The sequence below is a fragment of the Sphingobium xenophagum genome (assembly GCF_031457465.1).
Taxonomy (GTDB): domain Bacteria; phylum Pseudomonadota; class Alphaproteobacteria; order Sphingomonadales; family Sphingomonadaceae; genus Sphingobium; species Sphingobium xenophagum_A.
In genome coordinates this window covers 1-52199 of the sequence record NZ_JAVDWV010000023.1, presented here as the reverse complement: position 1 = coordinate 52199, position 52199 = coordinate 1, and the positions used below count along the sequence as shown (strand labels likewise).

34 protein-coding genes and 1 pseudogene are annotated in these 52199 nt (G+C 60.3%); 22 read left to right on the top strand and 13 right to left on the bottom strand.

Going from position 1 to position 52199, the window contains the following annotated elements; genetic code table 11:
- The first annotated feature begins 173 nt into the window (after positions 1 to 173).
- The 3 genes from J2W40_RS18665 (at position 174) to J2W40_RS18655 (ending at position 5340) form a co-directional block, all read left to right on the top strand.
- Positions 174 to 386: a hypothetical protein gene (locus J2W40_RS18665; RefSeq protein ID WP_310227473.1), complete on the top strand. Its 213-nt coding sequence runs from the start codon at positions 174 to 176 to the stop codon at positions 384 to 386.
- Between the two features lie 573 nt (positions 387 to 959).
- Positions 960 to 3812, top strand: a complete 2853-nt coding sequence (locus tag J2W40_RS18660) for a TonB-dependent receptor (RefSeq protein WP_310227472.1) — start codon at positions 960 to 962, stop codon at positions 3810 to 3812.
- Positions 3813 to 3945: 133 nt separating this feature from the next.
- Positions 3946 to 5340, top strand: coding sequence for an alpha-L-fucosidase (locus J2W40_RS18655; RefSeq protein WP_310227471.1), 1395 nt, complete (start codon positions 3946 to 3948; stop codon positions 5338 to 5340).
- A 106-nt stretch (positions 5341 to 5446) separates the two neighbouring features.
- On the opposite strand, the gene J2W40_RS18650 is transcribed toward J2W40_RS18655, so the two are convergent.
- Both J2W40_RS18650 and J2W40_RS18645 read right to left on the bottom strand, forming a co-directional pair.
- Positions 5447 to 6259 carry an IclR family transcriptional regulator gene (locus J2W40_RS18650; RefSeq protein ID WP_310227470.1) on the bottom strand — a complete coding sequence of 271 codons (813 nt, stop codon included), beginning with the start codon at positions 6257 to 6259 and terminating at the stop codon, positions 5447 to 5449.
- Positions 6260 to 6367: 108 nt separating this feature from the next.
- Positions 6368 to 7381, bottom strand: coding sequence for a zinc-binding alcohol dehydrogenase family protein (locus J2W40_RS18645; protein WP_310227469.1), 1014 nt, complete (start codon positions 7379 to 7381; stop codon positions 6368 to 6370).
- Positions 7382 to 8077: 696 nt separating this feature from the next.
- Here J2W40_RS18645 and J2W40_RS18640 point away from each other — a divergent pair.
- From J2W40_RS18640 to pyc, 3 genes are all read left to right on the top strand, one after another.
- The gene (locus J2W40_RS18640; protein ID WP_310227468.1) at positions 8078 to 10318 is read left to right on the top strand and encodes a PDZ domain-containing protein; all 2241 of its coding nucleotides are present in this window, start codon (positions 8078 to 8080) and stop codon (positions 10316 to 10318) included.
- A 92-nt stretch (positions 10319 to 10410) separates the two neighbouring features.
- The gene (locus tag J2W40_RS18635) at positions 10411 to 11556 is read left to right on the top strand and encodes a mannitol dehydrogenase family protein (RefSeq protein WP_310227467.1); all 1146 of its coding nucleotides are present in this window, start codon (positions 10411 to 10413) and stop codon (positions 11554 to 11556) included.
- A gap of 73 nt (positions 11557 to 11629) precedes the next feature.
- Complete coding sequence (gene pyc, locus J2W40_RS18630) at positions 11630 to 15097, top strand: pyruvate carboxylase (protein WP_310227466.1); 3468 nt, start codon at positions 11630 to 11632, stop codon at positions 15095 to 15097.
- Between the two features lie 57 nt (positions 15098 to 15154).
- On the opposite strand, the gene J2W40_RS18625 is transcribed toward pyc, so the two are convergent.
- A complete protein-coding gene (locus J2W40_RS18625) occupies positions 15155 to 16420 on the bottom strand; it encodes an MFS transporter (protein WP_310227464.1) in 1266 nt (421 codons plus the stop codon).
- Positions 16421 to 16533: 113 nt separating this feature from the next.
- Positions 16534 to 17589 (bottom strand): helix-turn-helix transcriptional regulator, encoded by a 1056-nt coding sequence (locus J2W40_RS18620; protein WP_310227462.1) that lies wholly within the window; start codon positions 17587 to 17589, stop codon positions 16534 to 16536.
- Positions 17590 to 17739: 150 nt separating this feature from the next.
- On the opposite strand from J2W40_RS18620, the gene J2W40_RS18615 reads away from it, so the two are divergent.
- The 5 genes from J2W40_RS18615 to J2W40_RS18595 are packed head-to-tail and all read left to right on the top strand — an operon-like array spanning position 17740 to position 23945.
- A complete protein-coding gene (locus J2W40_RS18615) occupies positions 17740 to 18717 on the top strand; it encodes an enoyl-CoA hydratase/isomerase family protein (RefSeq protein ID WP_310227461.1) in 978 nt (325 codons plus the stop codon).
- Positions 18718 to 18736: 19 nt separating this feature from the next.
- Positions 18737 to 19753, top strand: coding sequence for an AraC family transcriptional regulator (locus J2W40_RS18610; RefSeq protein WP_310227460.1), 1017 nt, complete (start codon positions 18737 to 18739; stop codon positions 19751 to 19753).
- Positions 19754 to 19772: 19 nt separating this feature from the next.
- Positions 19773 to 21098, top strand: a complete 1326-nt coding sequence (locus tag J2W40_RS18605; RefSeq protein ID WP_310227459.1) for an aromatic ring-hydroxylating oxygenase subunit alpha — start codon at positions 19773 to 19775, stop codon at positions 21096 to 21098.
- Between the two features lie 10 nt (positions 21099 to 21108).
- Positions 21109 to 22302, top strand: coding sequence for an FAS1-like dehydratase domain-containing protein (locus J2W40_RS18600; RefSeq protein ID WP_310227458.1), 1194 nt, complete (start codon positions 21109 to 21111; stop codon positions 22300 to 22302).
- Positions 22299 to 23945: a class I adenylate-forming enzyme family protein gene (locus J2W40_RS18595; RefSeq protein WP_310227457.1), complete on the top strand. Its 1647-nt coding sequence runs from the start codon at positions 22299 to 22301 to the stop codon at positions 23943 to 23945. Before J2W40_RS18600 ends, J2W40_RS18595 begins: the two co-directional genes overlap by 4 nt.
- Here the strand turns inward: J2W40_RS18595 and J2W40_RS18590 are convergent.
- Positions 23942 to 24256, bottom strand: a complete 315-nt coding sequence (locus J2W40_RS18590; RefSeq protein ID WP_310227455.1) for a Rieske (2Fe-2S) protein — start codon at positions 24254 to 24256, stop codon at positions 23942 to 23944. The genes J2W40_RS18595 and J2W40_RS18590 overlap by 4 nt on opposite strands.
- A gap of 152 nt (positions 24257 to 24408) precedes the next feature.
- Here J2W40_RS18590 and J2W40_RS18585 point away from each other — a divergent pair, with 152 nt between their 5' ends.
- Genes J2W40_RS18585 through J2W40_RS18575 form a run of 3 tightly spaced genes read left to right on the top strand, consistent with a single transcriptional unit; the run spans position 24409 to position 27349 of the window.
- Positions 24409 to 24873 carry a VOC family protein gene (locus tag J2W40_RS18585; protein ID WP_310227454.1) on the top strand — a complete coding sequence of 155 codons (465 nt, stop codon included), beginning with the start codon at positions 24409 to 24411 and terminating at the stop codon, positions 24871 to 24873.
- The gene (locus J2W40_RS18580; protein WP_310227453.1) at positions 24873 to 26585 is read left to right on the top strand and encodes an FAD-dependent oxidoreductase; all 1713 of its coding nucleotides are present in this window, start codon (positions 24873 to 24875) and stop codon (positions 26583 to 26585) included. The genes J2W40_RS18585 and J2W40_RS18580 overlap by 1 nt, the downstream gene beginning before the upstream one ends.
- Entirely contained in the window at positions 26582 to 27349 is a 768-nt protein-coding gene (locus J2W40_RS18575; protein ID WP_310227452.1) for an SDR family NAD(P)-dependent oxidoreductase, read from the top strand. The genes J2W40_RS18580 and J2W40_RS18575 overlap by 4 nt, the downstream gene beginning before the upstream one ends.
- Here the strand turns inward: J2W40_RS18575 and J2W40_RS18570 are convergent.
- The 6 genes from J2W40_RS18570 to J2W40_RS18545 are packed head-to-tail and all read right to left on the bottom strand — an operon-like array spanning position 27343 to position 36223.
- Positions 27343 to 28542 (bottom strand): CaiB/BaiF CoA transferase family protein, encoded by a 1200-nt coding sequence (locus J2W40_RS18570; protein ID WP_310227450.1) that lies wholly within the window; start codon positions 28540 to 28542, stop codon positions 27343 to 27345. The two genes, J2W40_RS18575 and J2W40_RS18570, sit on opposite strands and share 7 nt — an antisense overlap.
- On the bottom strand, positions 28539 to 29633 hold the full coding sequence (locus tag J2W40_RS18565) for a CaiB/BaiF CoA transferase family protein (RefSeq protein ID WP_310227449.1): 1095 nt from the start codon (positions 29631 to 29633) through the stop codon (positions 28539 to 28541). Before J2W40_RS18565 ends, J2W40_RS18570 begins: the two co-directional genes overlap by 4 nt.
- Positions 29634 to 29647: 14 nt before the next feature.
- Complete coding sequence (locus tag J2W40_RS18560) at positions 29648 to 31723, bottom strand: hydantoinase/oxoprolinase family protein (protein WP_310227448.1); 2076 nt, start codon at positions 31721 to 31723, stop codon at positions 29648 to 29650.
- Positions 31720 to 33525 carry a hydantoinase B/oxoprolinase family protein gene (locus J2W40_RS18555; RefSeq protein WP_310227447.1) on the bottom strand — a complete coding sequence of 602 codons (1806 nt, stop codon included), beginning with the start codon at positions 33523 to 33525 and terminating at the stop codon, positions 31720 to 31722. The genes J2W40_RS18560 and J2W40_RS18555 overlap by 4 nt, the downstream gene beginning before the upstream one ends.
- Before the next feature lie 8 nt (positions 33526 to 33533).
- Positions 33534 to 34943: an aromatic ring-hydroxylating oxygenase subunit alpha gene (locus J2W40_RS18550; protein ID WP_310227446.1), complete on the bottom strand. Its 1410-nt coding sequence runs from the start codon at positions 34941 to 34943 to the stop codon at positions 33534 to 33536.
- Entirely contained in the window at positions 34940 to 36223 is a 1284-nt protein-coding gene (locus J2W40_RS18545; protein WP_310227445.1) for a metal-dependent hydrolase family protein, read from the bottom strand. The genes J2W40_RS18550 and J2W40_RS18545 overlap by 4 nt, the downstream gene beginning before the upstream one ends.
- 186 nt (positions 36224 to 36409) lie before the next feature.
- On the opposite strand from J2W40_RS18545, the gene J2W40_RS18540 reads away from it, so the two are divergent.
- The 4 genes from J2W40_RS18540 to J2W40_RS18525 all read left to right on the top strand — a co-directional run bounded on the left by J2W40_RS18540 (position 36410) and on the right by J2W40_RS18525 (position 41349).
- Positions 36410 to 36730: a 2Fe-2S iron-sulfur cluster-binding protein gene (locus J2W40_RS18540; RefSeq protein WP_310227444.1), complete on the top strand. Its 321-nt coding sequence runs from the start codon at positions 36410 to 36412 to the stop codon at positions 36728 to 36730.
- A gap of 14 nt (positions 36731 to 36744) precedes the next feature.
- Positions 36745 to 38013, top strand: a complete 1269-nt coding sequence (locus tag J2W40_RS18535) for a cytochrome P450 (protein WP_310227443.1) — start codon at positions 36745 to 36747, stop codon at positions 38011 to 38013.
- Positions 38014 to 38018: 5 nt separating this feature from the next.
- Positions 38019 to 38858, top strand: a complete 840-nt coding sequence (locus J2W40_RS18530; RefSeq protein WP_310227442.1) for an SDR family NAD(P)-dependent oxidoreductase — start codon at positions 38019 to 38021, stop codon at positions 38856 to 38858.
- Between the two features lie 244 nt (positions 38859 to 39102).
- A complete protein-coding gene (locus J2W40_RS18525; RefSeq protein ID WP_310227441.1) occupies positions 39103 to 41349 on the top strand; it encodes a TonB-dependent receptor in 2247 nt (748 codons plus the stop codon).
- 611 nt (positions 41350 to 41960) lie between these two features.
- Here J2W40_RS18525 and J2W40_RS18520 read toward each other — a convergent pair.
- Both J2W40_RS18520 and J2W40_RS18515 read right to left on the bottom strand, forming a co-directional pair.
- The gene (locus J2W40_RS18520; protein ID WP_310227439.1) at positions 41961 to 48953 is read right to left on the bottom strand and encodes an autotransporter outer membrane beta-barrel domain-containing protein; all 6993 of its coding nucleotides are present in this window, start codon (positions 48951 to 48953) and stop codon (positions 41961 to 41963) included.
- Between the two features lie 402 nt (positions 48954 to 49355).
- Positions 49356 to 50135 (bottom strand): class I SAM-dependent methyltransferase, encoded by a 780-nt coding sequence (locus J2W40_RS18515; protein ID WP_310227438.1) that lies wholly within the window; start codon positions 50133 to 50135, stop codon positions 49356 to 49358.
- An 87-nt stretch (positions 50136 to 50222) separates the two neighbouring features.
- Here J2W40_RS18515 and J2W40_RS18510 point away from each other — a divergent pair, with 87 nt between their 5' ends.
- The 4 genes and pseudogenes from J2W40_RS18510 (at position 50223) to J2W40_RS18500 (ending at position 52107) form a co-directional block, all read left to right on the top strand.
- Positions 50223 to 50672: an Rrf2 family transcriptional regulator gene (locus J2W40_RS18510; protein WP_310227474.1), complete on the top strand. Its 450-nt coding sequence runs from the start codon at positions 50223 to 50225 to the stop codon at positions 50670 to 50672.
- 141 nt (positions 50673 to 50813) lie between these two features.
- Complete coding sequence (locus J2W40_RS18505) at positions 50814 to 51296, top strand: hypothetical protein (protein ID WP_310227437.1); 483 nt, start codon at positions 50814 to 50816, stop codon at positions 51294 to 51296.
- A pseudogene (locus J2W40_RS20660) lies at positions 51190 to 51574 on the top strand (IS30 family transposase); the annotation flags it as partial. The gene J2W40_RS18505 and the pseudogene J2W40_RS20660, both read left to right, overlap by 107 nt.
- A 185-nt stretch (positions 51575 to 51759) precedes the next feature.
- Entirely contained in the window at positions 51760 to 52107 is a 348-nt protein-coding gene (locus J2W40_RS18500; RefSeq protein ID WP_310227436.1) for a hypothetical protein, read from the top strand.
- The last annotated feature ends 92 nt before the right edge of the window (positions 52108 to 52199 follow it).

The window sequence follows — 52199 nt, the reverse complement described above, 5'->3', positions numbered from 1 at the left end:
CACGCGGAACCCCATGCGACAGAGGAAAATACGGCTCGATCCGGCGCATTTGCGCCTCTGATAGCCAGATCAGATCACTCATGGCAGCGCCTCCTCACGCCGCCACTGAATCAAATGGTAACCCCCAATGCAAGTAATTTAATAGGTCCTGATCCTATACAGGTGAGCGCGAAATGCAGGGGCGTACCGACCGCCGTCAATTCTGGGGTGCGCTCGACCCGCGCTATCGCCGACAGGACATTGGGGCGATCAACCTCGGCGGCGGTGCGCAGACGATCACTATCCGGCCTTTGACCGCCGAAGGCACTCCTGCCAGCGTCAAGATCACCACGTTGCAGCTTGAGCCAATGCCGCTGGCCAATCTCGAAATTCGGGCCAGACCGTGAGTTTGAACCCGCTTTGAGCGCAAGAGACATTCGCACGTGAGGCGACGCCAGGTGCAGCAGGGGCTATGCGTGGCGACGAGATCAATACGCTTTTTACCGTCGATCGACATACATACGTGAAAGTTCAGGCCCCCCAACATCTCGAACTACCCCGGTTCCGACCGACGAGTCGCCCGATATTCTCCAAGCATCACCAGCTACCTGCACCCGTAGCTAGTCTCATCGGTGTGTGCCTATTCCATCACTTTGCAGATAAAATTGGCGGGATAATCGGTCATTAGTCCGACATTTGGAATTGAAGTTTTATATGCGCTATTTTGGCCGGGACTCGGCAACCGTTTATTAATGCCGTGAAACTATTGTAGAATCTTCCGCATTGGCTGCCCGTCGCCCCTCACTAGAAGCGTTTTTGACGCGCGGATGGGTCATATTTTCGGCTTTTTATGGTTAGCCACTCCCCGCCCCTGGCGCCAAAATCATTATTGACAAAGCTATCACATGAGATATTTTACTATCACATGTAAGATAACGAAAAATGGAGGGGGTAAGTCAATGAAAGTGTCTACCAGAATTATGTCGACGGTCGCGCCTCTGGCGCTGTTGGGAGCTCCTGCTTTGGCGCAGGAGGCTACTCCAGTAGCAGCCAGTGCAACCGCCGATGGGGTGAACGGAAATGATAGGTCCGTTGAAGACAGCCTTAACGACGCCATCGTCGTAACCGGTGTGCGCCAGAGCCTTCGGGCCGCCATCGATATCAAGCGCAATTCGGATCTGATCCAAGATTCGATTTCCAACGAAGACGTGGGCAAGTTCCCGACCCGGAACATCGCTGATGCGCTTCAGCGCATCACGGGCGTGCAGGTGAACCGCAGTTATGGCGAAGGCAGCACCATCCTGTTGCGTGGCCTGCCTTCGACGATGGTCTCCAACATGTATAACGGTCGCCAACTACCGTCGCCGACCGGCGGTCGCAGCCTCGATTATTCGATCCTTCCGGTTGATTTCGTGCGTACATTGTCGATCTACAAAACCCCAACAGCAGACCTGCCGCAGTCAGGATTAGCGGGTACGGTCAATGTCGAGCCGATCCATCCTCTTGATTTTAAAAAGCGGACATTTGCGATTAATCTTGATGGCGTCCACGATGGCAATACCAAGAAAGCCAAGGGAGGTGGCTCCGCTTTCTATGCTGACCAGTTCTTCAATGATACATTGGGCATCGCGATTGGCGTCAGCAAAAACGTAAGGTCGATTTCGCGCACTGGCTGGAGCGATTTCTGGTTTGAACCACGCCGGGAAATTCCGCCGGGCGGCGCAAGTGTTCCAGGTGGTAATAATTTCTATCCCAACGGCCTCGATGCAAACGGCAACGGCTCTTTCGCCGACACCTACCGCCTGTGGCACTATGCCCAGGTCATGGAAAATGTTGGCACGCGCGATCGGACCAGCGCCGTCGCCACCGTCCAGTGGAAGCCCAGTGATCGTTTTGAAGTGACAGGTGACCTGATCCTGTCCCGGATGCGCACGCGTGCCCAGACAGTTGGAGCCAACGCGCGCTTCACCAATGCGCTCGGTGCGATGAGCAATGTCAAGACCGACGCCAATAACAACATCATCTCGGCCGACGTCGACAATACGTGGCTGCTCTACACAGCGCGAGACGACGACAATCGTCAGCGTCTCCTATCGGGCAGCCTGGGCTTCACCTGGAAGGCCACCGATCGGTTCGAGATCGAAGCCGGTGGTTCCAAGGGTTCTGCGCGGCAGAGGAGCAGCAACTTCTCTTTGGAAGGCACTGCCTACACCAAGATGCACTACGACTTCGTAAAGGATCCAGCCGTCGCCTCCTTTGGCTATGCCGATCCCTCATTCGAGCCGATGAATCCTAACAGTTGGTACTTCACCCATATCAACGGAAATTATAACCAGACGAATAATAATGATACCTATGCAACGCATCTCAATCTGAAATATGATGCGGACTGGGGACCGCTGAAAACGATTTATGTTGGCGGCAATATCTATTCCAACAAATTCTACGGCGACGGGCAAAATCTTTTCGCACGAGATCTCAACGCTCTGTCGAAGTTGACGGGGCAGCCGATCATTGCCAATGCCTATCCAGACGGCCGCAGCGCGTTGAGCGCAGCGCCATACATGTCGGTGTCACCTATCAAAGGCAATCCGATTTCAAGCTATGGCGGTGCAGCGACATTTCCACAAACATTCTTGTGGACGGATTCACGAAAGTTCTTCGCCAAACATTCTCTGGATGATCTCCTTGCTATTCCAGGGTCATTGACGCGCAATCCTGCAGTGGCATCGCGGGTAGGCGAACTTGTAAATGCCGCTTATATGCGCCTCGACTTCGCCAGCGATGATAATCGCTGGTCGGCCAATATTGGCCTTCGATATGAGCGTACAAAAGGCACCGCCACTTTCTACGGCGTTGATTTCAGCAAGATCCTCTACGATCCTCGTCCAACCTGCGATCAAATTTGTGCCCAGTCCAACCAGACGCTCAATGCCTCGCTCTTGAAAAGCCAGGTCAACACATATGACCAGTGGTTGCCGAGCGCCAACATCAAATATTCCGTTACCGATAACCTGATTGCACGCATCAGCGCGTCCAAACAAATGACACGTCCTGATCTGAACGTGCTGATCGGTGGCGAGTCGGTGCAGATGTTGCAGACTCCGGCAACAGGCGGCGATCCCATTACGACGATCAACTCCGGCAATCCGGATATTAAGCCCTATCTGGCTAATGCGCTGGATGCGTCGCTCGAATGGTATTTCAGCGCCGAAGGCCTTTTGTCGATCGCCGCCTTTTACAAGGACGTCTCGAACTGGGTATTCACGTCACAAACCAATGATGTGCGCACCATTGCGCTCACGCAAGGCGGTACCCAAGATTACACCTTCCTGCGCACCCTGCCGCAGAATGGTGGCGGTGTGAAAATCAAGGGTTTTGAACTGTCGTATCAGCAGCCGTTCACCTTCTTGCCAGGTGCCCTGTCCGGTTTTGGGTTCATCGGTAATTATACCTATGTCGATGCCAGCGACATCATCAACAAATCGACCAAAGAACGCGTTCCAGTTGTTGGCGTTTCGAAAAATTCTTTTAACGCCAGCTTTTACTACGAAAAATACGGCTTTAATGCGCGTCTTTCATATAATTACCGCCAGGGTCGCATCGAGCAGGTCCGTGATTATTGGAGCGTCACACCAACTTACTCCAAAAGCTATGGCCAGTTCGATCTGGCAACCGGGTATCAGTTAACAGAAAATGCCCAGGTTACATTTTCTGTTATCAATTTGCTAAACAAGCCGAATTATATTGGCTATGCTAAAGTCGGCGGCTATATAAATGATTATTATCAGGAAGGTCGCATTTCCCAATTGAGCCTTCATTTAAAATTCTGATCTTCTCCCCTGACCCCGGTAGCTCTTTGGAGTTGCCGGGGTTTATTGCGTCTTATCGTGCTGGGGGAAATTTATATTTATACTGAAATACCCACTTGCGGTACTGAACTTCTTGTTGATGGGATTACGGGCAATGAAACATCTCGCTATGATCTTCCGTCCTGCACTGCTAGCGATGGCCACAGCCCTTTGCGGCCCAGCTGCGCTTGCTGGTCAGACCGATGGACCCAATTCCGTTCCCAATAATGCGGCTGCGTCCGACCGCTCCTACCGCCCCGCCCCTGAAAATCTTGCCGCGCGCGAATGGTTTCAGGATGCCCGCTTTGGCATATTTCTGCACTGGGGATTATATAGCCAGTTGGGCGGGGCAGGAACTCCGGGCCTGGCCGAATGGATCATGGAGGACAAAAAGATCCCTGCGGCCAAATATGAGCGACTGGCCAAGTTCTTCAACCCCGTGAAGTTCGACGCAGATGAATGGGTTCGGTCCTTCAAGGATGCTGGTGCCCACTACATCGTGATAACCAGCAAGCATCATGACGGCTTCGCCATGTTCGACAGCAAGGTGTCGTCATACAACATCGTCAAAGCGACCCCTTTTGCGCGCGATCCCATGGCAGAACTCGCCGCCGCATGCCATCGACATGGCATCAAGCTATTCTTTTATTATTCGCAACTCGACTGGCATAATCAGGATTATTTCCCGCGCGGCCAGACCGGACAGTCGGCCGGCCGACCTGATTCTGGCGATTGGGAACGCTATCTCGATTATCAGGACGCGCATCTGCGCGAATTACTGACGCAATATGGCCCAATCGGCGGCATCTGGTTCGATGGCTGGTGGGACCAGGAAAAAACGCCGCTTCGTAACCGCTGGCGCCTTGAGCGGACCTACCGCCTCATCCACCAACTACAGCCCGCAGCGCTGATCGTGAATAACCATCACCAGGCACCATTTAACGGCGAGGATTATCAGACGTTCGAACGCGATCTGCCCGGCCATAATACGATGGGCTATAGCGGTTCTGCAACGATCGGATCACTGCCACTGGAAATGTCGGAAACGATGAATGGCAGTTGGGGCTTCAACCTGGTCGATGACAAGTTTAAGTCCCCGCAAACGCTGGTACGCACGCTTGTCAATGCGGCTGGCCGCGGCGCCAATCTGTTGCTCAACACCGGTCCGATGCCCAACGGCGAAATTCAGCCCGAAAATCTTGACACCTACCGGCAGATCGGCGCGTGGCTTAAGGACCATGGAAACAGCATCTACGGGACGCGGGGCGGGCCGATAGCGCCAGGCGATTGGGGTGTCACGACGCAGCGCGGTAAGACCGTCTATGTCCATCTCTTGCGTGAACATGATGGCCGGATCACGCTCCCATTGCGCGACGGCGTGACGTCGGCCAAGCTGCTGGACGGGGGACAGCCGGTCGCGATTATGGCACGATCCGGGCAGGTCACTCTGTCCGGCCTGCCGCCCCTGGGCCAACAATGGGATCAGGTGGTCGAACTACAACTGCGCTGACGACCTTGAACCGCCGCAGCTTTGGCTGTGTCGAGCCTTTCGGTTGCCTGCTTTTGCGGCAGCCGAAAGGCTCGACGCGATGGGAATGGTATCAGGACTTCCTGCTCTAATCCTCGCCATGCTCGAACGGTCGCCAGCCCAGTGCGATCGAAATATCCTCAGCCGCGCGCTTTAGCTCGGTCGTCGCCTCCTCGATCGATACCAGTTGCGATCCGTCTATCAGTTCCAGAAACGGCACCGTCAACGCAGCCAGCAATTCTCCGCCAAAGCCGAATATCGGGAAGCTGATGTCGGTAACCCCGCGGGTTACCGGGCTTTCACGCAGATAATAGCCGCGGGCGCGTATCTCCTTGAGGCGCCCTGCGAGTGACGCTTGCCCGACCGGCTCTTTGCGGAGCGCAGCGGCGCGGCTAATCATCTTTTCGCTGGCATCATCGGCCGCGAACGCCAGCAGGACATTGCCGGAGCAACTGCGGATCAGGTCGATCGATGCGCCCACCCGTAGCGAGAAACCGCGCGTGCCCGGATTTTCCTCCCGCGCAATCACCAAACCTTCAGCTGCTTGCGCGACGACCAAATGGCAGGATTGGCCGATCGCCGCTGCCAGGGCCTGCATTTCGGGCTGTGCCGTCACAACCAGTTTGCGCGCAGGGGTCGCCCGATACGCGACGTCCAGAAATTTGTAGGTCACCGTATACCGGTCGGTCACTCGCGATTTCTGAAGATAGCCCGCTTCTTCAAGCACGACGACGATACGGAACAATTCGCCTAATGACCGGCCAAGCGCCGCCGCCATCTCGCTCGCTAACAATCCCTGTGGATTGTTGGCGAGCAATTCGATGATAAGAAAGGCCTTGTCGAGTGCTGGAGCCTTATAGCTACCCTTTCGCTGCGCCGCGGCACCGTCTTGCTTTACCATATATTCCCACATCAATGTTGCCACCGATAGGTCTAGCCCCAATCAAGCGACAATGATAGATGCTTGGGGCAACTGTGTCGCACGATGTCAATCGTTGGATCGGGGGTGTCACACCGTGACGATGGCCTTTACGATCATTTCTTGCTGGCCAAGCAAAGAAGGCATATCTGTTGCCAAATCAGCAAGATCAATGCGATGAGTCAGCATTCGATCGGTCGGGATGGTACCGTTGCGGATAGAATCAATGACCAATTCGAAATCGGCATGAAGCGCGTTGCGGCTGGCCAAGAGCGTCGTTTCTCGCTTGTGAAACTCCGGGTCGGCAAAGACCAGATTATCGAGGCATAGCCCGACTAGAATATAGGTACCGGCATGGGCTACATTGGCCAGTCCAGCGTTCATAGCCGCAGCACTGCCGGTCGCATCGAACACATAGTCGAACATTTCACCGTCCGAAATCTCGGCCAGCTTCACCGTCGCATCCGGTCCAGCAGTGACGCAGCTGCCAAACCCGAAATCCTGAACAGCCTTTGCCAGCCGCGCGTCGCTGCGATCGAGCAGCGTGATCGAACCTGCACCTGCTATGCGGGCGAACATCGCGCACGCAATGCCGATCGGTCCGGCGCCGGTTACCAGAACGCGCGAACCAGCGGCGATCGCCGCGCGACGTACCGCATGTGCGCCAATCGCAAGGAACTCAACCATGGCCGCTTGATCGACGGTGAGCCCCGGCGTGGGGATGATCGCCGAACTCGGGACAGCCAGATATTCCGCCATGCCGCCATCGGCATGGACACCCAACACGCTGACCCTCGCGCAGCAGTTAGGCCGTTGCCGACGGCAGGCGACGCATGTCCCACATGGAATATAGGGATTGACAGTGACAACCTGTCCAATCGCCAGATCACTGCCTACCGATGCCTCGACGACTTCACCGGCCAACTCGTGGCCGATCAGGCGCGGATAAGTGAAGAAAGGCTGCTTGCCCGTGAAGATATGGAAATCCGTGCCGCACACGCCCACGCGGCGGATACGCAGCAGAACTTCACCCTGCCCAGCCACCGGGCGCGCACGCTCTTCAATGCGCGCCTCATTGGGTGCCACGCAAACCAGTGCCTTCATGCCATCCTCGCTATCAATGTTTGGCTACCGACGCGACGCGCCGATCTTCATCATCCATAGTTTTTGCAATCTTCTTATCATATATGCAATATAAATCCGTGTGAGTCTGGAAGAACTCATAGTTATATGTCCCAGTACATCCAATGCGATCAAATCGGGATGCTGAAGATGCCCTGTAACCCAGACGGCGCAGGCTTAGCATAAAGGCCCGGGAATCGCCTAAGATGAACAGATGCCTGTCGAATCCAATGCCGTTGCCGCTGTCACACGCCCGCCGCGGATTTCTTTTCAAACGACCGTCGGTGCGAAGCGGCACACCGACTGTATAGGTCACACGGGCGATCGCTGGTTGCAGCCTCCTTACCGGCCGAGCCGCCAAATTGAGCCCTATGATATGCGCCTATCGCATGCCCGACAGGTGCTTGATCGTTTGCTTTATGCAGGCATTTAGCCCGCCTAATCCCTGGTCCTCGCCGGGACAAATTTGCGCTTTCCTTGAGGTTCGCTTTTTGATATCGTCCGATCATATATGATATTAAGTCGATGAGTATGAGAGGAATTGAGATGATCTCCCGGCAAATCAGCCCCTTAACCCTTGGGGTTGTTCTCTTCGCTTGCGCGGGCACGTCTCCTGCATTGGCTCGCCAGTCCACATCCCCCGCGCAATCGACGCGCGTTGTATCATCGACTGCCGAATTGACCCGCGCGCTTGCTGATGCCCGTCAGGGCCGCGTCCGTACGATCCGCCTCTCCACGGGTCGCTACACGCTGGCCGCGCCACTCGTTATCGACGCTGCGCTTTCGGGCACGCCCGATGCGCCGTTCACGATCGAGGCTGCCGCCAGCGCGCGGGTCGAACTGAGCGGCGCACGCGCGCTGCCGAAACTGTCGTGGCAGCGACAGCCCGATGGCGTCTGGCGCGCCGCGCTCAAGACCGCGCCGTTCGCGCGGCTGTGGTTGGGCGACAAGGCGCAGATACTGGCCCGCTATCCCAATTATGATCCTGCCAAACTGCCGTTCGGTGGCGTGGCGGCCGATGCCACGTCCCCGGAACGTGTGGCACGCTGGTCCAATCCGGCGGGCGGGATGCTGCACGCCCTGCACGGCAGCCGCTGGGGCGATGTCCATGTTCCGATCCTGGGAAAAGGGCCTGACGGCACGCTGCTTTATGGGCCGGCATTGGGCAACAACCGTGCTGCGCCACCCAGCGTGAATGAGCGCTTTGTCGAGAATATCCGCGAAGAGCTCGACGCACCTGGTGAATGGTTTTATGATTCGGCGGCAGGTTATCTTTATTATAAGCCGGTCGGCGATGCCGCGCCCCCCGCGAACGGATTTCGCGCCGGCACGTCGGAGGAGTTGATCCGGGTTGTGGGCCGTCCGGGCGCACCGGTCCATGACGTCCGGGTGTCGGGGCTGGCGTTCCGCGCAACCGAACCGACCTACCTCAAAACCAATGAGCCTTTGCTGCGGTCGGACTGGATGTTCCATCGCGGCGGTGCCGTGCTGATCGCCGACGCAGAACGTGTCACGGTGGAAGGTGGCGATTTCCAGGATCTTGGCGGCAACGCCATCGTCGTGAGCGGACATGCGCGCCAGATCGCGCTACGTCGCAATCTGATCGCCCATATCGGTGCTAGTGCAATTGCCTTTGTCGGTTTGCCGACAGCCGTGCGCAGCCCGTTATTTGAATATAATGAGAGCAATCCGCTCGATAAGATTGATCGCACGCCCGGACCCAAGACCGACGATTATCCTGCCGACAGCATTGTGCAAGACAATCTGATCCATGACATCGGCATGATTGAAAAACAGTCGGCGGGGGTCACGATCGCCATGTCGGCCCGGATTTCCGTCGATCATAACAGCATCTACCGTGTTCCCCGTTCGGGCATCAACGTCGGCGATGGCACATGGGGCGGACATCAGATCACGAATAACGACGTATTCGACACAGTCCGCGAAAGCGGCGATCATGGTGCGTTCAACAGTTGGGGGCGCGACCGTTTCTGGCACCCGGACCGGGCCGAGATGGACCGGCGCACGACGGCTGAACGCGATCTGGTCAAACTCGACGCTGGTGAAACCATCGTTCTGCGCCACAATCGGTTCCACTGCGACCATGGCTGGGACATCGATCTGGACGACGGATCGTCCAACTATCTGATCGAGGACAATCTGATGCTGACGGGCGGGCTGAAGTTCCGCGAGGGATTCGACCGGATCGCCCGCAATAATATCATATTGAACAATACGTTCCATCCGCATGTATGGTTCGCAAACAGCCAGGACATCTTCACGCGCAACATCGTGATGGCTGCCTATCAGCCGATCCTCATGAAATCCTGGGGCAAGATGGTCGATTACAACCTGTTTATCACTCCGGCTGACCTCAAATTGGCGCAGGCCAATGGCACCGATAGCCATTCGATCGCTGGCGATCCGAAATTTGTGGCCCCCGCGCGCGGCGACTATTCGGTTGCAGCAGATTCGCCAGCCCTCAAAATCGGGTTCCGCAACTTCCGCACGGATGATTTTGGTGTACGCGACCCGCTCTTGCGTGCGCTCGCCGAGCAACCCAAGCTGCCAGATCCCGTGCTAGCGCCCAAGGCAGATCAACGCGAAACACCCCGTACTATTGCCGGGATGAGCGTCAAGTCCATTGAAACCCTGGGCGAACAATCCGCTGCTGGACTGCCGGACCGGACCGGCGTTCTGGTGCTATCGGTGGAACCGGGTGGGGCGGCAGCAGCAGCCGGGCTGAAAAGTGGCGATGTGATCCGCGCCATTGTCGGCTCCCCCGAAGCGCCGGGGCAGGACGTCCAGACCGCCGCCGCGTTCATCACCGCGGCGCAAGGACGCCGCTGGCAGGGCACGATCGTGGTTGAGGGCTTCCGCAACCAGCGCGCGCAACGCTTCACGCTGTCGCTGCATTGATAATCCCCCTCCCCTAACCGCCCATAGCGACGATCGCGCAGACGTCGGCCTTGGTCCACGCCTGCGCGATCCGTCCATCGACAAGGTATTCCATGACTGAGGCGTGCATCATCCAGTTCGGCACCAGCCGGTTTCTTCAGGCGCATGTCGATCTGTTTGCCTCTGAAGCGGCGGCGGTGGGACAGTATGTTCCCAGAATCATCGTGGTTCAGACCAGTGGGGATGCGACCCGCGCGGCGCGGCTCGCAGCGTTCGGTCAGCCCTGCGGTTATCCTGTCGTCATCCGCGGATTGGGCACCGATGGCGTGCCGGTAGAGCGGACCGTCGCCGTCAACAGCGTCAGCCACGGCCTCGCCGCTGCTCGCGACTGGCAGGATCTCATGACCCTGTTCGTGGCGCACGCCACCACTATCGTCTCCAATGTCGGCGATAGCGGCTATGCGGTTGCTCCGGCAGACAGGTCTGCCACCATATTGGATGGCACCTGCGCGCCCCAATCCTTCCCCGCCATTCTCCTGTCGCTGCTGCATGGGCGGTGGCGCAACGGCAACCCCACGCCCATCACGCTGCTGCCATGCGAACTCGTGCGGCGGAATGGCGATACGCTCAAACGGATATTGCGCGAACTCGCTATCGAAATCGGGGCGGATCCGGCCTTCATGCAATGGCTCGATCACACCTGCCTGTGGGTCAACAGCCTAGTCGATCGGATCGTATCCGAACCCATCGAGCCAGTCGGTGCCGTGGCGGAACCCTATGCCTTGTGGGCGATCGAGGATCAACCGGGGCTGGTAATGCCGTTCACTCATCCCGACGTGGTGCTGACCGACGATCTCGACCGCTACGAGCGCCTCAAGCTGCATGTTCTCAATCTTGGACATACTTGGCTGGCCCAGCGCTGGATGGATAGGGGCGGCGCAGTGGGCGCCACCGTGCGTGACGCCTTGGACGATGAAGCGACCGCAACCGCGTTGAACCGCCTCCTCGCCGAAGAAGTAGTGCCGAGTTTTGCGGCGCATGGCCTGGGAGACGAGGCGGCGGCCTATGGCGCGACCACGTTAGCGCGCTTTCGCAACCCGTTCCTGAACCATCGCCTGGCCGACATCGCGCAGGGCCATGACGCCAAAATTGCCAAGCGGGTGGGTGAATTCATCCGTTGGGTCGGCACCGCCGAAAATCCGCCCGCAATGCCGGAGCTAGCCGCGCTTGCCGGCCATGAAGGGGCATCCGCCACGTAGAATTGGTCGGCGCGGCATCAGGCCGACCACGCTTATTAGCCCCTATCCATTCCATCAGCCTGGAGTTGACTTCATGCCCGCTCAGCCGATCCGCAAACTCATGGTCGCCAATCGTGGCGAGATCGCCATCCGGGTGTTTCGTGCAGCGACGGAACTGGGCATCCGCACCGTCGCCATCCATTCCGAAGAAGACAGTCTGTCGCTCCACCGGTTCAAGGCGGACGAAGCCTATCTGCTCAACGCCAACGGCAAGGGCGCGATCGGCGCTTATCTCGACATAGCGCAGATCATCAGCATCGCGCGGGACAATGGCGTCGATGCCATCCATCCCGGCTACGGCTTCCTATCGGAAAATCCCGAATTTGCCGAAGCCTGCACGGCGGCGGGCATCATCTTCATCGGCCCCGATCCGCAAACCATGCGATCGCTGGGCGACAAGGTTTCGGCGCGGCATGTGGCGGTGCGCGCGGGTGTCGCTGTCGTCCCCGCTAGCGAGCCGCTGCCCGACGATGAATCCGTGATCGCGACCATCGCTGAGGATATCGGCTATCCCATCATGCTCAAGGCAAGCTGGGGCGGCGGCGGCCGGGGGATGCGTCCGATCGAATCGGTTGCCGGACTGATCGAGGCGGTCCGTTCGGGGCGCAGCGAGGCCAATGCGGCCTTCGGGCGGGACGAGGTCTATCTTGAAAAGCTCATCCGCCGCGCCCGCCATGTCGAGGTGCAGTTGCTGGGTGACAGCCATGGCAACCTATTTCACCTGTTTGAACGCGACTGTTCGATCCAGCGCCGCAACCAGAAGGTGATCGAGCGCGCACCCGCCCCCTATCTGGACGAGGCCACCCGCGCGGATCTGTGCCAGGCGGCGCTCGCGATCGGGCGAGAGACCGGCTATCGCGGCGCGGGCACGGTCGAGTTTCTGATGGATGAAGATAGCGGCGCCTTCTACTTCATCGAGGTTAATCCGCGCATTCAGGTCGAACATACGGTGACGGAAATGGTCACCGGCATCGACATCGTAAAAGCGCAGATCCGCATCGCTGAGGGCGGACGGCTGGGCGTGGCGGAGGAAACGGGCGTCCCGCCGCAGGACGCGATCCTGCTCAACGGCCACGCCCTGCAATGCCGTATAACCACCGAAGATCCGCAAAATGCCTTCATCCCCGACTATGGCCGCATTACCGCCTATCGCGGGGCATTCGGCTATGGCGTCCGGGTCGATGGCGGCACCGCTTATTCAGGCGCAATCGTCACCCGCCATTATGACCCACTGCTGGAAAAAGTCACCGCCTGGGCACCCACACCGGGCGAAGTGGTGGCGCGGATGATCCGGGCGCTGCGCGAATATCGCATTCGCGGCGTGGCGACCAATCTGGCCTTTCTCGAAAATGTCCTGACCCATCCCGATTTTCAAGCCAATCGCTACAACACCCGCTTCATCGACGAAACGCCGGGTCTTCTCGACATAGGCAAACGGCGGGACCGGGCGACAAAGCTGCTCACCTATATCGCCGATGTGACCATAAACGGGCATCCCGACGTCAAGGACCGTCAGCGGCCCCGGCTCGACCCGCGCGCCGCCAAGCCACCGGCAGCGCCGGGCGACATTCCAGACGGCGCGCGACAGGTGCTGGATCGGGATGGCGCCGTCGGCCTTGCGCGATGGATCCGGGCGCAGGACAAAGTGCTGCTGACCGACACGACGATGCGCGACGCCCATCAATCGCTGCTCGCCACGCGGATGCGCACGATCGACATGGCGCGGGTCGCGCCCGCCTATGCGCGCATGTTACCCCAACTTCTGAGCCTCGAATGCTGGGGCGGCGCGACGTTCGATGTCGCCCTGCGCTTTCTCGCCGAAGATCCGTGGGAACGGCTGACCACCATCCGGGAAGCGGCACCCAACCTTTTGACCCAGATGCTGCTGCGCGGGGCCAATGGCGTGGGCTATACCAACTATCCCGACAATGTGGTGCGCCATTTCATTGGGCAGGCCGCCAAGGGCATCGACATATTCCGCATCTTCGATTGCCTCAACTGGGTCGACAATATGCGCGTGGCGATCGACGCCGTGCTCGAAAGCGGCAAGCTGGCCCAAGGCGCGCTTTGCTATACCGGCGACATTCTCGATCCTGATCGGGCCAAATACAGCCTAGCTTATTATGTTGATCTCGCACGTCAGTTGGAAGCCGCAGGATGTCAGATGCTGGCGGTCAAGGATATGGCCGGCTTGCTCAAGCCTGCGGCGGCGCGCGTGCTGTTCTCGGCCCTTCGCGACGCCACCGACCTGCCAATCGCCTTTCACACCCACGACACGTCGGGCGCGGCGGCGGCCAGCGTTCTGGCGGCGGTCGATGCGGGCGTGGACAGCGTCGACGCGGCGATGGACGCCATGAGCGGGACGACTTCGCAACCCTGTCTCGGCTCGATCGTAGAGGCCCTGCGTCACGGTCCGCGCGACACCGGGCTGGATGCATCAGCCATTCGCGAAATCAGCGGTTATTGGGACTCTGTCCGCGCCCAATATGTCGCGTTTGAAAGCGACCTGCGATCGGGCGCGTCCGAAGTCTATCTGCACGAAATGCCGGGCGGACAATTCACCAATCTGAAAGAGCAGGCGCGCAGCCTGGGGCTAGAGGCGCGCTGGAACGAGGTCGCCACTGCCTATCACGACGCCAACCTGCTTTTTGGCGATATCGTCAAGGTCACGCCCTCGTCGAAGGTCGTGGGCGACATGGCGCTGATGATGGTGTCGCAGGGACTTCGTCGCGACGATGTGCTCGATCCGGCACGCGACATCGCTTTTCCTGCGTCCGTGGTCGAAATGATGCGCGGCGACTTAGGCCAGCCTGCTGGTGGGTGGCCGCAGCATATCCAGCGGCGCGTTCTGGGCAATAATGTACCCATGACTGTTCGCCCGGCTGATCTGCTGCCAGACCTTGACCTTGACGCGGAGCGCAAGGTTGCGGAGGCGCAATGCGGTCGTCGGCTGAGCGAGACGGAATTTGCCAGCTACCTGATGTATCCCAAGATATTCACCGGCTTTGCCGAGACGTCCGACCAGTTCGGTCCGGTCTCGGCTCTACCGACGCCAGTCTATTTCTACGGCATGGCGGTCGGCACGGAAATCCACGTCACGATAGAGCGTGGCAAGTCGCTCGTCATCACCCTGACCGCGATCGGCGAGGTCGAGGACGATGGCAGCGTCCGATTGTTCTTTGAACTGAATGGCCAGCCGCGCATCATTGCCGTCGCCTGTCATAAATCAGGCGCCTCCGCGCCCAGCCGCCGGGTGGCCGAGCCAGGGAACGACTGCCATGTGGCCGCCCCGATGCCCGGATTGGTAATCGCGGTCGATGCCGCTGCTGGCCAGTCCGTGGAGGCCGGCGATCGCCTGGTCACGCTGGAGGCAATGAAGATGGAAGCCGCGATCGTCGCTCCGTTCGCGGGCGTAGTCGAGGCGGTTCCGGTGCGGATGGGTGATGTCGTGGAGGCCAAGGATCTGCTGGTGATTCTATGTCCTATCGACCCAAGTGCATAGTCCGCTAAACTGCATCTTCCTCAATTGTCGTTCGTAGCAAGATCTTTGAAGCAACGATCAGGGGGTCTTCTGTATCTCTGGTGCAAATTGAGGAGACACAGCGTTAGAGCCCAAGGCGACCAAAAGCATGGCGGACAGGCTGCAGGCGGGAATGACTGCCCAAAGGAAAAATTGGTAACTTTGCGTCAGGTCGTAAACGATGTTCGCCGCCATCGGTGCCAGGCCGTTGGCAAAGAGCAGAAAGCCGTTGATCGCGCCGAACAGCGTGCCGTAGCTGCGGAGGCCGAAATGGCGCGCGGCGAGGTAGGCGCAAGCGTCCAGTTCGGTGCCGACGGATAGGCCCAGGATGAGAAACCCCGCCATGGCCGCGCCCGGCGAACCAGGCATAGCGAGCAGAAGAGCAACGGAGAGTATCGGCGTCGCTACGCTGACTGCCGAAACCCTATGCGGGTTCAACCGATCAAGGAGATAGCCCCCGCCCAGTCGGCCAACCAGCGACCCTATGCCGATGAGACCGGCAATGGCGGGTGCCTGTGTCGCCAGGAGGCCCTGCGCCACAAGGATAGGAACGGCATTGGCCGTCAGGGCGCAGACCGCTAGCGCATAAAGGGTGACGCCTGCCGCCAATTTGATGAAAGCGGGCGAGGCAAATCCCTGTCTAAGGCTGGTGCCGAAGGCGGTGAGCGGCACGGCTCTGGCAGCAGTGCCTAAGGTCTTGCGCGCATCATCCGTGGCGCTGCGCAGGAACAGCCAGGCAAGCGGGAATATGACCGCCGCGTAGAGCAGCCCGACACCGACATAGGCCCCGCGCCATCCCTGCTGAACGATCAGAAAGCCGACCAGCGGCGGCGTGATCGCAGCGCACAGGCTGGCGCCGCATAGGGTTATGGCCAGCGCGATGCCCCGCCTTTCGACGAACAGGCTGGTGACTGCAGCCGTCCAGATGGTGGGAATGACCAGCATGTTGCACAGGCCAAGCACGACCCACAGCAAAGCCCACGAGAGTATATTGGATGTCGCGAATGACAATGCGCCAAGCGCGGCGCAGTAGAGCAAGATGCCCGCCAGACCGATCCGGCGTGGCCCCCATTGATCGACCGCCCGGCCGACCAGTGGGGCAGCAAACAGCCCAATGATCGCGATGATCAGCGGCCCGCTGGATATCTGCGATCGGGTCCAGCCAAATTCTTGTTCCAAAGGCACGATCATCACGCCCAGCGAATAGCTATGGGTCGCCGATAGTAATATGCCCGCAACGCAGGGGATCAGGACAGTCCCATGGCGATGCAGTTCACCTGCGCCAGAGGGTGATTTGGTGATCATGCCGATATCCCGGTCGGAAAAGTGAAGGCCAAAGCCAGGCGGCCATGGTTCGGGACAATCGGCGATCCGGCAATGATCGGGGAGGCACAGCCGCTTGACGGCGACAGGCCATATCAGGCGCGATGGCGGCGAAAGGCGCGTGGGGTCAGGCCTGTCCAACGCTTGAATGCGCGGCCAAAGCTGGTCTGTTCGGCATAGCCCAATCGGTCGGCGACTTCATCGATCGCCATGGGTGTCTGGCTTAGATAGATGCGGGCGAGTTGTTCGCGCTGCTCTTCGACCAGATCAGAGAAACGCAGGCCATGCGCGGCAAGGCGGCCTTGAAGGGTGCGGACTGAAAGACCTAACTGTTCGGCACATCGCTCCACCGAACAATTGCCCGCTGGCAATGCGCCACGGACGTAGCTGCGGGTGCGTTCACTCATATCCGCGCGGTTGAGTATCCGCAGGCGGGCGAGATAGCCACCAAGCAGCCGATAGACGAGGCGATTGGCGCTGGAAATAGGCAGGTCCAGCATGGCGGCAGAAAAAACGATGCTGTTACACTCGGCACGATGGCTGACCGGCGCACCGGTCAGGCTTTCGATCTGGAGCAAATCATGGGGGCTGGCGTCGATCGACAGCTGTACCCCGGCTGGCTGAAAACGCCCTGCGCTGACCACTCGAAGCAAGGTGAGGATCAGCATCATCGCCTGGTAGTTGGCCTGCACATTGAAACCGACATCGGCACGGACCGTCCAGCGCAGTTCAGCGGTCGGGCTTTGCTCCACAAGTTCCAGCTGTGCTTCGGGCGAGTGGGCGACGGGGAGATAGTTGATAAGGCACATGATGACCGAGCGCATGTCCGGCGCAGCGCGGCAGACGGCAGTGACACTGCCGAACACATCGGCATCCTGAGTCGCGGCGAGGTTCAGGCCAAAGATCGGATCGTCAAACTGGACGCTGCAATATTCAAACATGGCGGCAACCTGTTGACACGAGACATGCCCGTCAGGGTTGGCCAGCGCCCGTGGATCAAGGCCATGCTGCCGGAGGATGCGGTGCGGTGCTCCTCCCCTGCTGCGGATGAATTCGGAAAAGCCGCGCAGGTTGGCCGCACGCATGGAGCCGGCAGCGGGCACCGCTTCGAGCGGTCCCGCGAGGCCAAAGAAATAATCCTGGTCGTCCATGCCGATCCTCCAACCCGGACAGCGAAGCGGACATAGCTGCGCTGGTATAATCGGATTCATATCATATCGAAAGAGCTGCACCTAATGCCAATACAGCCAGCCGGTCCTGTGTCATTTTCTGAGCTAAGAACAGAGCAGAAGGAGAGGGTCATGGCCAAGGCAACAGCCGCAGAGCTGAAGCGCGATGCTGCGCAATTTGTCCGGTACGAAAAAGATCGGGCGCGCCGGATCGCGACCGTAACCTTCGATCGGCCGGACAAGGCGAATACGACAACGATCGGGATGCGGCTGCTGTTCGGCGAGATCGTCCACAAGGCGAATATCGATGATGATGTGAAGGTGCTGGTGATCCGTGGCGAGGGCCAGGATCTTGGATCGGGCGGTGACATCAACGAACATGGCGACATGTATCTGAACCCTGGCGAGGATGATAATTTCCTGCCCGACCTGGAGATTGACGACCCGGACGTGCGCTACCCACCGCCCGGTTCCTATCGCTTCCTTCACGGCCTGACCGACCATTATGCCAAGGGCTATGCCGGCAACCGGCCGTTGCAGGAATTCAAGAAGATCAGCATCGTGGAGGCCAAGGGCTATTGCTATGGCTGGCATTTCTACCAGTGCGCCGACGCCGACCTGATCGTGTCGTCCGACGATGCGCTGTTTGGCCATCCCTCCTTCCGCTACGCCGGATGGGGACCGCGCATGTGGCAATGGCTGGAAATGGTCGGCGTTCGTCGCTTTTCCGAGATGCTGTTCACTGGCCGCCCGTTCACCGCCACCGAAATGATGGACTGTAATTTCGTCAACAGCGTCGTTCCGCGCGGTCAGTTAGAGGCAGAAACCGACAAATATGCAGATGCATGCAGCCGCACCCGGCCAATAGACGTCGTCGTCGCCCAAAAGACCTTTATCGAAGCCTATAAGCAGTATCGCGGCGAATATATGGGCAGCCTGATGACGGGTTGGTTGGAAGGCATGTTACCGCTGATGAAGAATGATCATGCGGGCGATATCAACCTAGGTGCCGGCGGATTTGACCAGGGCATCGCCCATACCGTCAAGAATAATGACCTCCATTATCCCCCGGAATGGCGACTGAGCCGCGCCGGGCGCGCAAAACGATAAAGAAGAGAGGAGCCTGACCATGATCGAGACCCTCTTTGCGATCGACCAGGGCAATTATCGCGACTGCCAGCGCCTGTTTCGGGGCGAGCGGGAGCAGGAATATTATCTGGGTGACTATTGGATGGAGGAAGGCTCTGTCATCGACGTCAACGCCCGGCGCAAACCCGCCGGACCCAGCGCCGTCATCCTGTTGCGATCGGCTACCCGACTGTTCTTCCGCCGGACGCGGCAGCATGTGCGCGAAGATGGCACCGATCTGTCCGTTTTGTGGTTCGTCAAGCGCGGCCGATTGTTGCTGAGCAATCAGATGGGCAGCCGCAGCGCACAATGTGGCGACATGCTGATCACGCGATCGACATCGCCCTTCCTGATCGAATGCCAGCCGGATGTGCATGGCGTGCATGAGGTGCTGCATGTGACGGTGCCGACCCATATTCTGCGCGGTCTGATAGACTGCGATGCAAGTGCCGGGCTGTTGCTTTCGACCCAGCGGCCGGAACTGGGGATGGCTGAAGCTATATTGACTGCCCTTTTCCAGCGCGAAGGCGATCTGGGCGAAGAAACGACCCGCACGCTGGTTGAGGCGGCACTGGCAGTCATCGGCCAAGGACTGCGTGGCGACAGCAGCATCATGCCGCCCCGCCAATCAGTCGCGGAGAAGCGATTTGCCGACGTACAGCGTTTCGTCGAGGTGCATCTGTCCGACCCCAGTCTCTCGGCGGCGATGACCGCGCGGGGATGCGGCATTTCACCCCGCTATTTGACGACATTGCTGCAGCAGAATGGCACCAGCTTTTCCCAGCTGATTTGGGACCAGCGGCTGGAGCAGGCGCGCAAGTGGATGGCACGGGCGGACGCAGGCAGCATTTCGATCAGCGAAATCGCCTATGGTGTAGGGTTCAAGAGCCCTGCCCATTTCAGCCGCATGTTCAAGCGCACCTACAAGCGCAACCCAAGCGACTATCGGTTGGACGCCTGCGCGGCACGAGCGATCGCCGCGGCCCCCTGCCCCGTTCCATCCGGCGTCCTGCACTGAGCAAGAGGGAAAGTAAGACATGACCGTGCAAGGTGCTATCACCCAATCGCCCGTCGTCATCGGCAACGAAGCCTATGTGTCGCAATCCTACGCCGACGCGGAGGCCCAGAAATTATGGCCCAAAGTCTGGCAGGTCGCGTGCCGGGAAGAGGAAATTCCGCAAGTCGGCGATTTCGTCACCTACGATATCATGGACGATTCCATCATCGTCGTGCGCGCCGCACCTGACCGGATTGCCGCCTATTTCAACGTCTGTCGTCATCGTGGGCGGCAATTGACGGAAGGGTGCGGCCATGCCCGCAAGCTGGTGTGCAAATTCCATGCGTGGAGCTGGGATCTGGATGGCAATAATATCGGCGTGGTCCGCAAGGATGGCTGGGGCGATAGCCTGAAGGATGATGACCTGCGGCTGCGCGACGTGCGCGTCGACAGTTGGGGTGGATGGGTGTTCGTTTGCATGGACCCGGACGCGCCGTCGCTCGCGGACTATCTGGCACCCGCCGCAGCGACGCTCGATCCGTTCGAACTGGACAAGATGCGCTATCGCTGGCGGCAATGGCTGCATTTCCCGTGCAACTGGAAGGTCGCGATCGAGGCGTTCAACGAAGGCTATCATGTTGCAGGAACCCACCCGCAACTGACCAAATATTCGCCCAAGCCAACCTGGAGCGATGGGCGAGGCATACATGGCGTGTTCGGATCGCAATCGCGTGAGGGCACCGGAGGGGCCACGGCGGGCGCCGCGGGCGCTCCCGACATGCGGCGCGGGCTGGCTGACTCCCTCAACCAACTGTGGGAGGAAGTGAACGGCACGACCACCGAGACGATGGTGCGCGTCGCCAACCTACTGGTCGAGGAACTGCCCGAAGGCACGTCCCCGCAGGACGTTCAGATGCACCTGATGAAGCGGACGGTGGAGGAAGATGCCAAGCGCGGGGTGAACTGGCCAAGGATCGACCCGGCCCATTTCGCGGCGGCAGGCAATGTGTGGCATATTTTCCCCAACACCGTCGTCATCCATGGGCCAACCTTCGCCCTATGCTATCGCGCGCGGCCCGACGGGCGCGACCCCAATAGCTGTATCTTCGAAGTCTATACGCTGGAGCGTTTCCCCGAAGGACAGGAGCCAAAGCCGGAAAACCTGCACAAGCCCGACATAGACGAGGCCAGTTGGCGCAAAGTGTTGTGCCAGGATTTTTCCAACATGGGCGCGGTGCAGCGCGGCCTTCGTTCGCGTGGGTTCGACGGGTTGCGACCCAGTCCGGTCGAGGAGCGCGCCATCATCAATTTTCATCGCGTGCTGGCCGATTATCTGGGCACCGGCGCGCCGCAACCGATAGAATGAGGGAGCCATCATGGCCGATATGGAAATGACCAATGCCAGCGCTGTGTTGGACACGAGCGACGTCGATCAATGGGTCGGTAAGCCCGTTATCTTTGCCGAGATGTGGGATCCGTGCAATGCGACCGACATTCGCCGCTGGGTGCAGGCCATGGACTATCCCAACCCGGTACACTGGGATGAGAATTTTGCGCGCGCGTCACGCTTTGGCGGCATTGTCGCGCCGCAGAGTTTCACCGTGGCGATGGATTATGGCCATGGCTGTCATCCCGCCTGCGTGGGGAAAGTGCCTGGCACGCACCTGATCTTCGCGGGGGAAGAATGGTGGTTTTACGGAACCCCAGTCCGCCCTGGCGACAAACTGACCCAGAGCCGCCGTTTCGATGGCTATTCGATCACTGAAACGGGCTTTGCCGGGCCGACCATGTTCGCGCGCGGTGACACCATCCATCGCAACCAGCACGGCGCACTGGTTGCCAAGGAGCAGGCGACCGCGATCCGCTATCTCGTTGAGGAAGCGAATAAGCGTGGCGTCTATGGCAAGGAAAAGCGCAGCCCAAAGCGCTGGACCAAGGAGGATGTCGCCGAGATCCACCGGCTTCGACACGAATGGATAATGTCCAACCGCGAGGGCATATCACCCGCCTATGGCGACGTGAAGGTCGGCGATCGGCTGCCGCGCCGGGTGATCGGGCCGCATTCGGTCATATCCTTCGCCAATGAATGTCGTGCGCACCGCCAGAATATCTGGGGCACATGGCGTTGGAACGTGCCAGAAGGCGTGCATGATCCGGCGCGCGAGGATGCGGGGTTCGGCGCAGACATGAGCTACGACCATGACGCTCGCAAGATCGACCCGCGCATGGGGGACGGCCTCTATCATGGGCCGTCATCGGGCCATATCAATGCCGAGAAGGCCGAAAATGTCGGCATGGGCGGCGCCTATGGCTATGGCGCGTCGATGAATGCCTGGCATCTGGACACGGTCGCCTATTGGGCGGGCCTTGAAGGCTATGTCTGGCACAGCAAGACGCAGTTCCGCTCCCCCGCCTTTGAAGGCGATGTTACCTATGTCGATGGCGAGGTGGTGGAAAAGATCGACCGTTCCCCCTTCGGGATGCCGGTGGTCAAGATACGCACGGTGATGACGACGCAGGATGGCGATGAAATCCTCAAAGGCACCGCCCAGGTGGAGTTGCCCTATTGAGCACAGCACTTTCCTGCGTGCGCGGACTCCCGCTGAGCGACGAGCCGGGGCAAGGCGCGCATACGATTCCAGCCTATCTGGAAGAGGTGCGGTCGCGCTATGGATCACGCGACGCTGTCATTATGCGGACTGCGCATCAGCGGGTCTGCTGGAGCTATGACGAGCTGCATCGCCGCTCGGTTGCCGTCGCCAAGGCGCTGATTGCGGCTGGCATGGGCAAGGATGCGCGCATCGGTGTGCTGATGGCCAACCGGCCGGAATATCTGGCCTGCGTATTCGGCATCGCCATGGCAGGCGGCGTGACGGTAGCGCTCAGCACTTTTTCCACGCCCGACGAGCTGGCGCATCTGATCCGCGCGTCGGCGGTTGAAACGCTGTTTTTCGACACGCGCGTTTTGAAAAAGGACTTTGCGGCGATGCTGGCGCCGATCGATGACCTGCCGTTTCTGAACCATCTGGTGCAGCTCGACAGCGTGACCGATACAGCCCCGGCCGCAGGAAATTTTGAAAGCTGGGACGATTTTCTGGCCAGCGGCGCGCATGTCGCCGACAGCATCGTTACGGCGCGGGCGGCGAGTGTGACGCCGTGCGATATTGGCGGCATCTTCTTTTCATCGGGCACGACCAGCCTGCCCAAGGGCATCATACACAGCCAGCGCGCCTTCTGCATCCAATGGTGGCGATGGCCGCGCGTGTTTGCGATGCGCGAACCAGTGACCAGCTGGACCGGCAACGGCCTGTTCTGGTCTGGCAATATCAGCCTGGTGATCGGGACGGCCCTGTCCACGGGAGGGGCAGCCGTGCTGCAACCGGTGTTCGACGCGGGCGCGGCACTGGAGGTGATCGAGCAGGAGCAGGTCACATTCCTGACCGGGCGGCCGCACCAATGGGCACGGGTACAGGCGGCGGAAAACTGGGCCAGTGCAGACCTGTCCAGCCTGAAATATGTGACCAAGGGTGAGTTGATCGGCGAGCATCCCACAGTGCGGACCGACTGGACGACGCCGATGGCGTTCGGCACGACAGAAACGATGACGATCTGCACCGCCTTCGACGCGGAAACGTCAGAGGCCGATTATGCAGGCAGCGCCGGCGCGCCCTTGCCAGGCAACATCCTGAAGATCATCGATCCGGTGACGCGCGCAATCGTCCCGGTGGGTCAGCATGGCGAAATGTGCATTAAAGGCCCCACGCTGATGTCGGGCTATCTGGGCAAGGCGCCGGAGGATTGTTTCGATGAGGATGGCTATTATCGGACCGGCGACGGCGGGCGGGTCGATGCGCAAGGCCGCTTCTTCTGGGAAGGGCGGCTGACCGACATGATCAAAACCGGCGGGGCCAATGTCGCGCCGGAGGAGGTGGATGCGGCCATCGCCACCTATCCCGGCGTCAAGCGCAGCCAGACCGTGGGCGTGCCTGACAATCTGCTGGGTGAGATGGTCGTAGCCTGCATCGTGCCGATCGACGGTGCCGCCATCGTGGAAGACATGCTGATTGCGCATCTCAAGACTCAGATGGCAAGCTTCAAGGTGCCGCGGCGGGTGCTGCTGCTGGACGAGGCGGAATTTGCGCTGACCGGGAATGAGAAAGCCAAGGCCGCGGATATTCGCGCCGTGGCGGTGGCCAAACTCGCCAGCGTCTAAGGCGCGATTTCGATAATCTCGCCGTTGACGCGCAATGGATAAGTGCGGATCGGTGCTTTGGCGGGTGGATTCATGGCTCGACCGGTTTCCAGGTCGAAGCGGGCGCCATGGACCGGGCAGGCAATCCAGCCTGCGCGGATGCGACCGCAAGCAAGCGCCTCATCAGCGTGCGAGCAACGATTGGCGACAGCGAACAGGCGGCCATTGCTATGGCAGATCAGGACGCTTTGCCCCTCAAATTCCACGACTTTGACTGAGCCAGCGGGCACGTCAGCGACGTTGGCGACTGGGGTGTAGGTAAGAATGGTCATCCCCTTCTATCACCACAGCGCCGGGTCGGTCGCAATCAGCGGCAAGGGAGTGCGCGCACGGGTGCAAGTCGTCCTGCCGCGCCGGTCATTCCGGTTCCCAGCCGACGCCCCGATAACCGGCGGCGGAAAATTGTGCCAGGAGAGCCAGAGCCGTGAGCCAGGATTATTATCAGCACGCCTATGTGACCACCGACTGGCGGCGCGCCATGGCGGAGATCGGCGCGATCCAGGGCATTGGCCATTATATGGAAATGCCCGACGCGCAGTTCGACACCGGGCAAGACCGTCAGGCGGTGGCGCATTTCGCCCTCGCCAACCGCCATGGCTTGCAGTTCGAGATCATTCAGCCCGTCTCAGGCGATATCAGCGTCTACCGATGGGGGCTGCCCGATGCGGGCTATGCCACGCGCTTCCACCATCTGGGGCGGCATTTTTCTGATCGGGCCATCTTCGATGCCGAAGTCGCGGCCGCCAAGGCACGCTGGGCGATGCCGATCGCATGGGATACGATGGGCGGCACTTATGCCTATTTCGATGCGCGGGACGATCTGGGCCATTATCTGGAATATTATTGCTTTCCCGACGGGTCGCATCTCGACGCAGTGCCGAGCTTCTGATGGAGACGTTCGACCTGATCGTCGTGGGCTCCGGTGCGGCGGGTGCCATGGCGGCGCTGCGCGGCGCGGAGCTGGGCCTGTCGGTCCTGATCGTGGAGAAAGCACACAAGTTCGGCGGCACGTCGGCCACGTCGGGCGGCGTCATGTGGGTGCCGGACCATGGCCTGAATGGCGATGTGGGGGACAGTGCGGAAGACGCGCTGCGTTACCTGCATACGGTCATACAAGTGCCGGTGGATGAAGCGCGGCTGGCTGCCTATGTCGCGCAGGCGCCGGCGATGCTCCGATTCCTAAAAGACAGCGGCGTGCCTGTCGCGGCGGCAGCCTGGCCCGACTATTTCCCCGAAGCGCCGGGCGCACGAGCCGACCGATCGGTCATCTGCCCGACCTTCGACGGGCGTGAACTGGGCGACGAACGCTATCCGCTGATGCGGGAGCAATATAGCCGGTTCAAGCTGTTTCACCGCTATGCGATGGACCTGACGGAAACCTTTGCACTGATGATGCAGCATCGCGGCTGGCGCTTTACCGCTGCCAAGGTGATCGCGCGCTACTGGCTGGACATAGGCGCGCGGCGCGTGTCGGCGCGCGACCGGCGCTTTACCCAGGGGGCCGGTTTGATGGGGGCGCTGTACCGGCAAGTGTTCGCGCGCGGGGTGGAGTTGCAGTTGGAGACAGCGCTGGAGTCGTTGGCGGTGGATGCGGCGGGCGTGGTGACGGGCGTGAACGTGCGCCGGTTCGGCCAGAGTCGGACGATCGCCGCGCGCCATGGCGTGGTGCTGGCCGCCGGTGGCTTTGAATGGAATCAGGCGCTGCGTGACCGTTTCTATCCGGTGCCTGGCCTCACCCGGCACAGCTCGACCCCGGAGGATGCCAATCGCGGTGAGGCGCTGATCGCGGCGGAAACGGTCGGTGCGTCGGTCGCTCATGTCGACCAGGGCTGGTGGATACCGACCATGACCCTGCCTGCCCCCAAGGCATCTAATTTCCACGAAATCCATCAGGCCGCCTTCGATGTCGGGCGGCCATGGAGCGTGTGCGTCAACCGCAACGGCGTGCGCTTCGTCAACGAAGCGACCGGCTATGACCGGTTCGGGCAGGCCATGGTGGATGACCATTTGCGCACCGGGGCGAACATGCCGTGCTGGCTGATATTCGACGCAAAATTCCGCGCGAAGTTCAGCGCGGGCGGACTGATGCCGACAGTCCACACGCCAGATCGTCGCATTCCCGACCATTGGTGGGACCATTATGTGTTCCGTGCCGGATCGATTGCTGAACTGTCAGACAAAATTGGCGTGCCGAGACAGGCGCTAGAGCAAACCGTGAAGGCCATGAACGGCTATGCCTTCACCGGCGTCGATCCTGAATTTGGGCGCGGCGGCAATATCTATGATCGCTTCTTCGGCGACCCGACTGTCACGCCCAACCCCAATCTGGGGCCGATCGACACGGCGCCTTATTATGCAGTGCCGATCAACAATGGCGATCTGGGCACCAAAGGTGGTTTGCGCTGCGACGCGCAGGCGCGCGTGCTGGACGGCGCGGGGCAACCGATCGCGCATCTCTATGCCGCGGGCAATTGCGCGGCCAGTCCCTTTGGCGATTGCTATCCGGGCGCTGGCGGGACGATCGGCCCGGCACTCACTTTCGGCTTTGTTGCGGCCAATGACATTGCCGCACGGGCGCATAATCAAGGAAAGACAGAATGACGGAATCTCAGGTCGCGATCGTGACCGGCGCAGCGGGCGGCATTGGCGAGGCGATCGCCCGATGCCTCGTCGAACAGGGCGTAGCCGTGGTCGGCACCGGACGCACCATGGCGAAGTTGGAGGCATTGGCGGCGACATTGCCGCGTGGCGCGCGTTTCAGTGCCATCGCGGCCGACATGGCGGACGACTCGGCACCGCGCACTGTCGTCGATCATACGATCGCGACATTCGGCCGGATCGATTATCTCGTCAACAATGCTGGCGCTGGCGCATGGGCCGCCGTTCATGAAACGAGCGACGCGGTGCTCGACGAGGTGATAGACCTGTCGCTGCGCGCACCGTTCCGCCTGTGTCGCGAAGTATTGCCGCATATGGGCAAAGGATGCGCAATCGTCACGATCGGTTCGACCTTTGGCATTATGGGTGGCATGGATGGCGGCATTTATTGTGCCGTCAAGGCGGCGTTGACCGGTCTGACGCAGACGATGGCGGCGCAATATGGCGAACGCGGCATCCGTTCCAACATCGTTGCGCCGACGGTGGTGCGAACAGCCATGACCGACGCCGCATGGGACTATCCCGCGTTTCAGCGGATCAATCAGGGGCTGACCCCCTTTTACCGCGACTGCTTGCCCGATGATGTCGCGAACGCCGTGGCGTTCCTCTGTTCCGACAAGGCCGAGTTCATCAATGGCCAGGTGATCGCCGTGGATGGTGGCTGGTCGACGACGCGGATGATCAACAGCCGGTTCCTGCCTCAATAAGCGATTCTGCGGGCCACCAGATCGGCGAGTTCTGCCTCGTCGAGGCCCAGCAGGTCGCCATAGACATAGGCATTATGTTCGCCCAGCAGCGGGGCGCCCTTTTCGATGGGCGCTTCGTCGGGTGCCATGCGCCAGCCGGGACCGATAACCGGGCGCACATCTCCACGCGCGTCGGTGACAAGGCGATAGGCACCGAGCGACCAGAGCGCTTCACTGCCTATAAGGTCGAGCGAGGACTGGCTTTTATAGGCTGGTACGCTCGCCATCAAAAGCGCCTCGGAAAGCGTATCGGCGTCATGTGTGATAGTAATCGCGGCGATGGCTGCATCCAGTTCGGCGCTGTGGTCGACCCGACTAGCATGATCGGCAAACTGGGCGTCCTGCCCCAGCGCGGACGCGCGAAGCGTTTTGACCAGCGCCGTCCATTCATCATCGTTTGCCACGGCGATACTGATCCATTGGCCATCGATGCAGGGATAGCAGCCATGCGGGGCCATGTCGGCATGGGCGTTGGCCTGCGCACGCGGCAGGTCGCCGGTCAGGCCATAGGCGAACAGGCTGTCGCCGATCATGGTCGAGAGGGTTTCGACCGCCGACAGGTCGATAAATTGCCCCTCCCCCGTCGTTTCGCGATGGTGGAGCGCGGCGACGATGGCCAGCGCCGCCGATGCGCCGACGGTGGAATCGCCATAGCGGATGTTTATGCCCGCGGGGGTTTCGCCATCATGGCCGACCAGCGCATTGAGACCGCCCAGCGCCGCGAAACAGGGCGCATAGCCGGTCTGATAGCCAAGCGGACCGTCCGTGCCGTACATTTTGATCGAAAGCTGGATGATGCCCGGGCGAATGGCGCGCACCGCATCATAGGATAGGCCGGATCGTTCCATGGCACCTGGGCGCAAATTGTCGATCAGCACATCCGACATAGCAATCATGCGGCGAAGATAGGCCATGCCTTCGTCCGACTTCATATCGACCTGAACGCTCAGCACTTGCTGGTTGATGCTGCGAAAATAGGGCGCGCTGTCGATGTCTACACCGCCATAGGCGCGCATTTCATCGAGATTGGCGCGGCTTTCCACCTTGATGACTTCCGCGCCGAGAAAAGCGAGCAGCTTGCCTGTATAGGGACCAGCCCAGACCTTGGTGATTTCCAGCACGCGGATGCCCGCCAGCGGACCGGTGCGGTTCATGCCGCTTCCCCCTGATGCGCGCCGGGTGCAGGCGCATGGGCGTGGATACGAACAGGGGATGCGCTCATGCGGTAGGGGGCGGTCGGATAGGCGATGCCGTCCAGCGACTGGAAATAGCCGCGATAGGCATATTGGCGATGGTTGGCGATATCGGCAGCGGTGTTGACCTGCACCAATGGGACGCCCGCCCGCTGCGCAGCGTCCGACACAGCGTCTTTTGGCTGATGGACGATCCATAAGCGAAAATGGTCGCGAAATTCGGCCACGCGATCGGGCGTGCAATGATATTCCAACCAGTCGTCGGGAAAGGCCGTTGCCCAGTCGGGATCGCCCATCAACGCGCACAGACCGCGCCAATGCGCGCGCGTCGTCATCAACAGATAGACATGGCCGTCGGCGCAGGCGAAGGCTGCGCCCGGACCGCCCATATCATAGCGGGTGCGTTCGGGACCGGGGTCCGCATCGCCCGCGAGCATCCGCCCCAGCACGGCGTCAGCCCGCGAAAGCTGGACGGCCACTTCGCTGATGTCGATGGCCTGCCCCTTGCCCGTCCGGCGCCTAGCGAACAGCGAGGCTGCGACGCACAGTGCCGCTTCGATCCCTGCCTCATAATCGCTCATGAAACGGCCAGCGCCTTGCAACGGTGGTTTGTCCGCAGGGGTTTCGCTGGGGGTGTGCCAGGCCCAGCCGCCTGCATTCATGACGTTGATCGGGCGGGCAATCTGCCAATGTGATGGGGCAGCCTGACCGAAGGGGGTGATGGCGCAGTGAACCAGATCGGGCAGGCTGCCATGGGCCAGGCTATGGGCGGCAGCCCAGTCTGGCCTATGATCGTCGATCAGCGCATCCGCACGCGCCAGCAGGCGGTCGAGCAAGGCGCGGTCGTCGGCCCGGTCGAGGTCGAGCAGTACCGATTTCTTGTTGCTGTTGAGATAGCGGAAGAGCGTGCTTTGGCCCTCATGGAACGGCCCCATGGCGCGGGTCGGCGCGCCGCCAGGGCGTTCGACCTTGATCACCTCCGCCCCGAAATCTGCGAGCAGGCGCACGGCATATTCGCCGCAGACCCGCTCCGCCGTTTCGATGATCACCATCCCGGCAAGCGCTGTCACGGCTGGCGGACCAGCGCATAGTCGCCCGCATCGTCCACCCGTGCCTGCCAGCCGGGATAGACGACGATGGTTGTAAAGATTTCTTCGATGATCGCGGGGCCGGTGACGCGCGCGCCAGGGACGAGCGCTGGGCCTTTGAAGATGGCGACGTCGGCAAAGCCAGTGCCCAGATTGGCGCGGCGATGCCCGGCGGGGACCGGTTCAAGCGTGGAGGCCGAGAAGCCGCCGCTAGCCGGGGGCATAGGGGTTGCGACATGGGAAGCCAGACGAACACCGGTAATTTCCGGCAATTCGCCTTCGCGGATATGGCCATATTCGGCCATGTGCCGGGCGTTGAAAGCAGCAATGGCACGGTCGGACAGGCTATCGTCCACGAAGGACAGGTCATCCAAACCCAAGCTTTCATGCAGGTCGAAGGTCAGCGCCCAGTTCTGCCCGCCGTAGCGCATGTTGAGTCGCCATGTCGCCTGAATGGCCTCTGCGTCAAAGCCCGCCCCTGTGAAGTGCGTCCTGGCATTGTCGGCCAATTCTCCCCACAATAGACGCATCTGGTCAAGGTCCAGCGCGTCGGCCGGAGCGGTGCAGGAGCGTTCTTCGTCAATGCTGGGATGGGCCACCAGCGTGCCGAGCGCCGAGAATGTGGGCGACGCCTTTGGCACCAGCACATGGGTGATGCCCAGTTCCTGCGCCTGAATCGCGGCAAAGGCAGGCCCGTTGCCGCCATAGGCCAGCATGACCATATCGGCCGGATCGATTCCCTTGGCCGCCGTGGTGCGCCGCACCCCTTGCGTCATATTGGCGTTGACCAGCCGCCAACAATCGAACGCTGCCTGCTCTGCGTCATAGCTCATCTGTGCGCCGATGGCGGCGAAGGCTTCGCGGACGCCTTCATCGCGCAGGCGGAAGCTGCCGCCTGCAAAGCCTTCGCCGGTCGACAGGATGCCGAGCATCAGAAGCGCGTCGGTGATGGTGGGCTGAAGGCCGCCACGCCCGTAGCAGATCGGGCCGGGGACGGAGCCAGCCGATGCCGGGCCGACCTTCAGTTCCCCCTTGTCGACATGGCAGATCGAGCCGCCACCGGCGCCCAGCGTTTCGACCTGCACCATCGGCACGCCGACCAGATAGCGGTGGTGCATGTTCCAGCCTGCTTCGGCCGGAGCTGCGCCATCTATCACCACCGACATGTCATAGCTGGTGCCGCCCATATCGACGCAGAGCAGGTTCCGATGGCCCTTCGCTCCGCCGACATGGGCCGACGCCATGACCCCACCCGCCGGGCCGGACGCCAGCACGCGGATAGGCGCGGCGGCAATATAGTCGCGGGTCATCACCCCGCCCGCTGCCTGCATCACCATGAGTTGGCGCGGATAGCCTGCTTGTGCGAGCCGTTCGACCAGTCGTTCAAGATAAGCGTTCACGCGCGGCGCGACATAGGCGTTGACGACCGTGGTGCTGATCCGGTCATATTCCGGCGCGCGCGACAATATGCGGTGACCCAGCGATACTGGCACGCCGGGCATTTCCTCTTCCACGATCTGCGCCACGCGGCGTTCATGATCGCCATTCACATGGGCGAAGATCAGGCCGATCGCGACAGATTCGACCCCCTGCTTGCGGAATTTCTCGCACGCCTCACGCACCGCCTGCTCGTCCAGTTCCCGGTGGACGCTGCCATCGGCCAGGACACGTTCGGGAACGGTGAGGCGGCGGCGGCGCGGGACGATGGGCTGGGGCGGTTCCAGTCGCACGTCCCAGATGCTTTCCTTGAAACCTCGGCGATATTCCATTTCATCGCGAAAACCGTCTGTGGTGATCAAGCCAGTGATCGCACCGTTCATTTCGATCAGCGTATTGTCGGCCACGGTCGTACCGTGGACGATGGCATCGCATTGGGCGAGGAAATCGCCGAGCGAGAGCCCCTGCCCTGCCGCCAACGTGGCGAGGCCGCTCATGACACCTTCCGACCGGTCTTGCGGCGTGCTGAGATTCTTGTGGAGAATAACCTCGCTGCCCTTGAGCATCGCGAAGTCGGTGAAAGTGCCGCCAATATCTATGCCGATGCGATAGGTCATGCCGCCATCCGCTCCCCGCGCAGGGCCGCAGTAGCCGCATGGTCCACCGTCAAGCTGTAGTCCGTCAGGCTGCCGGTCAGGACAACGCCGTAGCGATCCCGCGCAGCATCCACGCTGACCAGTTCGTCGAGCACATCTTCGCACACCGCCTGCGGATCCCGCAGCAGGGCCGGGCCGAAGCCAGCACCGCCGCCATGCTGATAGGCGATCACCGCCCCGGCAGGGAGCTGCGCGCGGGCGGTCAGTTCGACGCGATATTCCTGGTCCGTCCCGACCTGGAAATGATTGACGTAGGGGGTGCCATCATCGCCGCCTTCCAGCCCACTGATGGGGTGATCATGGCTGACCATCCATGCCATGGCGAGCGCCGGTTCGAGTATCTGCTTGACGTTGCGGCTGCCGGGCATCCCGCGCCAGCGCCCCGCCCCGCCGCTGTCGGTAACGAGTTCGCGACTGGCGTTGATCACCGGAAAACGGCTTTCGGCATCCTCCGCCTGCGACAGCAGCAGGTTGCCGAGCGAAACCGGGCAACTACCCCAACCGTCGATGCCCTGCACCGCCGACACATCCATCGACCGGCAATCGACGCCCTGGTCCATCCACATCTGGCCGCGCGCATCAAAACCGATGACAGCGTTGGGCATCCCGATCTTATACACTTGCGGCGCGGACCGCTCCGGTGCGACTTTCGACAAGGCAACACACACGGCTTCGGTAACTTCGCAGGCGGGGTGGAAGGAGCCGAGTGCTGCAGGCTTGTTGGGCGGGGGATGGGCGATGCAACCTTCGGGCAGGATGATCTCCACCGCGTTGAACAGCCCTTCGTTCTTGACGATGTCCGGGTCGATAGTGGAAGCGATCTGGGTCATGATATAGCCGCGCGAATTGGCAAAGGTGTTCCACACGCCGACAAGTTCAGACCTGTCGTCCGTGCCGGTCAGATCGACCGTCAACTGATCACCCGCGATCGTGCAGGCGACATGGACGCGCACATCCTTCGTACCCACCGTGTCATGATCGATATGGACGGTGGCTTCGTAAGTGCCATCGCGCCAGTCGGATACCACTTGGCGCATCTGGCGCTCGGATGTCTCGATCGTCTGGTTGACGGCAGCGCGAACGACATCGCTGCCCCATTTGTCGAGGATCGCGCGGATCGAGGCGCTGGCCTTTTCCACCGCGCCGATCATCGCGGCTAGATCGCCTGCAAAGCTGGGGAACCGATTGTTGCGTTCAAGCAAGTAGATGGAGTCTCGCCGCTTTTCGCCGCGATGAACGAGTTTTAGGCAGGGAATGGCCAGCCCTTCGGTGAAAATATCGGTCGCGTCGAGAGTAAAGCCACCGGGGTCTTTCCCGCCCGTATCCCCCTGATGCGCCTGGAGCGCCTGGATCAGCACCAGTTCGCCCGCCGCGTCATAGACAGGGGCATAGACATTATAGTCGGGCAGATGACCGCCGCCATGATCGGGATCATTGCCGACGAATACGTCGCCCGGCCCCCAGTCGAAATTATCCTGCTGCATCAGGCCGTAGCGCACCGTCAGCTGCGACACGAAGGTCAAATGCGGCGTGCCGATCGACCCCATGGCCAGCCGTCCGTGGGCATCGACGATTGCCGCGTTGCGCTCGTTCGACTGGTTGATGATCGGGGAAGAGGCTGCGCGACCCAAATGGGTCGTAGCCTCAAAACAAACGGTTTCCAGCGCGCCGCGAATGATGTTGGCGGTGACGGGGTCAATGTTGACGGTGGTGGGCAAGGGCGCGCGTCGGGCGGCCAGCCTGGCATTCAGTTCGAAGGACATGGGCTTCCTCAGCGCGTAGGACGATGGGGTGGCATCGCGACATAGCGATCGACCGCCTGCTCGAAATGGCGGATACGGATTTCCTGGTAATTACCCAGCGTCAGGCCGCGCTTGGCAGACGCTTCCAACCCCTCCTGCTGGAGGAAGAGATTGTCGGTATCCTGGTCCAATATCTTGCCGAAACCGGCATCCATGCCCGGCGCATCGCAGAAACTTTGCTCGTCGGTCAGGATGATCGGTTCGGCCGGTTCCGGGCGCGCGCCATCCACAGGTACCGGGCGCATGAAGAAGACTTCGTAGATGCAGCGCCGGTGATCCTTCGGATCCGGGCGAAAGCGATAGACCATCGGCAACGACACGCCGGGAAAAAGATAGGTGTTGGGGAAGATCGTATAGGAGAAGCAGTCGAGCATCTCACTGTCCGAGGTCGCTGACAGATCGCTGCCGGTAGCCTGCCCGAACATACCGCGGAACATGTCCGCCATCGCCTGCCGCGCGGTGCCGTCGCCAACGGTGGGCCGATCCTTGCTCAGGACTGACGCATCGCCCACGGTGAATTGGTCCAGTATATCCTGTTCGGAAAAGCGCCCCTCCAAATGCGGCGACGCTACGCCCAAACAGGAGATGAAGCGGTTAACATGATCGCCATACACGTCATATTGGGTGTTGGCGTCGGCGTTCGACGGGGCGACCTGGGGGTGCGTTTCGATGACATGATAGGCCTCCATGAACGCTTCGACCGTCAGTTTCCAGTTGGCCGGGAAGCTCTTTTGGACGTGGAGGTGGATATAGCGATCTTCCAGCTTCCAGGCGCGGATATGGGCGAGCGCATCAGGGCCAAGATAGTCCTCAAGGTTTGGCGCGGCCGGGTCCATGTTGATCCAAACGAAGCCACCCAATGTCTGCACGCGGGCCTGGGGCAGGCTGTTGTTGGCGGGATCGACATGAGGGAAGTCCCAGGGACAGACGATGCCCTTGCTGCTGCCGTCGATATTCCAGCTCCAGCCATGGAAGCTGCATTTGAACTCGCTGGCAAAGCCCGCAGAGCCGGACGCGCGCAACTTGGTACCGCGGTGAAGGCAGGCGTTGACATAGGCACGGATGTCATCGGGCGCGACGCGCGTGATGATCAGGCTGTAGCGGCCGATATCATAGACCTGATAGTCGCCGACCTCCGGGATATGTTCTTCCCGGCAGGCGAATTGCCAGGTGCGCGTCCAGAGGCTTTCCATCTCCCGACGCGCATAATCGGGGTCGATATAGCGGTCGTTCGATACATCCTCACTCCCCAGAAACGCATAGGATTCCGACCGGACCCAGCCGGGCGCAGCGATCCTGTCGCGTGCGATGATGTCCTGTGTACTGATTGCCGGGCAGCGAGCGTCGCCCGCTTCGATCGGGCCTGATTCCATGTTCATACAACTCTCCGTTGGTCCGAGGCGGCAGGCGTGCAGAGGCCGGGCGCGATGCTGTGGATCACCCCGTCCTTCATCACCATCGCCAGCCTGTTTTTGTCTTCAAGGATTGTGACGTCGGCCAGCGGATCGCCATCCACCAGCAGCATGTCGGCGAGCGCGCCGGGCGTCAGCGTGCCGAGGTCGCCCTCGTCCCGCATCGCCTCTCCGCCGTTGCGGGTGGCGCAAGCGAGCGCGCCGGGCGCATCATAACCATAATAGTCCATCAGCAATTTGATATCGCGGGCATTGGTCCCCTGCCGATTCCAAGCAAGACCATAGTCGCCGCCGATCAGGTGGCGGATGCCCCGCTTGCGCAGCGCCGTGTGGGTGTTGACTGATTGCTCGATCAGGGCAGGAATGCCCATGGCTTCGGCCACGGCGCGCGGAATCCACGGCTCGCCATAATGGATCATGCTGTGGAACAGGCCGATGGACGGCGCGATGACGATGCGGTCCCGCGCTTCCTCCAGCATGTCGAGCATTTCTTCATCGGCATATTCGACATGGAACAGACCATCGACCCCGGCGCGGATGCAATGCTTGGTCCCTTCGATCGAGCGGCTGTGCGCGTTCACTTTGCGGCCGAAGGCATGGGCGGTATCGACCGCCATCTTCACTTCCTCAAACGACATCGGCGTGACGTGCGCAGGGCTGCCGGGATAGAAAGGGTCGCCCGACACATCGAGCTTGATATTGTCGCACCCCTCGCGAATCGCGAGCCGAACAGCCTTGCGCATTTCTTCCGGCCCATCGACGACGCAACTGATGCCGATGCGCGGATTGTGCAGCTTGCTTTCGTCGCCCATGCCGCCGGTTACGGTGATCTCGGTCGATCCGGCACGGATGCGAGGGCCGGGAATATGGCCCGCGTCAACCGCATCGCGGACGGCGACGTCCAGCTTCAGCTTGGCTGCCGACGCGCCATAACAACTGGTGAACCCCTGATCGAGCAGCAGTTTCGCCATACGCGCGGTGATGAGCGTGTGCGCTTCGGGCGACGGGCTGATCAGATCCTCAGTGGAGGCGGCGTCGCCGAAGGATATATGGGCATGGCCTTCAGTCAGACCCGGCATCAAGATCATGCCGTTGCCGTCGATGATCTGGTCCGCCGGAGGCAAGGGCGCTGCTGCGCTGGCGGTCACGGACCGGATGCGATTGTCCTCCACCAGCAAGGCACCTGCAAAAGGCGCAGCGCCGGTGGCGTCCCAGATGGTGGCATTGGTGATGAGCGTGGTCGGCAAGATGACATCCTCTCCTGCCAGTCAGACTATGCCTTCGCCGCCTGCGCCCCAATGACTGCACGCGCACTTGGCGTTTCCTCTCGGCGCGGCAGCGCCTGCCGCGTCAGTCAAGTCGGTGCGCGGCACCATGCCTTTCCGTGCAGCCCGCCATCGGCCATTCTGCCGGGCAAAAGGAGAATATAGTCGATGGTGCAGGTCACCTTTGTGGATGTGAATGGCGTGGAGCGGCAGGTCGATGGCGGGTCCGGGGACCAGTCCCTGATGGAACTGGCCAAGGCGAACGGGATTGACGGGATTGCCGCAGATTGTGGCGGTGCCTGTTCCTGCGCGACCTGCCTGGTGCATATCGACCCGGACTGGGTCGAACGAACGGGGCAGCCCGACGATATCGAATTTGCCATGCTCGACATGGTGGCGGACGTCGCGACGGCCAGCAGCCGTCTGGCGTGCCAGATACGCCTGACCGATGCGCTTGATGGGCTGCGCGTCGTGGTGGCACAACAATGAACGAGGATCAGCCAATGACCAACGTAGCGGAACGCGACCTGCTCGCAACCGGATCGATGACCGATCCGCTGATATCGGCACGGCCTCGTGACTTCTACGCAGCGATGCGCCGGGATGACCCGATCCATTGGGACGAGAAGCTGGGCATGTATCTGGTGTCGCGATACGAGGATATCGCGACGATCCAGCAGGACCCAATCACTTTTTCGGTGAACAAGGGCTATCACACGCAACAGGCCAAGGGGTTCCAGCAGGAATTTCAGGAGATATTGGAGCGTGAGGGCGGCGGTTACTTCCCCGACGCGATCATGTCCGACCCGCCCTATCACACACGCATCCGCAAGCTGATGGAGAAGGCCTTTACTGCCCATCGCGTGAAGGCGCTGGAACCGCGGATCGAGAAGGTGGTGGTCGACCTGATCGACAGCGTCGCGGCGCGCGGCGAGGCGGACGCCATCCATGATTTCGCCGTGCCGCTGACGGTGCGGATCATCTGCGAACAGTTGGGGCTGGACTGGGATATGAAGGACCGCATCCAGCGCTGGTCGATCGCGGTAACGGCGCAGATCGGGCGGATGCAGGATCGCGAACAGATGCTGGGCCATGCACGCGAGATTTGCGACCTGCAACATTATCTGATCGCCAAGATGAAGGAACGGCAGGCCGATCCGCGCGAGGACATGATTTCTGATCTGGTCCACGCCCGCGATGCCGATGGCGAGGGATTGAGCTTTGCCGAGGCGGTGTCGCTGGTCCGCGCGCTGCTGATCGCGGGCAACGAGACGACGGCGACGGCGCTGGGCAATCTGTTCTACATTCTTGCCACCCGACCGGAGATCGCCACATTATTGCAGGATTCTGCCGATGATGACCGGCTGATGAACCGCTTTGTCGAGGAATTGCTGCGGATCGAGCCGCCGGTACGGGGTCTTTCGCGCATGACCACGAAGGAGGTTGAACTGGGCGGACGGACATTGCCTGCTGGCGCGCACCTCCTGCTCATGTATGCGTCGGCCAACGATCAGGAAGATGTGTTTCCTCAGCCCCGCGATTTCGACCTGAACCGGCCCAATATCGGGCGGCATCTATCCTTTGGCGGGGGCGTGCATCGCTGCGTCGGGCTGGCACTGGCCCGCATGGAGATCAAGGTCGCGGCGCGCGAGATCGTCAAGCGCATCGGGAACATCGAACTGGCCATCGACGAGGCGGACATCCGCTATCTGCCCACGGTGGCGACGCAATCAATCGAGCGGCTGCCAATCCGTTTCACGCGCCGGGGCTGAACATCATGGCAGGAGAATTGGCTGGCAAGGTCGCCATCGTCACCGGCGGCGCGGGCGGCATAGGCCGCGCGACGGTGGAACTGTTCGTAGCCGAAGGCGCGAAGGTCGTGATCGCTGACGTCGACGCAGCGGCAGGCGAGGCGCTGGCGGCAGAAATGGGACCGGCCGCGATGTTCCAGGCGACGGACGTGTCCCAACGCGAACAGGTCCAAGCCCTGATCGACCGGGCCGTCAGCGACTTTGGCAGGCTGCATATCCTGTTCAACAATGCCGGCATCAGTTGCGTGCCATTCCCGCACTTCATCGACGACAGGCTGGACGATTTTCAGCGGGTGATGGGCGTCAATCTGCTGGGGCCGATGCTGGGAACGCAGATTGCGGCGCGGCACATGAAGGACCATGGCGGCGGTGTTATCTTGAACAATGCGTCTATCGCCGGGATGCTCGCTGGGCAGGCGATGATGAGCTATCGCGCGTCCAAGGCAGGGCTGATCCAGTTTTCCAAGTCCGCCGCGATCGACCTGGCTCGATATGGCATCCGGGTAAACTGCCTAGTGCCCGGCCATATCCGCACCAACCTTTCATCCTTCCGGGCGGAGGGCGCCGAGGCAGAGGTGGCTGCCAAAGTCGATGCAGCCATCGACGCTGTCTATCTGTCGAACCAGCCGCTCAAACGCCGGGGGCAACCCAACGATGTTGCTCAGGCGGCGCTGTTTCTGGCGAGCGATCGCGCGTTGCAGATTACCGGCATCACTTTGCCGGTGGAAGGCGGCGTTGTCGCAGGCGATCCGGTCAACCATCTGGAAGAGATATTGGCCGCACGGGCGATCGCGCTCCCTGAATAAGGCTGGCGCGCACCACCAGTTCCTGCACCATTATCATTCTGTCCGGCCCGTCTCGGCAAGTGAACTGCTGCGTCATCGGCTGGACGGCATGGCCTTGATGCAGCGGGCATGACCGCTTGATCAGGCAGGCACTAGTGCGACTTCGCGGTCGCTCACCTCCAGCGGCTTGATAGGGTGGTCCCGGTCCAGACCAAGAAGCCGATGCCCAAAATCGGCACCCTGGGCCGTTACAGGGAGAGATGCCATGACAGTTTTACCAGCTTTTCGCGCGCCGCGCGCACATCGCATGACCAGTGCGGCCCTGGCAATGGCCACCGCCTTGCTCGCCACGCCCGCTCAGGCGCAGGATATGTCGGCTCCGCAAAGCGGCGGACTGGAAGAGATCGTCGTCACCGCGCAGCGGCGGGAAGAGAATCTCCAAAATGTGCCGATCGCGGTGACCGCGATCACGGCGGATGCGCTGGAGAGTGGGGGCATCGGCGGCACCACTAGCCTGCCGCAGGCCGTGCCGAGTGTCCAACTGACCCGGTCCGGCCCGTCGGGCATATTTTTCGTGCGCGGCGTGGGGAACACCAGCGGCGGCACCGGTGAGGAAGGGGCCAATGCGATCTATGTCGATGGTGTCTACCTGCCCGACCTTGGCCAGACCGTCTTTCGCTTCAACAATATCGAACGGATCGAGGTGCTGAAAGGACCACAGGGCACTTTGTTCGGTCGCAATGCGTCCGGGGGACTGATCAACGTCATTACACGCGAACCGGGCCGCGATGTCGTGGTGAAAGGGCAGGTCGGGATTGCCAATTATGAAAGCTATAGCGGTCAGCTATATGCGGCCAGTCCGCTAACCGATACGCTGAGTGCCGATATCGCGCTGACCGGAACGCGGCAGGTCGATGGCTGGGGCCGCAATCTGGCGACCGGGCGCAAGGTCGGCTTTGGCTGGCACTGGGGCGCGCGCTCGAAAGCCGTCTGGCGGCCCAATGACCGGACGAAAATCATGGTGTCAGGGGAATATGGCAAGTCAGACGATGATTTCGCGTCCATCTTTCATGTCGCGGAAGGATCAGTCGGCACCGGCGGCACGCAATTTCCCGGCGACTATAATACGAACACATCCGCCTATCAGCGTGTGCGCCAGCGCATCTATGGCTTCAACCTGACCGCAGAATTCGATCTGGACTGGGCGACGCTGACCAGCATTACCGGATTTCGCGGCAACAAGACCCGTAGCGGACTTGATCCCGATGGCGCGCAATTGCCGTTGGCGCGCTATGCAATCCATTCCGAAACGGATTCTTTTCAGGAGGAAATCCGCCTCTCGTCCAACGATACCGAACCGCTTAGCTGGCAGACCGGCCTGTTCTTTCTGCGCAACAAGGCTGCATTGGTGAACCAGCAGCAGCGTGGCACCGCCTTTGGTGGCGTGGACGCAGGATCGGACCTGTCGGCATCGATGCGGACGCAATCCTATGCCGCCTTTGCCGAAGCGACCTATGCTGTGACGCCGTCCACCCATGTCACGGCGGGATTACGCTATACGCGCGATGACCGCACCTTGCGTGGCGAGCAGACGCCTGTCGGGCTGGTGCCGGGAACGCCCCTGTTCATCGGCCAGTCGCTCGCCCCGCGCACGGATTCGCTGACCTATGGCAAATTCACCTACCGACTGGCGATCCGCCAGGATCTGAGCAACGATATCAATGTCTATGCGTCCTATAATCGTGGTTTCAAGTCGGGCCTTTGGGCGTTGCAGTCACCAGCAAATCCGCCGGTCGACCCGCAATTTATCGACGCCTATGAAGTCGGCCTGAAGACCGAATGGTTCGACAGACGGCTACGCCTGAACCTGTCGGCCTATCATTATGATATCAGCGATTATCAGGTCCGCGCTGCCGTGACTCTGGGCGCGCAGCCCACATTGTTGAACGCTGCGTCAGTCGATGTGGACGGTATAGAGGCGGAATTCGAGGCCGCACCGATCGGCGGGCTGCGCCTGTTCGGGTCGGCAACGCTGATGCGTTCCAAATTCGCAGATTTTCCGTTTGCGCCCTTCACCTATCCGCGACCAGCCGCTTGCACCCCTGCAGGTCCAGAAGCCGGACAGATCACCGGCGCGGCCACGGGCGGTAACCTGACCTGCCTTGGCAGCGCAAAAGGTAATGACACGCCGCTTGCACCGCGCTTTGCCGCCAATATCGGTGCTTCCTATACATTAGAGTTCGACAACAGCCGTGAGGTAAAATTTTCCGCACTCTACAGCTATAATGACGGCTATTATTTCGAGGTCGACAATCGGCTGCGGCAGGAAGCTTTCGGTGTGATCAACGGATCGATCGAATATCGCCCATCCGCGCGCTGGGGCGTAGAATTATGGGTCCGAAATCTAACGGATGCGCGATTCCATGTCCAGAAACTGGGCAGCGCGCTTGGCGATCTCGCCGTGCCTGCTCCGCCCCGCGCTTACGGGCTGAACGCCAAATTTGAATTTTAGGAAATGACGAAAGCGAAATCCAACTCCCAAGCGCAGCACTTATTAAATTGTTTGCTTTGGGGAGCGATGGTTGACTGAATGGCGGAACGGATGCGGTTGTGACGGCACGATCTACAAGCAGCACAACATCGTCGAGCGCATTTTCTACTGGAGGCGCATTCATGCGCACTATGATCGCTGCGCTCACACCTTCCTGTCCGCCATCTCGTTCGCCGCCGCTTTCCTGCTCTGGCTCAATCAAGGGGTCCTGGCCCTAGCGGCGTGTTGGTGACCGGAACGTGTTGAACGGCGTTCTCTGACGGTTTCGCGCTCGCTCGACATCGGCGGAGATGCCAGAACGCTCCGGTCCCGAGGCGCCTCGCCCGGCAGCTTGAGGCAGGATTGGCCATCGAAAACTGGTTACATCCATCATGATATAACCAGCTATTTTACTGGACCGGTGATAAATTCGTCGGTTTGCTCATCGTCAGGATTAGAACTTTGCCGACAGTCCGCTAAAGACAGGTAGGTTGCGATTATCGGTCGTCATGGGCAGGGATGTCGGAGAGAAAATCGCGAGAGAATGTCTCTGTTACAGTGTGAAGCGCTCGATTCCAAAGCGCCTCGATATCTTAAAAGGCGAATTTCATCCCGATATTGGCGGATGCCCGGCGGTCATCCTCGCTATAGGTTTGGGCCGCAGTGGCGAACAGGGAGAGGGCGGAACTGACCCGCATTTCTGCGCCACCACTGACGCTGCCGACCAGTTCGCCACGGCGCGCCCCAAGCGAAAACAGGCCCTGGTTCGAACCTTCAAAGCCTGCCAGCGCCTCAACGCTGCGGCCCTTGAGCTGATATTGGACGCCCAGCCGCACAAACGGACGGAATGCGGCGTCCGACGCCCGGCTGCGGCCGAAAGCGATGCCGCCATTGGCGAACAGGGCATCATGCTTGTCCTTCGCGACGTCGAGAGCCCACACGCTGCCGCTCTCTTCGCGAAGGCCGGTGCGGGTCGTTGCGACATAGGTCAGGGCGACATCGGGTTGCGCTGCCCAGTCGCTGCCCAGCGCAGCTTCGTAGGAAAGCGACAGGTTGCCGACCCAATTCTTCAGGCGGAAGCGTCCATCCGCCTTAGTGCCATCGGGCGTCAGGCGATCGGTATCGGCATCGAGCTGGTGATAGGCCAGCGTCGCGTCGAACCGCAGCGCCCCCATAGCATAACTGCCCGCGACACCGGCAAACCAGCCATCGGCATCAGTTTGCGATCCCAGCCGGCGCAGCGTCTGGCGCGAGTCCAGATAGCCGCCAAAGCCCGCAATCGACCAGCGATCGGTGCCTATGCCCAGCCCGCCGAGCAAGCCGTAGCTGCGCGAACGGCTGGCCGACAGGCCGGCCTGGTCGTCGGCCGCGATCCGGCCCAGACCGCCCAGATACTGGCCGATGCTGAATGCGCGCGGCGCGTCGTCGCCCGAAAGCCGGGCAATGCTGCGCGTGGCGTTGGCGATCGTCAGGCCATTCTCCACGCCCATCTGGATCGCAGACGCATAAGGTTCGGCGGTCAGGCGCGCGAAGGCGGCGGGGTTGGATGCGCCCGATGCGCTCGCCAATACCGGCAGCGCGTCGATCAGGCCATTGCTGGCCGTCCCTGCGCCGATCACGGCGTTGGTATAATCGATAGCGCGCTGCACCTGCGGCGTGAAGCTGCCATTGTTGAGAAACTGGCCAAGCAGGCGGATGCGCTTGTCATCCTGAACGATGAAGCCGAACAGGCTGTCCGGTTTCACGATGCTGGTATAGCTGCCCGATATACCGCCATTGGCGATGATGAGGTCCAGCGTGGTGCCGGGCTTCACCTGCTGATCGGCGGTCAGGACGAGGCCAGCGCCCTGCGCGATCGTCAGCGTGCCGGAAATCAGCAACTGATCGGACAGGGTCGGGCTGATCTCCATCAGCGTGGTCGATCCACCCGCCAGCGCGACATTGCCGGTCACGGTCATCGTGCCGGGCGATGCGCCGGGGCTGAGCGTGCCGACGACATTGACATTGCCGATCACATGGCCAGCCGACCCGAACGTCGCCCCTTGGCGCACCGAAATGCTGCCCGCGCGGATGGTCGAGCCAGCAAGCCCCACCAGACGCCCGCTGGTCAGGTCGATCACGCCGAAATTCGCGTCACCCGAAACGGTCGCATAGCCACCGGCCATGTCCAGCCCGCCAATATTGCTGACCGCCACAAGGCGGACCGGTGCGGCAGCGCTGCCGGCATTGACCAGGATGCGGTTGTTGCCCGCGCTGCCATCGATGGTGCCTGCGAATAGACCGTTGATGACGAAGCGGTTGTCGGCGCTGCCGAAAGTCAGGCCGCCCGTAGTCAGTGAGGCGTCGCTCGCCAGCGTCAGGTCTCCCTCCACGCTCAGGCTTTCAAGGGTGAAGCCATTGACCAGAGTCAGCATCGCCGCTCCCTGCGCCGTTATCGCCTCGAAGCCGAGCAAGCTGTTAGCATCCAGAGTGCGGGCGTTGGCCATCTCCAGGATCAGGCCGTCATGGCCAGCGCCCCCCGACAGTGTCCCCTGCCACAGCGCACCATCGGCGAAGGTTACGATATCATCGCCACCGGCCATGTCGATCTGGCCGAGCAGGCGACCGCCCGCCGCGATTTCGAGCCGTTCGCCGACATCGCCGACACGCAGCACGCCGTCAGCGCTGCCAAGCTGACCCGTTACGATCAGCGCGCCCCCTGCCAGCGACACCGCCTCGAAATCGGTTACGGCACCGGTCAGCGTGATCGGACCCTGCGCGGTGAAGGCCAGGCTGTCATCGCCCGCGCCGCCATCATAGCGACCCGCCGCGCGAGTCAGATCGAAGATCAGCGCGTCATTGCCGCCGCCCAGTTGCACATGGCTGGCGTCGCCGGTCAGGCGGAGTTGTTCCTGCGCGTCGCTGCCGAGGACCTGGCCGACAAACTGGCTGTTGGTGGTGAGGTTCAGGTTGGTACCCAGAAGGCTGATCAGGTCATATCCCTGAGCCAGCGCCAGCGTCAGCGTGCCCTGGCCCTCGACCGATAACTGTTCGAAGCCGGTCTGGGCGCTGATACCGTTGCGATCGCCCGCCAGGATCACGCGATAGAGGTCGGTCCCGGCACCGCCATCGATCAGGCCTGCAACGCTGCTGCCCGCCTGTTCGGTGAAGCTGTCATTGCCAGCCCCCATGTCGATCGAGCCACCGATGCTGCCACCGTTGACGATGCTGTCATCGCCACCGGCCAGCGCAATGCCACCGCCGATCGTGCCCGCGTTGCGCACACTGTCATTGCCTGCGCCGCCGGTGATGGTGGTCGCGCTGGCGCTGCTCAGCGTCTCGCCTGCCGCGACCGTGACGGTGCCGCCGTCCAGACCGATCGTGTCAAAGCCAAAGTCGCCCGAATAGCTGACATTGCCCTCGCCGATCTGAAAGAAGCGCTCGAAATTGACGAACTGGTCGGCATTCACCGCACCGCCGCCTGTCGCATCGACGATGAAGCTATCCGTGCCGGCACCACCATCGACGGTGCCCTGCAGGATTGCGCTTGCCAACTGGGTGAAACTGTCATCGCCATCGCGCAGATAGACGTCGCCGATGATCGTGCCGTGATTGACGATCACATCGTCGCGAAAACCAAGGTCGATATCGCCGCGGATGATACCGCTGTTGGTAAGGCGATCATCATGATTGCCGATGCTCTGGATCGCACCGGCCAGACGTGTCGTACCCAGCCGCAACGCAAGGCCATCGTTCGCATCCAGCACTGTCCCGGCCTGGCCGTTGATCTCGCCGTCATTGTCAACGTTGATCGCCAGGCTCGACAGAATGGCAGTGGAGGCATCACCAAGCGCTTCGATGACGCCGCCCTGCGCATTGGTGACAGTCAGGACCGAACCAGATATCCCCGACCCATGGATCGCCGATGCAGGGGCCGTATAAAAATAATCCGTCCAATAGTCGTAGGAAATCAATAAGCCGCCGCCATTGGCGCGTAAAGTTCCACTGTTCGCGATCGTGAAATTGCCGGGCACCTCGAAAAGGTCAGCCAGACTGATCGCCGATCCCCATTTGGCAGAGGATTCGATCGTCCCGCTATTGTCGATATCAACCACGCTTCCAGCACTGCTGGAAGACAGGCTTAGGCTGATGCCGCTTTCAATCGCTGTTGAGATCGTACCCGCGTTGCGAATGGCAACAGTAGCCGGTGTGTCGGCGTTGAAATAGCCTCCAGCGCGACCAGCGATCATTCCTGTATTGCTGAAGGAGATCTCGCGAAGCTGGTTGCCATTTAAACTAACGGCGAGGCCGTACTGCTGGTCGCCGCTAATGATGCCTGCATTGCTGAATGAAAGTGTATCGATATTTGCGATCGAAACCCCAGCATATCCGGCGTAATTTTCGCCGATCATCGCATTATTGGAAAAGGCACGCACGGAACCGGCAAATGCAGCGATATCCGCTTCATTGGAGAAACTCGCTAAAGGCTCCAACTCCAGTTCGAAAGGATAAGCATAGACCCGGCCGGTTATGATGCCGCCAGATTGCGCGCGATTGACGATATGGCCGTCGCCACCAATCGCAAAACCATTGGTGATGGGTTCGGCTGATTCCAGCGTCAGGACGGTATCAAGACCCTCTGCGCGTACCAGTTGCGCTTCAAAATTTACCCCAGACACCGTCCCAAGGGTTACAGTCCCGCTGCTTTCAAACGTCTGGCCGAAAACGTCAAATCCGTCGCCCCCGTCGATAATGCCTGAAACGCCTATGTCAGGCCCCTTTGACAGGAAGATGTCGTTCGCTGACCCAAACAGCAGATCGCCATTCAGCATGCCGCCATCGGAAATGTAAAGGCTGCTGGCATAGCTGCTGCCGTAAACACTGTAGGCCATATTTACAGTGCCCGTGATGATGCCCGCATTTCGGATCGACCCGCCACTACCGACCCGTATCGCACCGTCCTTACCCTCGATCGTACCATCGACTTCGTTGATAAGGTTCAGCGATCCATCGCCCGCGATCGCGATACCGTTTATACTGCGCAATACGCCGTTGTTGATAATGTTAGTGGCATTGAAATCGGCAACCACAGCGCGACCATTCATGCTGATCGTACCGTTGTTCGTCAAATATGATGCGACAACCCCAACCGATGCCGTTCCGTTTTCGAACTCCGTAATCAGGCCATTATTATAGACATAGCCCGCGCCGCTGATAGCCGCTGCGCCATCGACGCGGATGACGCCATTGTTCGTGACCTCAAGCCCTTGGCTGATTGCACCCACATAGCTGTAGGGAGAGATTGCAAAATTCTGAAAGGTCAGCGTGCCATCGTTGATGAAGCTATTTTCATAGCCTAGCGCAACCATTGCGTTGTAGGAAGGGAAGCTGCCGGTTGCACTTCGTATCGCCGTCAGCGCACCCTTGCTCCTGACCAAAAGTGCCGAATTATTGTAGTTTTCGCCCGGCAGGCGAAAGCCTTCAACGATCCTGAGCAAGCCATCTTCGGCAAAATTGAAATCCGCCGCCAGATCAACGGTGCCCTTCCCGGCTAAAATCAGACCGTCGCTCTGTGCTGACGATGCGCTGAGGGACAGGGTCACATCCTGCGCTACTTCATAGCTGATCGCGCCAAAGCCAGCCAAGCGACCAAGAGTCGCACTGGCGTCTGTTGCAGCCATGTAACGAAGGCTTGCACCATTACCATAGACGGTGCCGTTGAAACCATCGAAACCGGCGCTGCTCGACATCGACAGAGAAACTGCCAGCGTGTCGCTACTGCCCAGGATGAGGTCGCCATTGAGGATGCCGCCTTGCAGAGCAATGTAACTGTTACCATAGCCATAGATTGAACTGCTGGCGATATTGACGGTCCCGTTGATCGTCCCTGCATTGGCAATCGTACTGGCATGGACTGAATAGCTTGAATCTCGCGGACCAATCGCCAGATTTCCGCCCGAAATGACACCGCCTACCTCGTTCATCAGCGCGCCGCCGGTCATCGCCACCGCAATCTGAGGAGACGAGATGGTACCGCTATTCTTGAGGCTACCATTAAGTAAGATGCCAACCTGGGCGCCATTGATCAGGCCGTTGTTGATAACGGGCAGACCATAATTGGTATCGACGTGCAGGGCGATATCGCTGGTCGAACGGATCGTCCCTGAATTCACCATGCTGCCCGATCCGAAGTAGATCGTCCGTTTCGTGGAGGTTATGTCGCCTTCATTGGTAAATTTAGTCGAATAGAGCGATAGGGCGTTGCCCTGGACATCGATCGATCCACTATTGTCGAAAGTCATTTGCCCGAAGGACAGAGCCGTCACATAGGGGGCCGCATTTGCGGCGTTGATGATGCCCTCGTTTTGGAAGGTCAAGCTATAGCCGTAATAGTCGCCCGCCCAGATTGTGGCGTTCGGTTCCATCAGCGTGATGCTGGTTTGGTTCGTGATAGTCCCATTGCCAGCCAGGAACAGGGGAGCATTCGCGACAAAACCATCAACAAGCGCGACATTGGCCGTGTTCAGCGCTGTGATGCGAACTTGTTCAAAGCCAGGAAGCGCGATGCGCTGATTGATGGCCCCGTCGGCCTCAAACTGCACATCAATCGTGTCATTCCCTTCGCCGCCATCGACGCGTCCGTTGACGCCCGTGCGTAACCCTGCAACCGGATCGAACGTCGCGATGAGCAGGTCCTGACCACCCCCCAGCAGCAGATCGCCGTTGATCGTGCCCAAGCGGGAATCGATAGTGCTCGTTGTCGCATAATATGGAGATGAGGAAGCCTGCGTGATGACATTGCCATCAATCACACCTGCATTGGTCAGTTGCAGACTGCCAGTAGCACCAGTCGCGATAATATCGCCTTTGATCATGCCAGCGGCCTGGTTATCGACAGAGTAATAATAGCCCAAAATCGCCGGGCTGCCGCTGCTATTGGCGATTGTTCCGGTGTTGACCACAACAGCGCCCGCCCCGATGTTGGCGATTGTCGCACTCGCGCTATCGGAGCGGATGATGCCATTATTTTTCAAGTCTGCCGTCGGGCCGTAACCATCGCCCATCCTGCCGTCGATGGCGCTCCATGCCCCGCCATCGATCAGGCCGTCATTGGTCAGCTGGGTCAGCTTTCCGCTGATCGCGCCCATCACCCCATCCTCGCGATTGACGAGCGTGATATAGGCGTAAGCGGTGTTCGCGGTGTCATCTCGGATGGCATAGCCATCGCCACCAATGATTGATCCACTATTATCCACATTCAAGGCCATTGATGCGTAGGCATTGTCCGGCCCGTTTGAAAGAATAATGCCTGTGCTACCGTCGATGCGACCGCCGGATCCCACCACGACTCGTAGATAGTCGGATGCAAAGGCTGCGCTTGCAACATCAAACCGGACGCCGGCATGACCTATGCCCTCGACATGACCGTCGATATTCAACAGCACGGTGCTGGAGTAGATACCGCTATGTGCCCGCTGGACCAAAATGGCATCGCCACTGGACGAGGAGATACGCGCACCGCTGTACAGCGACACGCTCGTGTTTTCGGATGTGATGTTAATACCATCATAATCGGTGCCGTCGCATACAGTGGTCCCCCCCGTCACCGGCGGATCAGGCTGGCATTGGGCTATCGCAACGTCAGCGAGCATAGCTGACAAGACAAGAAGGCTAACGCCGCTGGCACGACGCAGCTTGTCTGAAAATTGCATGTAAATACCCCCAAAACCCCATGTTGGGCTGGTATGGCAAAGTGCTGAAGTATTTGTCTAGTTAATTGGTCACTGCATTTAAACCGTCTCGGATCTATCCGAGGCTGTAACCACTATGTATTGAAAGTCGCTAGCGAGATTATCCCATGTGACCCGGCAGGCGAATGGCATACAACGTCGGTCGGAAGGCGGACCTTTCGCAATCGGACATTGAATTTGCCCCTGAACGGCAAGGATGGATCGGGTGCGGCGCTCTTGAATTGAAATCTCAACCAGGTGAAACGCCATGCGAGCATATCAACGTTGAGCGACGCCGATCAGCGCGGTTGACGGGATCGGCAAGATCGGACGATCGCCCGCCCTCTGCCGGACCTCGGTAATAACCGTTGCCTTTTCCCCGTCATTGAGGCTCGTCCAGTCGGGCGACATGCCGAACAATCTATCGGGATCGTCAAGGGCCGCGACATTGAGTTCATAGTCATGGGTCACACGCTCGATCCGTGGATCGCGATAGCCCGCAACAATCATTTCACGAGCGAAGTTCTCTGGGTCGCTAAGGGCACCGACGGCTTCCGGCATTGCCATGCCTTCACGACCGGGGAAGAGCTTCCGACGAATGTCGCCGAGCAGCAGAAAGGTCGCAGCCCCGCGTTCTTGCCAGGTTGCGACGATCCCGTGACCGCCAGGACGCGTGACCCGGGCCATTTCGGCCAACCCCTTGCGCCAGTCGGGGAACATGATGACCCCGAAGATCGAAAAGACGGCGTCGAATTCTCCGTCTGGCAGCGCGAGGGCCTGCCCGTCCATTGTCCGGGCCTCGACATTGTGGAGGCCTGCTGCGGTGATACAGGCAACCATGCCGGGCGAAAAGTCGGTTGCCAGCACCTGTGCGCCTGTCCGGGCGGCTGCCAGTGCCAGGGCGCCGGTGCCGGCTGCTATATCCAGAACGCGGCTGCCGGGCCCGAGGGATGTCCGGGCCAGCGCCGCCTCGGCATAGCGAGCGGTGAAAGGATGGGCGGTCTTCTGATAGTGATGAGCAGCCGTATCCCAATGGTTTGGATTCTCAAACTCTCGCATTTCACTAACTCCAAGAATCATGTAACATCATATGTATCATGAAATATGAAGCTTGCCAATTCGGTCGGGAATGCAAAGGATCGAGAGATGCGTAATGACAGCCGCCTTTCGCGAATGCTTCATGTGCTGCTCCATATGGCGCGCCATGAAGGGGTGATGACGTCCGAAACCATCGCAGCGATGCTAGGCACCAATCCCGTCGTCGTCCGACGCACGATGGCTGGTCTGCGGGACGCAGGATATGTGCGCTCGGAAAAAGGGCACGGCGGTGGTTGGATCATTGCGGCGGACTTTGAGACAGTGTCGCTCCTTGACGTCCATCAGGCGGTGGGTGGCCCGCGCATCTTTGCCATCGGCAATGAGCATTCCAATCCAGATTGCGCGATTGAGGGGGCCGTGAACGCGGCGCTGGCGGATGCGCTTTCAGAAGCGGAGGCTTTGCTGATCACCCGACTGGGTGCTGTGAAGCTTGCTGATTTGGCCCGGAATTTCAATGCGCGCTGCGCTTCCGAGAAGGTGAGCCCACATCCAGCCTGATCGCCTTGCTGCGACAGTCCTTATTTCCGTCGGGAGCGGGAGCAGTTTGCCGGGCGAGTGCCAGGACGCTGACGATGCGTTGCGGTCGCTGATCGAGCGCATCAGGGTCCGCCCGGCGCCAAGCGGGGTGAGGCCCACGCCATGCTCTATGGCGAGTTTGGCAGGATCCTGGAATGGATCGAGCAACGTCGATTGGCCGAGAATACACAAAGCCCCGGCGCTTTCGCGTCGGGGCTTTGTGGAATAACCTATTTTTTTTGGTTGCGGGAGGGCGATACAACCGAAGCCGACATCCATTATCGTCCTGGATATGATAGAACTTTCACTTTATTTCTCAAACGTCATATCGCCATAGGTACCTCCGTCCCATACCACTCGGCATTTCGCCCAAGGTTTCCATGGATGCCTGATGTGTTTGCCGATGGCTACCACGCGGGCGATAAGTTGCGGGGCGCCCAAGAGACAAGGGAAAGTTGGCTGTCGAAATTTTCAAACGTCGCAACATATCCCATGATCATCTATCCTCGCCCGCAATCCCAGTCGACATTCCGCCCGCGTCATGTCGAAAATCCAGCATCACTTGCATATCCTGCCGCCTTACTTGCGTCAGAGCATCACCTTTGACCGGGGAACGGAATTTTCTGCCTTTGCGACACTCCAGAAGTAACTCGCGATGACCAACTATTCTGCCTGCCATCGGCACCCTGGCAAAAAAGGCAGCGTGGAAAACAGCAACGGTTGCATATGGCGCTCCTGCGATCTGACACGGACCTGGCGTTACTATCGGATAAGGAAATCCAGGCCGTTGCTGATCGCATCAACAGCACCCCTCACAAGTGCTTGAACTATCGCGCTCCGATGACGTTCTGGGAGAGCAAATCACCCTTCTCAAGGCCCGATAGATTTTGCCATGCCACGCATCCCGTGGATGTCGCGCTTCAAACCGAAACCGCCGCGCACACGCATAGCTGTGCGTCCGACGTTCAGGGATACCAGGCGTCATAGATAGCTGGATGCGTTGAACATCGAGATTATCTGTGCCAATTCGCCGCAGGCCAAGGGCCGGGTCGAACGGGCCAATGCAACCTTGCAGGACCGGCTGGTCAAGGCGATGCGCCTTGAAGGCATATCGTCCATCGCGGAAGCCAATGCATTTCTGGCGGCCTACATGGCCAAGCACAACGCTCAGTTTGCTCGCCCCGCCTTCGATATTCGCGATGCGCATCGCGCACTTGCAGCCCACGACGATCTGCGTTCGATCATGGTCTGGCAAGAACAACGGACGGTGACGGCGGCGCTAACTCTGCATTACAACAAGGTGATGTTCATCCTGGAGCCAAGCGACCTCGCCAGGAAGCTGGCGCGCAAGCGGGTGACTATTTGCGAGTATCCCGATGGTCGGCTGGAGATCGAGCATGATGGGCATGTCCTATGAAGCGCCCCGGGTTTTCAGGAGGCTCCCACTTGTGACAAGGAGCCGTTATGAGCAAGACGACGAACAAATTTTCACCCGAAGTACGGGAACGC

Coding starts and splice junctions, on each gene's coding strand:
- J2W40_RS18535 (WP_310227443.1), top strand. CDS start 36,745: ATGACCAACGTAGCGGAACGCGACCTGCTCGCAACCGGATCGATGACC.
- J2W40_RS18560 (WP_310227448.1), bottom strand. CDS start 31,723: ATGACCTATCGCATCGGCATAGATATTGGCGGCACTTTCACCGACTTC.
- J2W40_RS18590 (WP_310227455.1), bottom strand. CDS start 24,256: ATGACCATTCTTACCTACACCCCAGTCGCCAACGTCGCTGACGTGCCC.
- J2W40_RS18610 (WP_310227460.1), top strand. CDS start 18,737: ATGATCGAGACCCTCTTTGCGATCGACCAGGGCAATTATCGCGACTGC.
- pyc (WP_310227466.1), top strand. CDS start 11,630: ATGCCCGCTCAGCCGATCCGCAAACTCATGGTCGCCAATCGTGGCGAG.
- J2W40_RS18570 (WP_310227450.1), bottom strand. CDS start 28,542: ATGAACCGCACCGGTCCGCTGGCGGGCATCCGCGTGCTGGAAATCACC.
- J2W40_RS18665 (WP_310227473.1), top strand. CDS start 174: ATGCAGGGGCGTACCGACCGCCGTCAATTCTGGGGTGCGCTCGACCCG.
- J2W40_RS18605 (WP_310227459.1), top strand. CDS start 19,773: ATGACCGTGCAAGGTGCTATCACCCAATCGCCCGTCGTCATCGGCAAC.
- J2W40_RS18555 (WP_310227447.1), bottom strand. CDS start 33,525: ATGTCCTTCGAACTGAATGCCAGGCTGGCCGCCCGACGCGCGCCCTTG.
- J2W40_RS18645 (WP_310227469.1), bottom strand. CDS start 7,381: ATGAAGGCACTGGTTTGCGTGGCACCCAATGAGGCGCGCATTGAAGAG.
- J2W40_RS18525 (WP_310227441.1), top strand. CDS start 39,103: ATGACAGTTTTACCAGCTTTTCGCGCGCCGCGCGCACATCGCATGACC.
- J2W40_RS18565 (WP_310227449.1), bottom strand. CDS start 29,633: ATGGTGATCATCGAAACGGCGGAGCGGGTCTGCGGCGAATATGCCGTG.
- J2W40_RS18510 (WP_310227474.1), top strand. CDS start 50,223: ATGCGTAATGACAGCCGCCTTTCGCGAATGCTTCATGTGCTGCTCCAT.
- J2W40_RS18660 (WP_310227472.1), top strand. CDS start 960: ATGTCGACGGTCGCGCCTCTGGCGCTGTTGGGAGCTCCTGCTTTGGCG.
- J2W40_RS18625 (WP_310227464.1), bottom strand. CDS start 16,420: ATGATCACCAAATCACCCTCTGGCGCAGGTGAACTGCATCGCCATGGG.
- J2W40_RS18620 (WP_310227462.1), bottom strand. CDS start 17,589: ATGGACGACCAGGATTATTTCTTTGGCCTCGCGGGACCGCTCGAAGCG.
- J2W40_RS18600 (WP_310227458.1), top strand. CDS start 21,109: ATGGCCGATATGGAAATGACCAATGCCAGCGCTGTGTTGGACACGAGC.
- J2W40_RS18530 (WP_310227442.1), top strand. CDS start 38,019: ATGGCAGGAGAATTGGCTGGCAAGGTCGCCATCGTCACCGGCGGCGCG.
- J2W40_RS18505 (WP_310227437.1), top strand. CDS start 50,814: ATGCTCTATGGCGAGTTTGGCAGGATCCTGGAATGGATCGAGCAACGT.
- J2W40_RS18615 (WP_310227461.1), top strand. CDS start 17,740: ATGGCCAAGGCAACAGCCGCAGAGCTGAAGCGCGATGCTGCGCAATTT.
- J2W40_RS18540 (WP_310227444.1), top strand. CDS start 36,410: ATGGTGCAGGTCACCTTTGTGGATGTGAATGGCGTGGAGCGGCAGGTC.
- J2W40_RS18515 (WP_310227438.1), bottom strand. CDS start 50,135: ATGCGAGAGTTTGAGAATCCAAACCATTGGGATACGGCTGCTCATCAC.
- J2W40_RS18655 (WP_310227471.1), top strand. CDS start 3,946: ATGAAACATCTCGCTATGATCTTCCGTCCTGCACTGCTAGCGATGGCC.
- J2W40_RS18550 (WP_310227446.1), bottom strand. CDS start 34,943: ATGAACATGGAATCAGGCCCGATCGAAGCGGGCGACGCTCGCTGCCCG.
- J2W40_RS18580 (WP_310227453.1), top strand. CDS start 24,873: ATGGAGACGTTCGACCTGATCGTCGTGGGCTCCGGTGCGGCGGGTGCC.
- J2W40_RS18635 (WP_310227467.1), top strand. CDS start 10,411: ATGACTGAGGCGTGCATCATCCAGTTCGGCACCAGCCGGTTTCTTCAG.
- J2W40_RS18575 (WP_310227452.1), top strand. CDS start 26,582: ATGACGGAATCTCAGGTCGCGATCGTGACCGGCGCAGCGGGCGGCATT.
- J2W40_RS18650 (WP_310227470.1), bottom strand. CDS start 6,259: ATGGTAAAGCAAGACGGTGCCGCGGCGCAGCGAAAGGGTAGCTATAAG.